Genomic DNA, 57,671 nt, shown 5'->3' with positions numbered 1-57,671 from the left:
GAAGGAATGGCAATTCTGGCAATTTTATTGGCGCTTTGCATTCCTCTTGTGAACGTTATTTCGGTGCTTGCTTTAACCTCTAAAGAACACATGGCAATTAAACCTGTTTTGATTGCACTCCTTAAAAACCCTTTAATTGCATCGTGTGTAGTCGGGGCAGCAGTCAATGCACTTCATATCCCAATTTGGGAAGGCTTTACTCAGTTTATTAAGCTTTTTTCAATGTCGAGTTTGCCGCTAGGGTTGTTATGTGTTGGCGCAGCTTTACAGTTTATGCAAATTAAAAAAGACATTGTGGTATTGGCAGCAGACACGTTTGCTCGGCTTTTAGCAGTGCCTGCTTTGGCTTACGCGGTCTGCATGTGGTTTGGTTTACCAAGCTTACAAACGCAAATTTTAGTCATTTTCTTTGCGCTACCGACTGCTTCAGCTTCATACATTTTAACCAAAGTTTTGGGTGGAGATAGTCAGCTCATGGCAGCCGTGATTAGCTTTCAAACTCTATGTGCTGCCGTGACTTTGCCATTAGTGATTTGGTGGATCTCTTAATGTATAAACTTTAGTTAAGTCGTATTGTATTTTCTAAAAATGAATAGGCTGATTCTGACTTAAAGAATGCCTGACTACCTTACTCATCTGATTATTGCTACACTTTTTTCTTTTTCAGGTGGATGAGTATGTCCTTTGATCTTAAAGTGAGCTTGCAGCAAAGGTCTGAACCATCTGCACAGCAGAAAAAACTGAATCGCCTGATTGATAAAATAGAACAGCAAAAAGTTAGCCTGAGCACATGGCAAAATGCACAAGCTGAGATTCAACAGCACATTCGGCAAAAACTGATGCCTGTGTATAACGATTTGCATGAAGTGCTATTTCAGCAGCTAGAGCAACTTTGGAATATGCTGCATAGCCATGAGTTTTCCAAAGCAGACATACAACAACTAGATGAAAAAATTGCCCAACTTGCACAAATGTTGAAGCGCTCCAAAATCCTATCTGCTGAGCAGTTAGAGTTAGTGAAGCAAATCGATACCTTTTATGAGCAACATACACGAGAGTCAGCAAGGAAGAATAAAAAAGCTCAGTCAATAAAATCTGAATATGAAGAAAGCGTTGATCAACGTGCAGATTTAGAAGAGGACTTTGAAAAGTATGCTGCTGAGCAACAACAAGAGAGAGAACAAGCCAAGCAGCAAAGACAGCAACAGAAACGTGAACAAGCTGAGCAAATGGCAGCCCAGTCGCTCAAAACAGTTTATTTAAAAATTGCCGCGATGATTCACCCAGACCGTGAGCAAGATGAAACAAAGAAACAGGAAAAAACTGAGTTGTTCCAACAAGCAAGTCAGGCCTACGAAAAGCAGGATTTGTTTTATTTACTCAAACTCCAGTTACAGCTTGAACAGAATACAGGGTTAGGCACTAAAGAATTATCTGCGGAGCAGTTACGGTTTTATAAACTGGCTTTGGATGCACAAAGTCAGCAGCTTGAAAGTCAAATTGCTGAGATTTTAGATTCTTTTCAGTTAGCAAAGAGTGTAAAAGTAGAACATATACATATCAGTGATGTTTATAAAGCTGTAGATGCTGATTGTGCTGAGTTAAAGCTGCAGGTGAAGTGGGAAAAGGAGCGTTTAAAGCATATGAAAAAGGTGAGTGGGGTGGAGATGTTGTTGGGGCATGGGGTGCTATAACCTCTCCTGAAAGGAGAGGAACTTCATTGCGTATCGAATAACAAGTTTTAATTCACAAAGGATACTGCTTCTCCCTTAGTGAGAGGGCTGGGGTCAGGTTAATTAAAATGGAAAATAAAGAATGAAACTAAATCCACAATTATTAGAATTCGCTAAAACTATGTGAAGCAATGCAACAGATGCAAAAAGCTTAATGTGGCAATTACTTCGTGCCAAGCGGTTTAGAATCATAAATTTCGTCGGCAGTATGTGATTACACCGTATATTGTAGATTTTACTGCCATGAAATAGATTTGGTCATTGAGCTGGATGGTGGTTAGCATAATACTGCTGATGGTCGAGCTTACGATGTCGCACGAACTAAGTTTTTAGAAGTTTTGGGTTTGATAATTGTGCGGTATTGGAATTATGATGTTTTGGGTAGGATTGATGTAATGTTGAAGGACTTATGGTGTTTTATTTTAACTTGAAAAATACCTTTCTAACCCTCTCCTAGAGGGAGAGGGTTATTATCGGATATAGAACATAGGATTATGATGGGCATAACCCACCAACTTTATTAAATAGGCCCTGAATATGACCATTCTCAATATTTATAGGAGTCTGGATCATCCAGGCTTGAGGATTAAAAGTTCCTGAATTAGCCTTATCATTTAAAAACCATGCGCCCAACGAAATTAAATTTTTTCCTCTTAATTTATAATGATAATTATGAATTAAGTCTTGGTAGAGTTTGTCATTAAATACTTCCCCATTCTTTAATAATGTAAAATTGTTTATATTATTTTCGCTTTCAAAAAACTTGAAAGGGGTTACTTTTAGACTTGAATTTCTTGAGAGAGCCAAAGTAAACCATTTAATATATTTTTCTAAATGATTCTTATATTCGTTAATATTTTTATGTGTAAGAATTATTTCTTCAACTTTTGAGTCTATATAAACATCATTCTCAATTGAATATCCTGTTGTAGTTAAAATTCTATCATGCTGATATTTTTGTGGAATACCATTAATAATCCAAGTATCTTGATCAACAATAAAAATACATTTATTAATTTGTGAAGTATCTTTTATTTCAGTAAATACTTTTAAAACATTAGGACGGCATCCAGCGGCAATTAAACTTAAATCTTGATCGAAATAAATTCTTTCAAGTTTTCTATATACAAGAATGTCATCTTTACCTTCTATAATTACATTAATTAGGTCCGATCTCTCAATAGTACTAATGATCTCAGAAACAGAAGGATATTTAGGATCACTCATTACTTTCTCCTAAATTTTCTGAATTACCTTTATCTTGACGTATATCTACACATACTTCTTTTTCTGGATATTTACTATATATAAATGGTGAATGAGTGGTAATGATAAATTGATTAGAAGGATTTTGTTGATTAAGCATTAAAAAAAGTCGTCTTTGCCAATCTACATGTAGGCTTAATTCAGGCTCATCTATGAAAAATATTGTGTTGTTATAAAAGGCATTATAGCAGATAAAACTCAGCATTTGTTTTTCACCTGCTGATAGCATATTTGATTTAATAGCAGTAGCCGCATCACCAAAAGTAATTTTTTTAGTGAATTCAATGCCAGATTTTTTAAATATTTTTTGTACTACATTTTGTACTTCTAATAATGGCTTCATAGCCTTGTTTCTAAGTTTTTCAGAAAACTCGATTTCAGTTTTAATTTTATCAATTAACTTGATTGCTTCCTCTAATTCATCTTTCCTATTTCTATCATCTTTTGAGAAACTTGAAATTGAGCTAATAATTTTGTTGGCTTGATCCTTTTGAATTTCGTTAGAATACTCTGAAATTTTGGTATATTCTTTTAATAATAAATTGGAAATATCAACAGATGAAATTGAAGTTACAAAAACATGATCATTGTTAGATAAATGAGTTGATAATTTCCCTAATGCATCCTCGATTTCATTTTTTGTAATTTTTCTATAGAAAGAGTTATTGTAATTATTATCTAATGTAAAACCACCTTCGATTCTTCGGAAAGTTGGTAAAAATACACTGCTTCCAATATTTTTTATATATCGATTTGCTTCATCCTCAGCTGATATAAGAACATCTTCATCTTGATAATCCATGAAGGTAAGTGTTTCCCTATCTTTTGGTGTAATGGAGACAGTGCAATAATTTCTTCTAATTAAATTGACTCTAATCTCATATAAATCTGTTCTTATTAGACAATTTCTAAAATTAATCTCTTCAATAGCTTTATCAATATTACCACTGATGATGTACCAAACTAGTTTTAAAATATTAGTTTTACCTGCACCATTCTTCCCTGTTAATACATTAATATCATCATGAAAGTTTAATATTATTATACCGTCACGTCCAAATAATGAATCAATTTCTACATATTTTATTTTCATTAAAAAACCCCTTCAAGTCTGAAGGGGATTTTATCTTGATTTTTTACTAAATAACAACCAATCTAATACTAAAGCGCAGCAATTTGCTTCATATTCGCTTTAACTTTCTCTAACTGAGCAGCAAACTCAGCAAGCTTCGCTTTTTCACCTTCAACAACCGCTGCTGGTGCTTTAGATACAAAGCCTTCGTTTGCAAGTTTGCCCGCGATTTGGTCGTGTTGCTTTTGGATTTTATCCAAGTCTTTTTGCAAACGAGCAAGCTCAGCTTTAGGGTCGATTAAGCCTTTCATTGGTACAAATACCGATGCATGGCTTACAACGCTAGAGCAAGATAATGGCGGTTCTTGATCTTTATTCAAAAATTCAATGCTTTCAACTTTAGCCAAGGCTTTGAACAATGCTTCAATACGAATAATTTGTTCACGTTCAGCGTCAGAAGTGTTTTGAAGTAATACTGGCAACAAGCGTGCATTACCTAAGCCCAACTCACCACGAATGTTACGTACTGCACCAATCAAGCCTTGAAGCCATTGCATATCTGCTTCAGCTTGTTCATTGATTTTTGCTTGCTCAGGAATAGGGTATTGAGCAGTCATAATGGTTGGGCCGCCTTGACCAAGCATTGGGGCAAGCGTTTGCCAGATTTCTTCTGTCAAATATGGCATAAGCGGATGAGCCAAACGTAAAGAAGCTTCCATGACTGCAAGCAATACACGGCGTACTTCAGCTTTACGCTCTTCAGACACTTCTGCATCATTCAGAACTGGTTTAGTTAACTCAACGTACCAGTCACAGTATTCATTCCAGATAAAGTCGTAAATCGCTTGAGCAGCAAGGTCTAAACGATACGTTGCAAACGCTTGATGTACAGCAGCTTCTGCTTTTTGCAAACGGCTGATAATCCATTGTTCTGGAAGTTCCCATAGATCAGGACGCGCTTCTTGACCAACAGTTTGGCCTTCAACATTCATCAAAACGAAACGAGTTGCGTTCCAGATTTTGTTACAGAAGTTACGGTAGCCTTCAACACGTTTTAAGTCGAACTTGATATCACGACCAGTGTTTGCAAGTGCACAGAACGTGAAACGAACTGCGTCAGTACCATAAGCATTAATGCCTTCTGGGAACTCTTTGCGCGTTGATTTTTCAATCTTCGCTGCATCTTTAGGGTTCATTAGGCCAGTTGTACGTTTTGCAACTAAGCTTTCTAAATCAATACCGTCAATCAAGTCTAATGGGTCGAGTACGTTACCTTTAGACTTCGACATTTTTTGACCTTCACCATCACGTACCAAGCCGTGAACGTAAACAGTCTTAAATGGAACTTGCGATGAACCATCTTCATTTTTCATGAAGTGCAAGGTCATCATGATCATGCGGGCAACCCAGAAGAAAATGATGTCAAAACCAGTCACCAACACATCTGTTGGGTGGAAAGTTTTTAAGAAATCATTTGCTGCGTCTTTTTGTGCGTCGCCAGTCCAACCTAAAGTTGAGAATGTCCAAAGTGCAGATGAGAACCATGTATCAAGAACGTCTTCGTCTTGTTTAAGTTCAACGTCAGCAGCGATGTTATTTTTCGCGCGGACTTCTTCTTCGTTACGGCCAACATAGATGTTGCCATTTGCATCGTACCAAGCTGGAATACGGTGACCCCACCAAAGCTGACGTGAAATACACCAGTCTTGAATGTCACGCATCCACGCCATGTACATGTTGCTATATTGTTCTGGAACAAACTTAATGCGACCATCTTGAACTGCTTCAATTGCAGGTTCAGCAAGCGGAGCAATTTTTACGTACCATTGGTCAGTCAATAATGGCTCAATGATCACGCCTGAACGGTCGCCACGTGGCGCTTTTAAGTCATACGGTTGGATTTGATCTAACCAGCCTTCCATTTCCGCTTGAGCAACTAATTTTTTACGTGCTTCAAAACGCTCTAAACCAGCATATTCCGCAGGTGCAGTAATGGTTTTAGAAATTTGTTCGCCAGCTTTGGCAATATATTCAAACTCACCTAAAACTTCGGCGTTTTTGTTGAAGATATTAATGATTGGCAAGCTATTGCGTTTACCTAGATCATAGTCATTGAAGTCATGAGCAGGGGTAATTTTTACACAGCCAGTACCGAAGTCTTTTTCAACGTAGTCATCTGCAACGATCGGAATTAAACGACCAGTAATTGGCAATACAATGTTTTTACCAACAAGGTGCGCATAACGCTCATCTTCAGGGTGAACAGCAACAGCAGTATCACCAAGTAAAGTTTCAGGACGAGTTGTTGCAACGACTAAATAGTCTTTGCCGTCTTGAGTTTTAACTGATTTGTCTTCAAAGAAATATTTAAAGTGCCAAAGTGAGCCTTTTTCTTCTTTGCTTTCTACTTCAAGGTCAGAAAGTGCTGTTTGAAGTTTAGGGTCCCAGTTTACTAGGCGCTTACCGCGGTAAATTAAACCGTCTTCGTGTAAACGAACGAATACTTCTTTAACTGCGTTTGATAAACCTTCGTCCATCGTGAAGCGTTCACGTGACCAGTCTACCGAAGAACCTAAGCGACGGATTTGTTTAGTGATCGTGCCGCCAGATTGTTCTTTCCATTCCCAAACTTTTTCAATGAACTTTTCACGGCCTAAGTCGTGACGAGTTACACCTTGTAGGCCAAGTTGACGCTCAACAACCATTTGAGTTGCAATACCAGCATGGTCTGTACCCGGTTGCCACAAAGTGTTTTTACCCATCATGCGGTTATAACGGGTGAGGGCATCCATAATGGCATTGTTAAAACCATGGCCCATGTGCAAACTACCAGTGACGTTTGGTGGCGGAATCATGATACAGAATGATTCACCGTGACCAGAAGGTTTGAAGTAACCTTGTTCTTCCCACGTTTTGTACCACTTCTTTTCGATCTCGGTTGGATCGTATGTGGTTGCAATATTTTGAGCGGTTTGAGCGTCAGTCATAGTAGCTTAGATCGAATATGCATAAAAAATTGCATCTATTGTAGCAAAAAAATGCCTCGAAATTAATGTGCTGAAAACAGATAAACGGTTTTGTATTTTTTTCAAAAAACGGTAGATTTATGAAAGATGGATCACAATTTAATCGTGTGGCGACACGGCACAAAAATTACAAAAGAATTGAAAAAGGATGCTGCTGATGAGTTATGAAGTTTTTTTGAAAATTTCCGATTCGACTTATACACAATTCGAGGCTATTCGACAAAAACTGCATGATGGGGTAAGCCAAAGTCAGGCAAAAGTTTTGGGGGATGTATTGTCTGATCTTTCTTGTGAAATTATTGAGCAGGTTTTTTCTGTGCTTTTACAGTCAGGAAATGCAAGCATGTCTCCAAAACAACAGGCTGAGTCTGAAAAAGTTATTCACCAAGTTTTAGAGACTTTTCGAAAATACATGCCGTGGTCGGTTTCATTCTTTGGAAATGAACGTCTTTTACCCTTAGTTGACTACATGACCTCTCTCATGAAAGAGCAAGGGCAGCAAGTTTATATTACCTATCCGGTCACACTTCAACTCGTACAACAAGCCGAAACTCTTACCCAGCAAATTCGTGACGGTAATATGCAAAGCATTACGGCTGCATTTGAAACGCTCATACAAATTGTGGATTTAGGCGTAACAAGCCTAGTACGTGAACCTAAAAAGCGTTTAAAATTTAATTTGGTTGTCGATAAAACTCTTAACGGAGTCATCAACATGACGACGCATTTGGGCTATAAACGTTTGGAAAAGTTAGGGACACAGGTCGATCAGACCACAGCAACTCATTATATCAACCACTTTTTGGCCTTCATGCACCAAGCAGCATAATTTAAAAAGATAATAGGAACATCACATGGCCAAACTTGATACTTTGCAAAATAAAGTGGTATGGATTACGGGCGCATCTTCTGGTTTGGGTAAGGCCTTAGCAGGAGAGCTCGCTTTACAAGGCGCAAAGCTGATTTTGACCTCGCGTCGTTTTGAAGAATTAGAAGAGGTTCGGGTTGGTTTATTAAATCCCGACCATCATTTGTCTGTGGTCGCAGATATTACTGATGAAAAGCAGGTTCAAGAGGCTTATAAGCAGATTTTAAAGGCGAAAGGTCGTATTGACTGGCTCATCAATAATGCGGGTTTAAGCCAACGTGCTTTAATTAAAGACACGACCATGGCAACTGAACGCGCCATTATGGAAGTCGATTATTTCTCACAAGTCGCGCTCACCAAAACCGTATTACCGACCATGCTAAAACAAAAGTCTGGCCGAGTTGTATTTGTGTCGAGTGTAGCGGGTTTATTAGGTACACAGTATCGTGCAAGTTACTCGGCTGCTAAAGCAGCGATTCACATGTGGGCAAATAGTTTACGTGCTGAGGTCTCAGATCAAGGTGTCGAAGTTTCAGTTATTTTCCCTGGTTTCGTAAAAACCAATGTTTCTTTCAATGCACTCAATGGTGCAGGGGAACCTCAAGGCCATCAAGATGAAGCAATTGAAAATGGTTTAGAAGCAGATGTTTTTGCAGAGCAAGCTGTAAAAGCGTTAGTACAGGGGCAAGAATATATTGTTGTGGGTGGGGCCAAAGAAAAACTAGGTGTGATGGTTTCTCGGATGTCACCAAAACTTCTTTATAAAATGATTCGGAAAACAAAAGTAAAATAAAAAAGTGATTTCGCCGTGCTAAATTGGTGAAAAACCCGCATAGAAGGTTCACCATGGATCAGGATTATCACCATATTTTAGAAGTCGTCACGCGTTTTCAATTGGTCTTTGATCAGAAAAATTGGGATGCTTTTGATGAGTTGTTGGCAGATCAACTTGAGGTGGACTATTTCCAATTTAGAGGAGAGCCTTTATGTGTCGTATCTTGTCATGAATATAAAGGTTCTCGGCAGCAAGCCTTATCCCATTTGCGACTACAGCACAATTTGAGCAATCCTCTGGTTCGAATTGAACAAGATCAAGCTTGGTTAGAATGTAATTATCAAATTTATCGTTTTTCAGAAAATGATTATTTTCATTCTTTTGGTCGTTATTATTTTACGTTGGCGAAACAACAAGACCGTTGGAAAATTACCCGAATTTGCCAACACTTAACTAAAAATATTGGCAATCCGCGCATTCATTTTTCTGAGGTTGGGCAGTATTAATCTTTAACTGCTGTTCCATAAGCAAAAACTTCGACCATTCCGCCTTGCATACCAAGTTCGGTTGTACTCAGCCGAACTCCCATAATATGAGTAGCTCCTGCGGTATGGGCTTGTTGTTTTAAACGTACAATTGCCTCTCGGCGAGCACGTTCAACAATACTTTCATAACTGGTCAGTCTTCCGCCCAAAACATTTTTTATAGATGCCAATACATATTTAAAGTAATCATGAGAAATCACAACATTACTGCTAATAAAGTGGCCTAGCTGATCGCTTGTTGCAAAGCGATTGGTATCAATTCTGATATGGGCAAATTGTTGCTCTTTTTCTAGAAGTTCATTCAAATGTTTTCGTTCAATATGGCGGCCAAAAGCCCAACCAATGCTGAAAAGAATGAGAAAAATAACAAGCTGAAAAATAAGATTGTCCATTTTCTACCTATGCATTAAATGGATCGGGTAGATGAGGTGCTTGAGGCTGCACAACCACTGCTGTGCCATACACAAATAACTCAGAAGCACCTTGTGCAATATTGGAAGTTGAAAAGCGAATACCCACAATTGCATTCGCACCAAGCTGTTGGGCTTTTACAATCATACGCTGCATGGCTTCTTGGCGAGATTCTTCTAATAATTCGGTATAACCCGTCAGTTCGCCACCCACGATATTTTTTAAACTTGCCATCAAGTCACGGCCAACATGTTTACTACGAACAGTACTTCCGTAAACAACATCCAGCTGCTTTAAAATTTGGTGGCCTGGAACACTTTCTAAATTACTCAATAACATTGTTTTTTATCAATCTAAATTCTTAAGGTTTCAAGATAAAAAATATTCAGATGAGTTGCAATAAAAAAGCCCACCGAAGTGAGCTTTTGTGAATAAGTTATTTAAAACTTATTGCTTTTTAAGTTCAGCACTAGATGGTTGATTAACCACTGTATCTGAGGTATTTGCTTTTAAACCACCACCTAGAGTTTTGTATAACTCGATTTGGTTGTTTAAGTTTGCTTGTTGAAGCAATAACAAACCTTGTTCTGCTGAATAAGATGAGCGCTGTGCATCAAGAACCGTCAAGTAACTATCAATACCGGCACGGAAGCGGGCATTTGAAAGTGTGTAGTTGCGGTTAGTTGCTTCTACTAGACGTTGTTGAGCTGTTAAACGCTCACCAATGTTGGCACGAGTTGCAAGCGCGTCATTAACTTCGCGGAACGCAGACTGAACTGATTTTTCATAATCAGACAATGCAATTTTCTGATCAGTTTCAGAAATTTTCACATTCGCACGACGAGTGCCCCAGTCAAAGATTGGTAAGTCTAAGCTTGGTCCAATTGACCATACAAAACCACCAGACTTAAATAGATCACTTAAGTCAGTTGATGCATAACCTGCAGAACCCGTTAAGCTAATGGTTGGGAATAAACGTGCTTTTGCAGCACCGATATTCGCACCGGCAGCGCTTAAGTTATATTCAGCAGCTTTTACATCTGGACGGTTGTTAAGCAAGTCGCTTGGTAAACCCGCTGTAAATACATTTTGTTGAGTAATGCGTTTTACAGGTTGGGTTGGCAACAAGTTTTGTGGAACTGATTGGCCAACTAACAAGTTCAACAAGTTTTGCGCTTGAGCAATCTGTGTTTTGTAGTTCGCTACATCATTACGCGCAGTTTCTACAGAAATCTGTGCCTGACGTAGTGGAACTTCACTGTCGATGCCCACATCAAAACGTTTTTTGTTGAGATTATAAGAATCTTGCTGTGCTTTAAGTGTTTGCTCTGCAAGTCTTAAGTTGGCAGTTGCGAAAGAATAGTTCAACCATGCTTGAGCCACTTGACTGATTAGACTGATTTGAGTCGAATCACGTGCGCTTTGCGTTGAAAGATAACTATCTAATGCAGCATCTTTTAAGCTACGTACGCGGCCCCAAAAATCAAGCTCATAGGCAGTTACACCCAGACCTACTTGATAAGTAGAGTAGGGGTTATTCGGATCACGGCTTTGAGAAACCTGACGAATTGCACTACCACTTGCTCCGATTGTTGGAAGCTGATTGTTCTGTGTAATTCGATATTGCTGTTGAGCACGTTCGATATTGAGCGTTGCTGTACGTAAGTCGCGGTTGTTGGCAAGTGCCAAATCAATCACTCCGAGCAAACGAGGGTCAGCAAAGAACTGTTTGTAACCCTGTTCAGCAATAGACGTACCAGAAGCGCTATATGCATAGCTTTGTGGAATATCGGTTTTCACGACTGGTTCTGGGCCGCGCATGCTTTGACAAGCTGCCAAAGCAAGCGCAAGTGCAGATACCGCAATGCTACGACCTGAAATAGACCATACGTTTTGCATCACGATTTATGCTCCTGAGTGTTTATGGTTTTTGGTTTGTACTTAAAGATACTACGAATCCACACATAGAATACAGGGATAAAGAAGATACCTAAGAACGTTGCACTGAGTACGCCACCGAGTACACCGTAACCAACAGAGTGCTGACTTCCTGCACCTGCACCTGTTGAAAGGGCAAGCGGAAGTACACCGAAACCGAAGGCAAGGGTAGTCATGATGATTGGACGTAAACGCATTTTTGCAGCATGTAAAGTTGCTTCAATCAGGTCTTCACCTTTTTCCTGCAGCTCTTTTGCGAACTCAACAATCAAGATCGCATTTTTTGCAGAAAGACCGATTACCGCGATCATCGCTACCTGGAAGTAAATGTTATTTGAGAGATTTGGATCTCCTTTAATAATCATACCCAAGTAAGTTAATACGATTGCACCAATAATACCGAGTGGTACCACAAGTAAAACCGAGAACGGAATAGACCAGCTTTCATACAATGCAGCCAAGCAAAGGAAAACGATTAACAATGAAAGTGCATATAAGAATGGAGCTTGAGCACCAGACTCACGTTCTTCAAGTGATAAACCTGTCCATTCATAGTCGAAACCTTGTAAGCCCATAGATGGTAACTTATCAATAATTTCTTCCATTGCTTTCATCGAGTCACCAGAGCTCACGCCAGGTGCAGGTGTACCTTGAATGTTAACCGATGACACGCCGTTATAACGTTCAAGACGTGGAGAACCATATGTCCATTCGCCAGTAGCAAATGCAGAGAACGGTACCATTTCGCCTTTGTTATTACGTACATACCACTTGTTTAAGTCTTCAGGCATCATACGGCTACCCGCATCACCTTGAACATAAACTTTTTTCACACGGCCACGGTCAACGAAGTCGTTAATGTATGAGCCACCCCATGCAATACGCATCGTATTGTTAATTTCGGCAATACTCACACCCATGGCACCAGCTTGAGCTTGGTCTACATTAATTTGATACTGAGGTGTATCTTCTTGACCATTAGGGCGAACACCCACAAGACGTTTATCTTGTGCAGCCAAACCTAAGATCGTATTACGTGCAGCAATAAGTTTCTCATGGCCTTGACCACTTGAATCTTTAAGTTGCAAGTTGAATCCGGCTGTTACACCTAATTCAGGCATTGCTGGAAGCTGTAAAGGCATGATGTAAGATGCGTCTTTAACGATCATATTCAATGCCATACCACGCTGAATCAATGCGCCAATTTGAGTTTCTGGTGAAGTACGTTCACTCCAGTCTTTCAATTTAACGAAGCCAATACCAGCATTTTGACCAACACCTGTGAATGAGAAGCCCGAAACGGTGAAAATCGATTCCACAGTATCTTTTTCATTCATGAAGAAGTTTGTCATGGTGTCAATCACTTTACCTGTACGGTCAAGCGTTGCATTTGGCGGTAATTGAACAAGCGTCATTACCACACCCTGATCTTCTTCTGGTAAGAATGAAGATGGGAGTTTTTGGAACAAGAACACTAATAAAGCAATAACTACAGCGTAAAGCACGCCAGAGAAGATTTTGCCCTTAAGCATGCGGTTAACACCATTTTGGTAGCTATGCGACATGCGGTCAAAACCATTGTTAAAGCCTCTAAAGAAACGAGCAAAAATATTATTGCTTGGTGCTTTGTTAGGATCATGCTGTTTTAAAATGGTTGCACAAAGTGCCGGTGTAAATGTTAACGCTACAATTAACGATAGAACCATTGCTGTTACAAGGGTAATCGAGAACTGACGGTAAATTACACCAGTTGTACCACCAAAGAATGCCATTGGTACGAATACCGCTGTTAATACGCTTGTAATACCAATTAACGCGCCAGAAATCTGTTGCATTGATCGTGAGGTCGCCGTGACCGGATCGGTATGCTCTTCACTCATAACCCGTTCGACGTTTTCGACCACAACGATGGCGTCATCGACCAGAAGACCAATTGCCAATACCATGGCGAACATGGTTAAGGTGTTAATTGAGAAGCCAAAGATATTAATAACAGCGAATGTACCTAACACAACAACAGGTACAGCAAGTGTTGGAATAATCGTTGCACGCCAGTTCTGTAAGAACAAGAACATGACAATGAATACCAAAACTACCGCTTCAATTAATGTGTGTACAACACTTTCAATTGAAAGACGAATAAATGGAGTCGTGTCATAAGCTAGTTTATCTGCAAGACCTGTTGGATAGTTCTTACGTAATTCAGATAAACGATGTTCAACAGCTTCTGCGGTATCAAGTGCGTTGGCACCAGTTGCAATTTTAATTGCAAGACCACCAGCAGGTTTACCGTTAAACTTCGAGTCAAACTGATAGTTATCAGAGCCTAACTCTACACGTGCAACATCTTTTAAACGAACCTCAGCACCAGATGCTGTGTTCTTTAAGAAGATATTTTTAAACTGTTCAGGTGTTTGCAGCAAACTTTGTGCATTCACTGTTGCGTTAAGCACTTGACCTTGTACAGCTGGTGCACCACCTAATTGACCTACTGCTACTTGTGAGTTTTGCGCTTGTAAAGCTGTCGCAATATCACTAGGTGTAAGCTGGTAACTGGTTAACTTAGCTGGATCAAGCCAAATACGCATTGCGTATGAACCACCAAAGACTTGTACCTCACCCACACCAGCAACACGGCTAAGCGGTTCTTTAATAGACGAGTTTACGTAGTCTTTAATGTCTGAATCAGAAAGGCTGTTATCTGGTGAGTAGAATGCAATAACTTGCAAGAAGCTTGCACCAGATTTAGTTACTGTTACACCTTGACGCTGTACATCTTCAGGTAAAAGCGCAGTTGCAGATTGCAATTTGTTTTGAACCTGAACCTGTGCAATATCTGGATCAATACCTTGTTCAAAGTTTAATTGAATAGAGGCCTGACCGTTACCAGCACTGTTAGATGAAATGTAGCGTAAACCATCTAGACCATTCATTTGTTGTTCAATGATCTGGGTTACAGTGTTTTCAACAGTCTCAGCAGATGCACCAGGATAAGTTGCAGCAATTGTAACTGTCGGTGGTGCAATCGTCGGATACTGTGCAATAGGCATTTTTGTTAGCGTAAGAATACCTGCCAACATAATGACTAATGCAATCACCCACGCAAAAATGGGGCGATGAATAAAAAATTGTGCCATTCAATCTACCCCTTATGCATTAGATGCTTTCTGTTCTGCTTGAGGTTTACCTGATTGAGCCGGTTTTGTCGCATTTGGAGCTGCACCTTGTGGATTCGCTGGTTGAGCTTGGTAAGGTTTTGCTGAAACTTCTTGCCCTTCTTTAACTTTGGCAACACCGTCAACAATCACTTTATCACCAGCTTTAAGACCGTTAGTCACAATCCAGTTTTGTCCTTGAACACCAGAGGTTTCAACAGGACGACTCTCAACAGCACCTTTGGTATTAACAAGCATTGCTACAGCTTGACCTGTAGGTAAACGTGTAATTGCAGCTTGAGGAATCAGGTAAGCATTAGGAACTACACCTTGAACAATCTGTGCAGTGGTATACATGCCTGGAAGTAACAGATGATTCGGGTTTGAGAATACGGCACGTAAAGTAATCGTTCCTGTATCCTGATTTACAGAAGCATCAGAGAAAGCAAGTTGTCCTTCGATTGGGTAAGTTGAACCATCTTCGAGCTTCAATTTCACTTTCGTGTTGTTACTATTGTTTAAACTGCCTTTGCTAAGTTGTTGACGTAAACGTAATAACTCGGCACTAGACTGGTTAATGTCAACATAGATCGGATCTAACTGTTGAATCGTCACTAAAGGTTCAGTTTGGTTAGCAGTGACTAAAGCACCTGCTGTTACAGAAGAACGTCCAGACTGACCAGAAATTGGTGAGCGAATTGTAGAGTAGCCAAGATCAACATTTGCATTCGTTACTTGAGCTTTTGCAGCAGAAACTTGTGCTTCGGCAACATTAACCTGACCAAGTAAGTCGTCATATTCTTGTTTAGATACAGCGTTACTTGAAACAAGTTGCTTATAACGGTTTAACTTAGTACGTAGTGAAGCTAGATTTGCCTGTTGTTGTAAAAGGGTAGCTTTTGCATTTTCAAGCGTTGCACGGTTAGTTCGAGAATCCAGTTCATATAGAGCCTGTCCTTCACGAACGTAACTTCCTTCAGCAAACAAGCGTTTTAAAATCACGCCACTTGTTTGAGGGCGAACTTCAGAAATTTGATATGCTGAAGTACGGCCGGAGAGTTCAACGCTTTGTTCAACACTTTGTGGTTGAGCAACAATAACACCTACTTCTGCAGGCGGCATTTTCTGAGCAGCAGCAGCTTGCTGTTTCTCATCGGAGCCTTTGCTACAACCAACAAGTGCGATACTTGTTGCTAATGCGCAAGCAGTAAGGGCAGGAGCCCAAAGCTTAGCCGACATCATTGTTCCACCTCGTTTAGATAAAATCTAAAAATATATTTGTTTTCTACTTAACCTACTTTGTGTTTGTAATAACCAGAGCCAAAGCAGTGCAATCCAAATAAAACCTATGCCCCAACCGGCGAGTACATCTGTTGGAAAATGAACTCCAGCATATATTCTTGAAAGCCCCATGCAGATAAACCAAAGACAGGAAATCAAAATGATATAAGGAGAGTTAGTGTTGGGCTTATGGCATAACATTATCATTGCCATACAAGCCAGTGTTGATGCATAAACACTATGTGCACTTGGGAACGATGCACCATAACTTTCGACAATATGATATACCTGTGGGGGTCTTGGACGGTCAACACACCACTTGAGCAGCCAACCCGTGATGATACTGCCAAGAACACCCACGCTAATGAAAATAACAGTAATATATTTTTTATACCATGCTTGATATATACACACCAATAAGGATAAAAAACATACAAAAGGCATACCACCTACACGTGCTAGAAAGGTCGTAATAGAGTTAAGATAATCTGATCGATTTTCACTCAATATTTGAACGGTGAGAAGATCCAAAGATTGAAGTCTTGGTACAAAAAGACCAAGAACACCTAATCCTAAAAAAATACAACCAATAAAAAGCAATAAATAGGGCATGTATATACCTTTGCTTGTTCAAGCAGTGTCTACTACTGAAAGCCGTTAAAAGTGTACTTGCCAGTACACTTTTTTTCAAGCCTGATAGATCATCGTAAATTCATTTTGAAAATTTTTTAACATTTGGAAAAACAATCACAACAAAATTGACGAAAATCATATTTTGTGTACAAAGCAAAATTTTTAGTGGTCTGCTTTTTTTCCGTTATTTGTTGAAGTGTTTTCTTCAAGTTCTAATGGTTGTTTTGGTGGCCAGAAAAAATCGCTTGGACGAGTTAAAAAATGAGTCATGACCAATTTGGCTAAAGGTTTCCATTGTTCAAAGCGGACTCGACGCGCTCGTAATGCCACAATAATTGTTAAGGTGAAACTCACAAATAAGTTGGTGAGACCAATACATAACACACCGAGAAAGGAAACGATAATCAGTCCGATATCTGGGCTGCCGTTAATAGTCATTAAACCCTGAATAAAGTTAGCGGATGCAAAGGCAATATGGCGGATATCTAAAGGTAGACCTAGGATAAAGCCTATGGTTCCCATACTTCCTAACATAATACCGAATAAGAAGTTACCGGCTAATGCACCTAAATTACGTTCAATATATTCAGCAAAACGGTTAAGGCGATCTTGCCCAAACCAGCTAGCTAAACGGCGATGTGCTCTTAGACGCGGGCCGACTTTTCGATAAACAGCCATGTTGTCAAAGTATCCTGCAATGAGACCTGACAAAAACAGACATACTCCAGCAATTGCCGCATGTGGAACTGCTAGTGAAGTAAAGGGGTTTAAGCTGTGTAGAAGATATGTTGCTTTAGTATGGGTTAATAACGGTTCATCAAGGTAAAACTGCCAAGCAAAAGTAATGAGTGCAGCAGTAGGAATCGCAATTGAAATATTGCCTAAAATAGCAATAAATTGCGTTCGGATAATATTAATAATAAGCGCCGCTAACTCTGCAATTTGAGCCGTTTTAGAGCCTTTACGTTGCTGCACTGTTGCAGCAAGAGCCGCCGCCGTCATAGCGGGTTGCTTGGTCGCAACTGTAAAATGCAGAACATGAATCAGAATGAAACCTAGGGAATAATTCATACTGAAAGTAAACGCTTGCATGAGCGGGGCCATTGTCATTCTTGCAGCAAGAATTTTTAAAGATGCCATAAAGGCAATAATGACACCTGCACCAGCGGCAGCTTTATACATTCCCCAAAAGCCTTTGGTATCCGTACTTACGTAATGTTCACCTGTACGGCTGGCATTTTCTGTAACTTGAAAGGCAATGAGTTCACTAGTCGTACTGAGTAATGAGCGAACACTTTTTTCGCTGTAATGTGCCTTGGTTAAATCGGAAATCAGATGTCCTAAAGAAACATATTTTCCTTTAGTGTTATCTACGACCAGATAAAGTAATAACTCAATTCGATCAAGACATTGCTCAAGTAATGACAGCAAATAAGTCAAACTTAAGCTGACACCAATTCTTTTGGTCGCACGGCGAATCTTTAAAACCACATCTCGGCATTGTTCCAACATAACAAATGCTTGTGATGCATCGGGCGGGGAAATAACTGCAATTTCATGTTCAGAAATTTCTTGTTTTTTATACTTTTCAATAAACTCAATAATTTCACGGTTCTGAACTAAAAACGGTGACTCATATTCTGTTAATTCTGGCTGAGCGTTAATAAATTCGGGATAAAGACCAATTCCACTAATTCGATAAGATAGGACTGTAATGGCTTTAATCATTTCACTTTGAATGACTAACTTCTCATCGACATTACTTTGGCTTTGCCCAATAAGACTAAATAAATTTGCCCAATCTTCATCATCAATATTATTGAGCCAAATTTTGTCACTTTCTAAATAGAAAATTTTACCAATTAATATTTTGAGTTGGCTTGAGTCTTCAATTAGCGGTAAAAAATGTGCTCCGAGTCTTTGCCCAAGCTGGTTCCAGAAACCATCTAAAGACAAAATTCCACTATCAGCATATAAACTAACTTGCTTATAGCGATTAATTAAACGTAATAAAAAAGTTTGTAGTAAGAAGGGCGCTGTAGGTGTGCGCAAAAGACTTTCAATAAAAGCCTGTATTTTTTTCTTAATTTCATCCGTATCTTGTGGGTTGGATGGTCGGATGACATTGACGAGTTCAATCAGTAGATTTTCATCAATGACAGCTCGAGGATCCTCAAGCTGTTTCTCTATTTTTAAAAAAAGATCTGAAAAATTTATATGCATAGGCAAAATAATATCTATTGTATTCGATGTAACGCAAGCTGAGTTAAGTTAATCAAAGCCTGACGATACGGTGTATCGGGTAGGTTTGATAAAGCTTGCAGTGCTGCTTCTGTTTCTTCTTGGGCACGTTGGTTGCAATAATCTAAAGCACCAGACTTCTGTACAATTTCGATGACCTGAGATAGTTGGTCTACTCCACCGGTTGCGATACTGCGACGAATAATCGCATGCTCTTCACCTGTTGAGCGCGCTAATGCAGAAATTAACGGTAAAGTTGGCTTACCTTCCATTAAATCATCACCAATATTTTTACCTAATGTTTCAGCATCAGAGGTGTAGTCTAAAATATCATCAATAATTTGGAATGCATTACCAAAATGACCGGCAAACAATCTTAATGGCTCACGATACGCTTCTTGCCCCGCCAAAATAGCAGCACCTTCTGTAGCCAGCTCAAATAGGCGAGACGTTTTACCATGAATAATTTTTAAATAAGTTTCTTCAGTTGTATCTGGTTGATGCTGTGATTGAAGTTGTAATACTTCACCTTCAGCAATTTCACATGTCCCTGTTGAAAAGTCTTTCAATAAAGTCATGTTGTTTAAATCGACCAGTAAATCGAAAGCACGAGCAATCAGGAAGTCACCGACTAAAACAGCTGTCTGATTGTTCCACGTTGCATTTGCTGTAGGGCGACCACGACGAAGCCCAGATTCATCTACCACATCATCATGGACTAGTGTCGCGGTATGTAACATTTCAATGATTGCAGCTAAACGCTGTGCATTTGCCATGTTATCTAAACCACAAGCACGTGCTGCAAGTAAACACATGATTGGACGCATACGCTTTCCGCCAGCTTCAACGACATGTTTGCTGACAGACATGACTAAACCGACTTTTGAGCTAATTCCTTCATTAATCAAGTGATCCATCGCAGCGAAGTCTGAAGCAACAGGCGCAAGAATGTCTTGCTTGAAATCGATGACCATATGAAGAAAAACCCCGTATTGGTAGATAAGTGGCGTTAGTGTATCAATTAAAGATGTGTTGCATAGCTTAACAAGTGGCTGATATTAATCATTTCTATTGTTTTTAAGCGTTTTTTGTTCTTTATTTAAGCAAAATACGATGTTTTCGGCAAAACAATAAATTTAATGACATCAGCATTAATACAACTTGTTCTTGACGCAATTTGTGTTTGGAACTGTATTTTAATTTTCATTCAGAATCAATGAAAACTGCTAAATTCCAGTCCAAGCTGTTTGATTTTGTAAGAATAGGGGATCATGCTTTACTGATAGATAGAAAATACTTGTCGTTTGATCAAATTTCACTTAAAATCTGTCGCCTTGTATAACCCCAGTGGCGATCGTTTTAAGATCGATATATCCCTTTATCGACACGACGACACGGGCTGATTGGAGTACATTATGTACGCAGTAATCCAAAGCGGTGGTAAACAGCACCGTGTAGTTGAGGGCGAAACCCTTAAAGTTGAATTATTGAAAGCTGAATCTGGTGCGACTATTACATTTGATGATGTATTAATGGTTGTAAACGGTGACAACATTCAAATCGGTGCTCCAGTTGTAGCTGGCGCTAAAGTAACTGCAGAAGTGATTGGTCATGGTCGTCACGACAAAATCCGCATCATCAAAATGCGTCGTCGTAAACACTACCGTAAACAACAAGGTCACCGTCAATGGTTCACTGAGTTGAAAATTACTGGTATTTCAGGCTAATCACGAGGAGTAAGAGACATGGCAACTAAAAAAGCCGGTGGATCGACGAAGAACGGTCGTGATTCAAACCCAAAAATGTTAGGTGTTAAAGTTTACGGCGGTCAAGCTGTAACTGCTGGTAACATCATCGTTCGTCAACGTGGTACAGAGTTCCACGCTGGTGCAAATGTTGGTATGGGCCGTGACCATACTTTATTTGCTACTGCTGACGGCGTAGTAAAATTCGAAGTGAAAGGTCAATTTGGCCGTCGCTACGTAAAAGTTGAAACTGTATAAGTTTTAGCTCGAAAAAAGCCCACATTTTGTGGGCTTTTTTTATGGCATTTATTTTTATTCATCTTCATCATGATGAATGAAATTCTACAAACAACATGAATAACATAACAAAATATCTTATTTTCTCAATGATTAGCACAGAGTTTGTCGGTTAATATGAGTCTTGAATTAAGAGCTTACTCAACTTCATAACTTTACTTTGAAAGAGAGTAAGTTGTCTTACAGCAACTAAAAAGGTGATGACATGAATATGCTTCGTAAAACTATGTGTGCTATTACACTTAGCGCGTCAGTGCTTGCTCCTGTAATGAGTACTACAGTGTTTGCTGCGCCTGTAGCAGCACCGGAGCAACAGGCAATTGGGAACCTGGTTAATCAGTTATCAGGTTTACAGCGTTTGACTGCCGACTTTGAACAAACAACTAAAGCCAATACAAAAACTGTGGCACAGAAAAAGAGTTTAAGTGCACAGCATATGAACCAGACATTTAAAGGCTCAATGAAAGTTGAGCGTCCGGGGAAATTTTATTGGGAAACAGTAAGTCCTGCTAAACAAACTATTGTAACGAGCGGAAAAACAGTTTGGATCTATGATCCAGATTTACAACAAGCGGTCCGCCAAAGCTTAGATGATCAGGTTGCAGATACACCAGCATTATTACTCTCTGGTAACACCAACCAAATCATGAAGTCTTATCGTGTAACACAACCCGATAAATCTAAACTTTATTTCACATTATTCCCTAAAAAAGAAGATGGGGCATTCCAAAGCTTAACAATTAGCTTCGGAGCAAATAAAGCGCCTACACTTATGGTATTACAAGACTCATTAGGTCAAACCACCTATGTACGCTTTAAGAACGTTAAAGTAAATGCTTCAATTCCGGCATCAGTCTTTAACTTTACGCCGCCAAAAGGTACAGATGTTATTGACCAATAATTAAAGCCTCTTCAAAAAAGCTACTTTAACGGTAGCTTTTTTTTATATAAGAGAAACAGATACATTTTTTAACCCCGTCTTATTCTTACGCTTTGTATAGTGTTAGAGGTAAATTCATGGGGATTATTATGCGACTTTACGATAAGAAAATTATTTGTATTCTTCCATTAATGGCTGCAATGGCAATGGTGACTGGTTGCCAACCAAAGTCGGCAGCCAAAGAAGAGCAGGCTGCTTCGACTGCAAAAGTTAAAGAAACGAAAGAGGCTGGTGTTCCTGTAATTCAAGCAAAAGTAATCCCGGTAAAATTGCCAAAATCAAAAGTTTGCTTAGAAGATGGTTGTACTGAGTATGATTTTCAAACAGTACAGACCAATCAAAAATGGATTAATGATTACTTCACCAATCGTATAAAGAAAGCAGATCCGAATGCTTTTGCAAATTTAGCCGATCAACCAGTTGAAGTACCTGAAGGTGAACCAAGTTCAAGTCAAAGTGCAATTTATGTTCGCTATTTAGGGCAAAACTATAATCTTGCTACCTTTGCATTACAGACTTATTCATACTCAGCTGGTGCTGCACACGGCATGTCTCATCAAGAATTTGTAAATTTTGACTTATTAAATAAAAAGCACATTACTGTTGCTGAACTTATTCAGCCAGATGTTGAAAAACAGTTGGTTGATGCTCTTTTTGAAGCAAATACAAATTGGCTTCAAGCGCACAATATTAGCCGTGAAAAACTTCAGCTAAGCGATAATTTCTACTATGGTGCTAATGGCATTGTATTTGTCTATCCAATTTATGAGCTAGCTTCATATGCAGAGGGAATGTCTGAATTAACGCTGCCATATTTTGATGCGGGTAAGTTCATTAAACCTGAGTATTTACCAAGTGTGCCAAACTATAACTTTTAAAATAAGTGATCTATTCTAAGAATTGTGTGAAAGCTATTCGTTATGAAGATGATCACTATATTTTTTAGTGTTAAGGCCTTACACTATAGCCAGTTTTTTACCCATATTATGATTGATTATGATCGACCCTAAGTTACTCAGAAATAATATTGAAGCCGTTAATGCGGCTTTGGCAAAACGCGGTGTTCAATTAGATGTTCAAGAATGGGCTTCTTTAGAAACTCGCCGTAAAGATTTGCAATCAAAAACTGAAAAATTGCAGGCAGAACGTAATGCCGGTGCAAAACAAGTGGGTCAGATTAAAAAATCCGGTGGTGATGCTTCTGAAATCATGGCGCGTATGCAAGCCATTGGCGACGAAATCAAAGCTGCTGAAGTTGCTTTGTCAGAGTTACAAAACGAGATTGAACAAAAAGCGTTGAGTATTCCTAACTTACCAGATGAGTCTGTTCCTGCTGGTAAAGATGAAGATGATAACGTTGAAATCTCAAAATGGGGTACGCCTCGTCAGTTTGATTTTGAAATCAAAGATCATACTGATTTAGGTGAGTGGATGGGTGGTTTAGAGTTTGAAACCGCTACTAAATTGACTGGTTCACGTTTTAGCGTATTGAAAGGTTCTTTAGCACGCCTACAACGTGCATTAACACAGTTCATGCTTGATACCCATACTTTAAAGAATGGCTATACAGAAGCTTACGTGCCTTATTTGGTCAATGCTGATTCACTTCGTGGTACTGGTCAGTTGCCAAAATTTGAAGAAGATTTATTCAAACTTCAAGGTGAAAAAGAATATTACCTCATCCCTACAGCAGAAGTTCCAGTTACTAACTTCGTTCGCGATGAGATTATTGATACCGAACGTTTGCCTTTAAAATATGCAGCGCATACGCCATGTTTCCGTAGTGAAGCTGGTTCTTATGGTCGTGATACCCGTGGTTTAATTCGTCAGCATCAATTTGATAAAGTTGAGATGGTGCAAATCGTTAAACCTGAAACATCTATGCAAGCACTTGAAGAGCTTACTGCACATGCTGAGGGCATTTTGCAGGCACTAGGTTTGCCATACCGCAAGATTTTGCTTTGTGGTGGTGACATGGGCTTTGGTGCAACTAAGACTTACGACTTAGAAGTTTGGGTTCCAAGCCAAAATACTTATCGTGAAATCTCTAGTTGCTCTAATATGGGTGATTTTCAGGCACGCCGCATGAAAGCGCGCTACAGAATGGATCAAAAGAAGACCGAATTGGTGCACACACTAAATGGTTCAGGTCTGGCAGTTGGACGTACTTTGCTTGCTGTAATGGAAAATTACCAACGTGAAGACGGTTCTATCGAGATTCCAGAAGTATTACGCCCATATATGGGTGGTGCAACGTTTATTGACTAAGCTTTGCATCTAAATTGTGCACGGTTTTTGCTTAACCCAAATCAGATGATTAATGTAGAGGTTTAAGGTGGATATTTTTCCAATCTCTTTAAAGTTGCAACAGCAACATTGTCTGATTGTGGGTGGTGGGCATATTGCATTGCGCAAAGCAAACCTTTTAGCCAAGGCGGGAGCAGTAATCGATATTATTGCTCCTGCAATTGAAGAGCAGCTTTTACAGTTAGTCAAAACGACAGGCGGAGAGTATTTTGCCGAGTCCTTTGCTGAAAAAATATTAAATACACCATATCGATTAGTGATTGCTGCAACTAATGATGCGCAAGTGAATAAAGCTGTTTTTGAACAATGTGAAGCGCGTAATTTATTGGTCAATAGTGTTGATGATATTCCACATTGTCGCTTTATGGTTCCAGCTATTATTGACCGTTCTCCGTTAATTATTTCTGTCGCTTCAAATGGTGCATCACCAGTTTTATCGAGACAACTTCGTACTCATATAGAAACAATTGTTCCGCATGGCATGGGTAAGTTGGCTGAGTTTTCTGGTCAGTGGCGTAAGCAGGTAAAAGAAAAAATTCCCAATCCAGATGAGCGTCGGATTTTTTGGGAAAACCTCTATGCTAGCCCATTGAAAGAACAAGTTTTCAATGACAATTTAGAAGTTGCAAATGGTTTGATTCAGCAAGCCTTAACAGAATGGACTGCACCTAAAGGTGAAGTTTATTTGGTAGGCGCTGGACCGGGTGATCCAGAGTTACTGACACTAAAAGCATTACGTCTTATGCAGCAAGCTGATGTTGTGATTTATGATCGTCTTGTTTCTGCGCCCATTTTAGAGCTTTGCCGTCGTGATGCGACTAAAATTTATGTCGGTAAAGCCCGTTCAAATCACTCCGTTCCCCAAGATGGTATTAATGCTTTACTGGTTGAATATGCTCAAAAAGGAAAGCGTGTTTGTCGTTTAAAGGGTGGTGATCCATTTATCTTTGGACGTGGTGGTGAAGAGATTCAAGAGCTCGTTGAGGCGAATGTCACTTTCCAAGTTGTACCAGGTATAACAGCAGCATCAGGCTGTTCAGCTTATGCGGGTATCCCATTAACACATCGTGATTATGCACAAAGTGTTCGTTTCTTGACTGGGCATTTAAAGGAAGGTTCACCTGAACTTCCTTGGAATGAGCTGGTTTATGAAAATCAAACTTTGGTTTTATATATGGGGCTAGTTGGTTTAGAACGCATTTGTGAGCAACTTATTGCTCATGGTCAACGTGCTGATATGCCAGTAGCTTTAATCTCTAAGGGAACCACACCAGACCAGAAAGTTGTAGTTGGAACATTAGCTGATATCGCAACGAAAGTGTCTGAACATCATATTGTAGCACCGACTTTAACCATTATTGGTGAAGTGGTGAATTTACGTGAACAGTTAAAATGGCAATAAGTTCATTTGAGTTTATTGCTGGTTATTAAAGTCGAGAAAATTTGTGATTCATGTTGTCCTATACGAGCCTGAAATTCCTGCCAATACAGGCAATATCATTCGTTTATGTGCTAATACTGGTGCACAGTTACATTTGGTCAAGCCTTTAGGTTTTGAATTGGATGATAAAAAGCTCAAACGAGCAGGTCTTGATTATCATGAATGGGCACGTATGCAAATTTGGGACAACATAGAACTTTGCCTTGCCGACTTGAAAGCTAAAGGGGTTGAGCATGTTTTTCCACTCACCACTAAAGGTTCTGCAACTCCGCATACAGTTGATTTGAATCGACCTGTGGCTTTACTGATGGGGCCGGAAACACGCGGTTTGCCTGAGCATGTTCGCTTGATGTTTCCACAAGAACAGTGGATTCGTTTGCCGATGGCGGAAAACTCAAGAAGTTTAAATTTATCTAATGCAACGGCTGTGATTGTTTATGAAGCATGGCGTCAGCAGGGTTTTAAAGACTTAGGATAAGTTAATAGTTTTTAAATAAAAATAAGGCCACAGTTGTGGCCTTATTTTTTTATATAAATCCAATTAAGCCTGTTCTAGCACTTTTTCGTCATAAGTCATTTGGGCTGCTAAAACCTGTTCAATATTGCTTTCGGCCCATTCCTTTAATTGGAACGCCATTGAAGCGACATTTTGCCCCAGAGAAGTGAGTGAGTAATCAACACGAATAGGAGATGTATTTTGAATTTTACGCTCAATAAAACCGTCTCTTTCCAGCATTTTTAACTTCTGTGATAAGACTTTAGGCGAAATACCTTGAATATTCTTTTTGAGCAAGTTGAAGTGCTGAGTTTCCTCTTCAAGCACATTTAAAATTAATAAAACCCACTTATCTGCAATTTTTTCAAAAAATAAACGAGCAGGGCAATGTTGTTGAAAAACATTATATTTTAGACATTCATTCATACTATTTACCTGCTAATTTCTTAAAAAATTACCATAGTTACCAGTTAGTAACTAATTGACACCTAGTTTCTAAAATATATCATAAGTTGGAATTTAATAAAACAAAGGTTTGCTCCCATGTCTAACTCTAATATCGCGGTTGTATATTTCTCTGGTTATGGCCATACCAAAGTAGTGGCTGAAACGTTTGCAAACGAAATTAATGCTCAGCTCATCCCAATTGATCAAGAAGGTAATATTACTGAGCAAGATTGGCAGACATTAAATGATGCGAAGGGGATTGTTTTTGGTGCTCCGACTTATATGGGTACAGCACCATGGCAGTTTAAAAAGTTTGCTGATGCAACTTCAAAAGTTTGGTTTACACGTGGTTGGCAAGATAAAGTATTTGCAGGCTTTACAAACAGCGCGAGCTTAAATGGGGATAAGCAGGTTACACTTATTCAATTACAGACTTTAGCATCGCAACATGGTGGAATTTGGGTGAGCCTTGGTTTATTACCAGCGAATACAAAAGATGCAACACGTGAAGATGTAAATAACTTAGGTGGTTCAGTTGGACTTTTAGTTCAATCGCCTTCTGATGCAAGTGTAGAGGAAGTCCCTGCTGGAGACCTTGAAACAGCGAAACTCTATGCTCAACGTGTACAAAATATTGTGAACAAAATTTTTGGTTAATTTGACAATAAAAAAGGCGCTTTAAGCGCCTTTTTTATGAGGGATGGTTATTCATGTTCATTATGTTGAGGTGCTTGATATTTAAAACCTTTAGTTTTATAACCTAGGTATAAAATACCGAACATTGCCCACCATAATCCATATTTCAAGGCTGTCTCTTCAATCTCAAGCCATAGAGCGAAAATACTGAAGAAGCCAAGAAGTGGAATAATTACAAAGTTAAAAATATCTTTGAAATTCTTTGTACGGCCATCACGTAAAGCATAGCGTGAAATCACTGATAAATTAACAAATGTGAATGCAGTTAACGCACCAAAGCTAATCATTGAAATGACAATATCTAAACTCATGAAACCTGCTGCTAGTGCTACAACACCAACAATAAGAATATTGTATGAAGGCGTATAGTTCTTTGGACTAACATGACCAAAGATTTTTTTATTGATTACACCATCACGTCCCATTGCATACATTAAGCGCGATACACCTGCATGAGCTGAAATACCAGATGCCATGACAGTAATAATTGCAAAAGCAAGAACGTATGACTGAAATAATGAACCACCTACAAGTAATAAAATGTCTGGCTGTGTTGCTGCAACATCTTCAAAGTAGTTTTTAGGATCATGTGGGAAGTAAATTTGCATGAAGTAAGTACTGATGACAAAGATTACACCAGCGATAAGTGCTGTTAAGAAAATCGCTTTAGGTAATGTTTTCTCAGTGTCTTTTGTTTCTTCTGCTAAAGAACTTAAAGAGTCGAATCCAGTAAACGAGAAGCAAAGTAATGTTGCACCAGTGACTAATGCCCCTACGGATGTCAACTCATTCCAGAAAGGCTCTAAGCTCCATAACTGATAACGGGTTGCTTCTGTAATTGGACCTTCTGCATTATAGCCCATTTGTAATTTGCTATAGACTAGATAAGTAAATATGCCGATCACGAGTAACTGTACAAATACAATCAGGCTATTAAAATTAGCAACAAAGCGTGCGCCACGTAAGTTAATACCAGTCATGAAAGCGGTTAATACAATTACCCATACCCAATGATTGACTGTAGGAAATAATGCATCAAGATAAATACCAGCCAAAATAATATTGACCATTGGTGAAAGCAAATAATCTAACCAAGATGACCAACCCACCATAAAACCAACATTAGGGTGAATTGATTTTTGTGCATAGGTATAAGCTGAACCTGAAGATGGATAGCGCTTAATCATATGTCCATAACTAATCGATGTTAGCAAAATGGCAATTAATGCAAAAATGTACGAAGTTGGAACATGGTAATGACTTTCTTCGGAAACTAGACCGAATGTGTCAAATAATGTCATTGGCTGAATATAGGCTAAACCAATAATAATAATATGCCAAAGACCTAGCGTTTTTCGTAGCTTAACTACAGACGGAGTCCCAGAGATAGTTGTCAACGGCGTTATCCTCATAATCGTTGATCAAGGATCAGCTTGGTGTTAAGGATCGTTTGAGACGAACGATCCCCCCTACAGAAAAAGATAAAGTGCGCCAATCTATCCTAAATTGATGCAAATTGTCAGTACTTTCATCGATTTTTTAGCAAATTTTTTGCCATATTTACAAATAAAATGATGAATATAGATTCACATCTATAAAAAAGGTCCTGATTTTATATAAAAATCAGGACCTTATGGGGGATTTTTGATTTAACTTATCTTATTACCATGCCTTTTGTAAAATATCGCGGATATCTTTTAGGCTTGCTTCTTTAGGGTTGTAAATAATTGAGCCGTCATTTAGTGCTTTTTCTGCAACTTCATCGAGCTGTGCTTCAGTTACTTTGCCAGTTTCACGTAAAGTACGTGGTAACTTGGTTAAGGTAAATAAACGATCACGCATTGCCAAAATTGTTGCAATCGCTCTGTCTGCACGTTGAGTTGCTGGAGTTTGTGCATAGATATCAGCACCAGCTAATGGCAACAGTAATTCACCAATTTTCTGGCCATTTACCTGCTTATTATATTCAAGCACATATGGTAAGAATAAATTCATACATAAACCGTGGGGCAGGTGAGCAACAGCACCTAAAGCATGACCTAAAGAATGTACAAGGCCTACCATTGAGTTAGAGAATGCAATACCTGCCATTGTAGAGGCTTGTGCTAGTTCTAAACGACCTTGTGAGTCATTTGGGTTTTCTAGGACATTAAATAGGTTTTCACTAATCTTTTTAATTCCAGCACTTGCATAAGCATCGCTAAGTGGATTGGCAGCCATACATGTATATGCTTCAACACAATGTGTTAAGGCATCCATACCTGTCATTGCAGTTAAATGAGGTGGCAATGTAAGTGTCATGCGTGGATCTAAAATCGCTGCATGTGGCATTAAGTAATAAGAGGCAAATGCCAATTTAACATTCTTTTGCGTATCTGAAACCACGGCAACCATAGTCACTTCAGATCCCGTACCTGATGTAGTCGGAATTACGAAAAATGGTTTTAATGGTTTTGGTAGGTTGTGTGCACCAGAATATTGAAGTAAGTCATCTCCACCTTCAGATACTAAAATGTTAGTTGCTTTAGAAGTATCGATAACTGAACCACCACCTACAGCAATAATCGCATCGCATTTATTCTTGCGATAAGCTTCTGCGGCAAGACGAACGACTTCTAAACTTGAGTCTGGTGGAACATCATCAAACACATGACCAATGACAGCATCAGTCGTACTGAACGCAGCTTCAATCGGGTTGAGTAGGCCATTTGCGCGCACACCTTTATCTGTAATGATGAGCGGACGTTTTGCACCTAAAGTCGCAAGTTCAAACGGAATATGTTCTAACGCAGCATTACCGGCAATGACTTTTACAGGACAAAAGAATTCGTAATATGGTTTAGCCATGTTATGCGCTCCGCTTGAAATAGGACTTAGCTACTTTTAAGTAAATATTTGCAGCTTCGTTGAATTTTTCTTTTAGGGTGAGTTCGGTTGGGTATTCTTTGACTGCAAGAGACGCAACCAATTTAGGTAAAATGAGAGATTCCATTTTATTTAGACAGCGTACTAAACGAATGGCAGCAGATACATCGCCATCAGCAATCATTCGGTCATTAGCAAATGCTTGGGCAGTACTTTCTTGAAAAGAAAATACTAAAAAGGCATGAGTTACATGTTTGAATGTAATAGTTAAGTCTGGCTTTCTTTCAGCTCTTTTGAGTAGCTCTAACTGTTTGTCTTCTGTGACTCGAGCAAAAAATGCTGGTCCATTTGGGAAAACATTCATTGAAAGTACAAAGTGAACAGGAAATTTAGATACTTCCTCTTGTATTTCAGTGTCCACTTGACTTGCCATGACTAAGCCACGACCAACAACATCCATCATGAGCTTAACATAGGCAAGTTGCAGAGTAGGCTTTACAGCTTTTGTCGAAATCACTCGCGTATCCCTTGTTAAAATTATGCAAAAGCAAATTTAGAGTAATTACTCTAATCCATTTTTATTTCATCGCAAAGCGATTTATTCAGTTTTGACTTCTGGGTCATTAAAGTATTCAGTGTTCTTAATATACTCAATAAAGTCTTGGCAAAGTTGAGTGAATGATGGATAAGGAGTCACCAAATCTTGTATACGCACCATTTCTAAACCAGCGTAGCCACAAGGATTGATCGTCTGGAACCCATCTAGGGCACAGTCTAAGTTTAATGCTAACCCATGGTAGCTACGACCACGACGAATTTTAAAACCTAGGGAACCGATCTTACGGCCATCTACATATACTCCTGGTGCATCAGGCTTAGCATACGCTTCAATTCCGTATTTTTTTAAAACATCTATCATGAATTGTTCAGCAAAACTGACCAATGTACGCACGTTCCATTTTAGACGATTAAGATCAAACATGAAGTAAGCCACAAGTTGACCGGGTCCATGCCAAGTCACTTGTCCACCACGGTCAGTTTGCACTACAGGAATATCTGATGAAATTAGGATGTGTTCAGGTTTACCAGCTTGACCTTGAGTTAAAACATTATGATGTTGGAGTAACCATAACTCATCAGGCGTATCTTGATCTCGCTCATTTGTTAAGAGTTTCATGGTTTCAAACTTGCTTTGATAATCTTGTAAATCGTTCCATTGCCGAATGATTAAGTTAGGTTTATCAAGGCTCATCACAATCTCTTCCTATAATTAGTTTATGCGGCGCCCAGTTAATATCTACTAGATAAAAGCCGAAAACCTTGTAATTTTAAAGGATTTTATAAAAGGAATTATAAATATTTGTAAGGTTTTTCGTGGTAGGGAGTTTTTAAAATTTCCAAAAAAATACCACAGTAAGAATGCCTGACTGTGGTATTGATTGAAGAACTTAAAATTAAAGCGCAGTTCTAATCTGCGGACAAGCAGCCAAGTCAGCATAAAGTGCATGAACTTGTTCCAATTCTTCAAAGCGCAATTGTGCTGTTAAAGAATGATACTTGCCAGTGCGAGATTCTTGAACTTTTAATGTTGAGTGGTCGAAGTCTGGAAAATGTTTTACCAAAATATCGACTACAGCAACACGTAATTCTTCACCCGCATCGCCAATAAGTTTAATTGGATAATCCATCGGAAATACCCAAAGATGTTCTTGTAGTTCGCGAGATGGAGTGCGGTCTAACATAAGTTACCTCATGATTTGAAACGCCTGCATTATCGCAGGCGTTTATAGCTCTTTCTATTAAATGGGGCTTGGTTTTGAAATTTCAAGCTTTCAAAACTTAGTCATTTTCCAAGAAAGAACGTAAATGTTCAGAACGAGAAGGGTGGCGTAATTTACGTAATGCTTTCGCTTCAATCTGACGGATACGCTCACGTGTTACGTCAAATTGTTTACCAACTTCTTCAAGTGTATGATCGGTTGGCATATCAATACCAAAACGCATCTTCAATACTTTTGCTTCACGTTCAGTTAAGTTTTCCAATACTTCACGAGTTGCTTCTTTTAAGCCTTCTGAAGTCGCAGCATCAATTGGAGAAGTGATGTTTTGATCTTCAATGAAATCCCCAAGATGTGAATCTTCATCATCACCAATAGGTGTTTCCATCGAAATCGGTTCTTTAGCAATTTTAAGTACTTTACGAACCTTAACTTCATCCATTTCTAAACGTTCACCTAATTCTTCAGGTGTTGGTTCACGGCCCATTTCTTGTAACAATTGACGAGATACACGGTTGATCTTGTTAATCGTTTCAATCATGTGTACTGGAATACGGATTGTACGAGCCTGATCGGCAATCGAACGAGTAATCGCCTGACGAATCCACCAAGTTGCATAAGTCGAGAATTTATAACCACGACGGTATTCAAACTTGTCTACAGCTTTCATCAAACCAATGTTCCCTTCTTGAATCAAGTCAAGGAACTGTAAACCACGGTTGGTATATTTCTTCGCAATCGAGATTACCAAACGGAGGTTGGCTTCTACCATTTCTTTCTTAGCGCGACGTGCTTTCGCTTCACCAATCGCCATACGTTTAGAGATATCTTTAATTTCAGCAACGCTTAAACTAAGCTCTTTCTCAATATCTGCAATCTTTTGTTGGAATGCTAAAACATCTGGACGAACTTTTTCTAAATGCGCCTTGATTTCAGCAGGTGCTTTAGCAATTTGTTCATCTAACCAAGCTGGATTAGATTCTTGTTTAGGGAAAGATGTACGGAATTGAGTACGGTCCATACGGCCACGACGTACTGCATAACGCATGATTTCACGTTCATTGGCACGAATTTGCTCATGGGTACCACGAATCATTTCAGAGATGATGTCAAATAAACGTGGTGTAAATTTAAACATCATGAACACAGTAGCTAAAGCTTCTAAAGCTTCTTCAGCCTCTGGACTGTTACGACCATGTTTTTCAACAACAGCTTTTGTTTTAGCCCAAGCAGCTTCTAGTTCAGTAAAACGAACTTTTGCAACCTCAGGGTCTGGACCTGAATCGCCTTCAGAGTCATCATCACCTTCAGACTCTTCTTCTTCATCGTCATCATCAAGCTTAACTTCTTTCGTTGATTTTGAAGATGATTCGTCTTCTTCTTCAAGTTCTTCAACTTCTTCTAAAACTTCTGGAATATCTTCATCAGTTTCAGGATCGAGGTAGCCTGATAAAATATCTGCAAGACGGCGTTCGCCAGTTAAAAAATCATTATATTCTTTTAACACAACTTCAACAGCATTTGGCCAGTAAGCAATTGAATTAAGGACATCACGGATACCTTCTTCAATACGTTTGGCAATGCTGATTTCACCTTCACGGGTTAACAGCTCAACTGTACCCATTTCACGCATGTACATACGTACAGGATCTGTCGTACGCCCAGGCTCATTTTCAACCGATGCAAGTACGGCAGCAGCTTCTTCTTCAGCAACCTCATCAGTTGCGTCAGCCGACTCACCGAACATGGTATCGTCAGATTCAGGTGCACGCTCGTGTACAGGAATACCAACGTCTTGAAGCATTTGAATAATGTCTTCAATCTGTTCGCTTTCAGTAATCGAGTCCGGCAGATGATCGTTAACCTCAGCGTAAGTTAAGTAACCTTGTTCTTTGCCTCGGCTAATCAGAGCCGCTACTTGAGAAGTAGGGGAATGCATATCGCTCATCTTTGCTTACTCTTTGTTGAATCTGTGGCAGTGAAAAACCGTGCATGATAGCACAATTTGCTTGAAATGTTTTGGCTTTGATCAGTAACCGTTAAATAAAAAATATCTTTGAATTCACGTCTGTTTTTTGAATATTGGGATAAAATCATTTTTTTCAAGCTTAAATCATCGAAAAGATCATAGAATTTTTTTTTGATCAAAAAAATAGTTCAGCTTTATAAATACACAATTTTTTGGGTGAAAAAAAGCACAAATATGCAGTTTAATGAAAAAAATATAAATAAAACTTGACACAGTTAAATAAGAAAGATAAATAGCGGCTAGACCCATTCACATTTTTTCATTAGAGGTAGTTTTAGTGTCTTCTACAGATTTTGAACTAGATGATAACTACGGTGATGATGATGATGTCGGTTTTGATGAGTCATCAGGCAAAATCACTGCGAAAGAATCATTAGAAAAACGTAGATTAATTGATGATCTATTAGCCCAACGCCGTTTAGAGCGTGAGTTAAAAGATTTTGATTATGATTTAGACGATGATGATCTTGATGATGAAGACTAATCAAATCTGAATAGGGCATCGTCAGCTTAGATGCTATGCTATCGTAGATTTCTTTTTTATAGTCAGGTAACACAATGAGTGCGTTAGATTTAGACCAATTAAGTGAATATCTAGATGGAGACCACAATGAGTATGGTCTGGATTTCGCTGCAACTCATGGTTTTCTGTGTGCAATTGCAGTAGGCCCTCAGTTTGATCGTTGGTTAGATGAATTATTTGATAATAACCATAAAAAAGTTCCTGCCGAAATTATTCAGCAGATCAAAGCGTGGTTAGAGTCAATTCGACAAGACTTAGCAAATGAAAATGGAATTGAATTTCCGTTTGAAATTGAAGAAGCCGATGTTGAGTCTAGCTTAGGCGATTGGAGTGTTGGATTTGTTGATGCGATGTTCTTAAATGAAGATGCATGGTTTGCACCTGAATATGAAGAACAATTAATTGATTTAACTTTACCAATGATGGTATTTAGTGGAATTGATGAAGAAGATCCACAGATGGAATCTTTCCGTCGTAATGGACAGTTAATGGATGAGCTGGCAGAAGAAATCCCAGATAATTTGAATGAATTATACTTGATGTATCATACGCCAAATTAATTTATTAGAAGAAATAATAAATAACGTCCTTTCTAGGGCGTTTTTTATTACGAAAAATTAAGTGATATAAAATAAAAAAGGGCAGTTAGAAATCTAAGTGCCCTTTGAAAACTATTTTATAGTTTTATAGACGTTTTCGCTTTGCAGCAGCAATTTGTGACTGGCGCATACGGAAACCAGCTTTTTGCTTTTCAGTGGTTTTGTCGATGCAATAAACGCAAGAAACACCGTGTTCGTAACTTGGTAGAGCAGACTCTTCAGGAGTTAAAGGCCAACCACAAGCATGACATTTAATATTCACGCCTTCCTCTACACCATGAGTTACAGCAGTACGTCCGTCAAATACGAAGCATTCGCCTTCCCATAAGCTTTCATCAGCAGGGGTTTCTTCTAAGTACTTAAGAATACCGCCTTTAAGATGGTAAACCTCTTTAAATCCTTCTTGAAGAAGTAAAGAAGTTGATTTTTCACAGCGAATACCACCAGTACAGAACATCGCAATTTTTTTGTCTTTATATTGCTCTAACTCTTTCTTAACGTATTCTGGAAACTCACGGAATGTTTCTGTTTTAGGGTCAATTGCACCCTTAAATGTACCCGCTTTATATTCGTAATCATTACGTGTGTCGATTAAAATTACATCATCACGTGCGATTAAATCATTCCATTCTTTAGGGTCAAGATAGTGACCGACTAAGTCACGAGGTTTAACCTCAACACCTAAAGTCACAATTTCTTCTTTAAGTTTAATTTTCATTTTGCGGAAAGGTTTGTCAGAACTATGGGATTCTTTGTATTCCATAGCACCAAAGCCTTCATTGAGCAAAAAATGATGTAGTGTATCAATTGCTAAGCGATCACCAGCAACAGTACCATTAATTCCTTCACCTGCTACAATCAGAGTTCCACAAAGGTTAATTGTTTTCACTAAGTCTAATAAACGTTGTTGAAGATCGGCAGGATCTTGAACTTCTTTAAATTGATATAGTGCTGCAACAACCCAACCTGCGGTCGCTTGCTGTTCTACAGGTGCAAGCTGTTCTACAGTAGCGTTCATGGAAAACTCCAAATGTATTAAGATAGAAATTTAAGGCGCATATTTTAGCGCGAAAATTAGTAATAAGCGAGAAAACCATAAAAAGTATATGGTTTATTTAAGGAGTTTGTTTTGAGTAATGATCATCGAACGCTCTCTCTCACCCCATGTGCAGGGCGTTGTTCAACAGTTTTTGGTGATCAGGTTTGTCGTGGTTGTCGCCGTTTTAACCACGAGGTGATTCAATGGAACACTTATACGGCAGAGCAGCGTTTGGCTGTATGGAAGCGTTTAGATGATCAATTGAATCAAATCTTAGTACCGATGTTGCCTCATGCAGACTTACAGCATGTTGAGGGCTTTATTTTAAGTAAGCGTGTTCGTTTGATGGAAGGGGCGAGCCAGGGGCGTAAGCTTTACCATGCCTTAAAAATATGTGAAAAGAATAAACATCTAGCACACGAGAGTGGTTTGGGTATTTCGGAGTCTCAAGTCAAAACCATATGGGTTGAGTTTGAACGACGTGTTTTAGCTTTGGCTAAAGCGAGCTATGAGTTGGCTTGGTTAAGAGCAGATGGAATTAGCCATCACTTGTTAACTATGTATGAAGAAGAATAAGTCTAGAGTAGAAAAAGACATAAATAAAAAAGCTGCCAGAAGGCAGCTTTTTTTCATTAATTTTCTTTCGAATATTAACGTTTGATGTCGCGTTGAGTTTCACCAGTATAAAGCTGACGAGGACGACCGATTTTGTAAGGGCCGCTGTGCATTTCTAACCAGTGGCTGATCCAACCAACTGTACGAGCAAGAGCGAAGATTACAGTAAACATTTCTGTTGGGATACCAATCGCTTTAAGGATGATACCTGAGTAGAAGTCTACGTTAGGGTAAAGTTTACGCTCAACGAAGTACGGGTCGTTCAATGCGATACGCTCAAGTTCCATAGCAAGTGCTAATTGAGGATCGTTGATACCTAAAGCTTCAAGAACTTCGTCACAAGTTTGCTTCATTACTTTAGCGCGTGGGTCGAAGTTTTTGTAAACGCGGTGACCGAAGCCCATAAGCTTAACTTCTTTGCGTTTAACTTTTTCCATGAATTCTGCAACGTTTTCAACGCTACCGATTTCATCAAGCATTTTAAGAACTGCTTCGTTTGCACCACCGTGAGCAGGGCCCCAAAGTGCAGAGATACCAGCAGAGATACATGCATACGGGTTTGCACCAGTAGAACCAGCAAGACGTACTGTAGATGTAGAAGCATTTTGTTCATGGTCAGCATGAAGCGTGAAGATACGATCCATTGCGCGAGCAAGAACAGGATTAACTTTGTAATCTCGGTCAGCAGGAGTAGCAAACATCATGTGCAAGAAGTTTTCCGCATAACTTAAATCGTTACGTGGATAGATGAATGGTTGACCTACTGTGTATTTGTAACTCCAAGCAGCAAGCGTTGGAATTTTTGCAATTAAGCGAATTGCAGTGATTTCACGGTGATTGATGTCTTCAATATCTAGGTTGTTATGATAGAACGCAGATAATGCACCTACAACACCAACCATGATTGCCATTGGGTGAGCATCACGACGGAAACCATTGAAGAAACGGCTAACTTGATCGTGAACCATAGTGTGAGCACGTACTTTCGTATCAAACTCAACTTTTTGTTCAGCAGTTGGGAGCTCGCCATTTAATAATAAATAACAAGTTTCAAGGTAGTCTGCTTGAGTTGCTAACTGATCAATTGGGTAGCCGCGGTGTAATAAAATACCTTTGTCACCATCAATGAAAGTAATTTTAGATTCGCATGCGGCTGTCGCCATAAAACCAGGATCGAAAGTAAAATGACCTTCTTTCAGTATGCTGCTGACATCAATTACATCTGGACCTAAAGTGCCACTGTAGATTGGTAATCCAATTTCTTTGCCATCAAGATGTAATACGGCTTTTTTGCCATTTGCTTCAGACATTCAATAGATCTCCTGTCCTGGTGAATGTTGATCTGACTCGAAATCCTAATGTTCTCATGTGCGAATCAGACGGTGTCAAAATTTGCTATAAGATTAGTGAGTACTGAAATTTTGTCAATTATACTTATGGATAAAAAATGACGTTCCCACAGAGAGTTAGTCATCAAGACCCGAGCAAAAAAGTCAGTAAAATCACTGCATCGGGATGGTATAATAAGTCAATTCAACAAGAACGTGCAGAAAAAAAATGAAGGATGAGTACAATTGTAAGCAAATTTATAAATTGCAATTTAGAATAATAAGGCGGTAGAAAATGCCAATCTGCTTAAAAAAATCATAAAACTCATGGTGTAATTTCAAATTTATACTCAAAAAAATTGTATTTTTATTTAGTTGTAACAAAGAATATTGTTCTTTTTTTAAGTTTAATTGTATAAAAAATAGCTCATCAGATGACTTTAAAATCATAAGAACTGTTTTTTAATGAAATTCATTTTCGAAAAATTAGTGTAGATCGCTTAATATCTATCTGAAATATAAGTCTGTTCACTTATTTGAAATGTGGCTCACATTGAAAATAGGAGGGTATTGCGATCATTTTTCTATTGATATGAGGAATTTATAACTTTATCTTTAGTCTAAAATCGGCTTATTTAAAAGAAATTTCAGAAAAAATGAAATTAAATAAAAAGTTATTTTAAACAAGGACATGATGTATATAGGTATAGTTTTTTTAATGACCTAATAATGTAATATTGTTTTGAATGATTCTTATTTAATGGTTTTTTGCTGAAATGGCAAAGTGGATTGTTTGTATTTTGATACTTCGCGTTTTATAATTCAGTGTCGTTTATAGGTTAGGCATGAGCTGTGCTTGCCTAACAATGCCAGCTTTCCTTGGAATTAATTCAACAAACTCCGGTCGGAGTTTCTACCTACAGGATGCCCGCTGTGAAAAGCAACAGACCTGTCAATTTGTCCATGGGTCAGGTGTTAGCGGTAAATTTACGCTCACCCGTGGCTATTGCATCAATTTTACACCGTTTATCAGGTGTCATCGTTTTCTTATTAGTACCAGTTCTCTTATGGATTCTAGATAAATCATTATCTTCACCAGAAGGATTTGACTACGTTAAAAATGTCGTTTTTGGAAATATCCTTGTACGTTTTGTTGTTTGGGTATTTGCAGCCGGCTTGATATTCCACTTTATTGCTGGAGTTAAGCACTTACTTGCAGATTTAGGTTTTGCTGAAGAACTGCAAAGTGGTCGTATTGCAGCGACAATTTCATTGATCTTATCTGTGGTAGCCATTATCGCAGCCTTTGTATGGATTATGTTCTAATGAAAAGTGCTACAGGTTTAACTGGTTCAGGTTCTCGTGATTGGTTTATCCAGCGTGTAAGTGCGGTTGTATTAGCAGCTTATACTGTTGTTCTTTTTGGTTGGATTCTCTGCAAAGGTGGATTTGACTATCAACAGTGGGCTGGCTTCATGATGACATTACCAATGAAGATTTTTTCTTTATTGGCAATTTTATCGCTTATCGCACACGCATGGATTGGTATGTGGCAAGTTTTCACTGACTATGTCACTACTCGTCAAATGGGTCCTTCAGCGAAAGGTTTACGCCTTGTACTGACGACGGCTGTCATTATTGCAGTGTTTGTGTACGCAATCTGGGGTATCCAGATTTTCTGGGCGAATTGATAGGAAGATATCATGGGCGCGATAACCCCTAAAGAAGATTATTCAAATATTCAAAACCTCACTTTCGATGCAGTTATCGTTGGTGGTGGTGGTTCTGGTATGCGTGCTTCTTACCAACTTGCTCAAGCAGGTTTGAAAGTTGCAGTACTTACTAAAGTTTTCCCAACACGTTCACATACAGTTGCTGCTCAGGGCGGTATCGGTGCGTCGTTAGGTAACATGCAAGAAGATAACTGGCATTTCCACTTTTACGATACGGTAAAAGGTTCTGACTGGTTAGGTGACCAAGACGCAATTGAATTTATGTGTCGTGAAGCACCAAAAGTTGTGTATGAACTTGAACACATGGGTATGCCGTTTGACCGTAACGCTGATGGTACAATTTACCAGCGTCCGTTCGGTGGCCACTCTGCGAACTATGGTGATAAACCAGTTCCACGTGCTTGTGCTGCTGCTGACCGTACTGGTCACGCATTATTACACACGCTTTATCAAAGCAACGTGAAAATGGGTACTCAGTTCTTCGTTGAATGGATCGCGCTTGATTTGATCCGTAACGAAGCAGGTGATGTTCTTGGTGTAACAGCGATTGACCAAGAAACTGGTAATATCGCAGTATTCCAAGCAAAAGCGACATTGTTTGCGACCGGTGGTGCTGGTCGTGTTTACCGTGCATCAACAAATGCTTATATCAATACTGGTGACGGTCTTGGTATGGCTGCTCGTGCTGGTATTCCATTACAAGATATGGAATTCTGGCAATTCCACCCTACGGGTGTTGCGGGCGCAGGCGTATTGTTAACTGAAGGTTGTCGTGGTGAAGGTGCAATCCTTCGTAACAAAGACGGCGAACCGTTCATGGAACGTTACGCACCAACTTTAAAAGACTTGGCTCCACGTGACTTCGTATCACGTTCTATGGACCAAGAAATTAAAGAAGGTCGTGGTTGTGGTCCAAAAGGTGATTATATCTTACTAGATATGACTCACTTGGGCGCTGACACAATCATGAAGCGTTTACCATCTGTATTTGAGATTGGTAAAAAATTTGCGAACGTTGACATCACTAAAGAACCAATTCCTGTAGTACCAACAATCCATTATCAAATGGGCGGTATTCCTACAAATATGCATGGTCAAGTGTGCTTACCTGAAGCAGGTACAGATAACTACACTAAACCTGTAAAAGGTTTTTATGCAATTGGTGAATGTTCTTGTGTATCAGTACATGGTGCAAACCGTTTAGGTACTAACTCACTTCTTGACTTGGTTGTATTTGGTAAAGCTGCTGGTGAGCACATTATCGACTACGTAACTAAGCATCATGGTGATGAATATGCGCCACTTCCAACAAACGTATTAGAGCAAACTTTAGATCGCGTACGTAAGTTGGATGAATCAACTTCTGGTGAAAATGCACAAGAAGTTGCTGATGCGATTCGTGATATCGTTCAAGATCACGCTGGTGTATTCCGTACTCAAGCTTTGCTTGATAAAGGTGTTAAAGAGATTCTTGCTCTTGAACCACGTGTGCGCAACATTCACTTGAAAGATAAATCTAAAGTATTTAACACTGCACGTGTTGAAGCGCTTGAAGTTGAAAACTTATATGAAGTTGCAAAAGCTACATTAATTTCAGCTGCTGCGCGTAAAGAGTGTCGTGGTGCGCATACTGTAGTTGACTATGAATTGCCAGCTGATCACCCAACTTATTCATACGGTCGCCGTGATGATGAGTGGATGAAGCATACTTTATGGTATTCATCAGACAATCGTTTGGAATATAAGCCTGTGCGCTTCAAACCGTTGACTGTTGATGCAATTCCACCAGCACCACGTACATTCTAATCGGGAGTATAAAGATGAGTAGAGGTACTCGTACATTCGAAATCTACCGCTATGATCCTGATAAGGATAAAGCGCCGTACATGCAAACTTTCAAGCTTGAATTGACTGATAAGCACCGTATGTTGCTTGATGCATTACTTGCTTTGAAGGTTCAAGATGAATCATTAACGTTCCGTCGTTCATGCCGTGAAGGTATTTGTGGTTCGGATGGTGTAAACATTAATGGTAAAAATGGTTTGGCTTGTTTATGGAATTTAAATGACCTGCCTGAGAAAATTGTAATTCGTCCATTACCAGGTTTGCCGGTTGTTAAAGATTTGGTTGTTGATATGAACCAATTCTATGATCAATATGACAAAATTCAGCCATTCTTGATCAATAACCAACCAGCTCCACCTAAAGAGCGTTTACAGTCTCCTGAAGAGCGTGAACACTTAAATGGTTTGTATGAATGTATTCTTTGTGCGTGTTGTTCAACTTCATGCCCATCATTCTGGTGGAACCCTGATAAATTCTTGGGTCCTTCAGCATTGTTAAATGCATACCGTTTTATCATCGACTCTCGTGATACTGCTACTGCAGACCGTTTGGCTCGTCTTGACGATCCATTCAGTTTGTTCCGTTGTAAAGGTATTATGAACTGTGTGTCAGTATGTCCTAAAGGTCTAAACCCTACTAAAGCAATCGGTCACATCCGTAACATGCTATTAGATCAAGCGGGTTAATTCTGCACAAATAGAAAACGCGCATCCTTGATGTGCGTTTTTTTTTAATTTTATAATGTAAACTTTAGACTTTGGTCGAAAAGAGCGAGGATTTTATATATTGCACCATATATTAAAAGATAAAATCGCTTATGTATTTCGCCAATTTATAGGTGGTATGTGTCAAAAAAATCAATCGTTGTTTAAGAACATGATACGATTTGCCACAAAGTTATAGGTGAAAAAAGCGTATACTAGTGAAATTAATTTAAGTAGCACGATCTTAGATCTGTGCTTAATTTTTATGGTTAAAGTCATTTTAGAAAAGTTAATTTTAAAGTTAATTTTTCTAAAAAGATTTGCAAAAAATTGCTCGGTTTTAATCGAGTATAAGGTGAGTGATGATGCCATTGAGGGCGTTGTGATTCATTAATTACCTATGGAGTTTTCTCTCTAGGTAGTATGACGCCCCATGGTCTTAGAGACCTGTTGGGTAAGTAATGCCTTTTTTACCAATTTGGCATTATGCATCATGGGTGTGCTTAAAAGGCAGCCTGTAATATTTTTTGCAATAGGAAATGGGTCCACAAATGCAAGAAGTTGCTGACGCATTGCGTCTTGACACTGAACTTTCCGCTGATAGTGCAGCGTATATTGAAGAACTTTACGAGCAGTACCTGACTTCCCCAACCTCTGTAGCTGAGGACTGGCGCCAATATTTCGATAAATATCCAAAGGGTGACCAACCACACAGCGCTGTGCGTGAGCAATTCCTATTACTAGGACGTAATGCTAATCGTGTTCAACCTGTTGTACAAAGTACTGTAAGTACTGAGCATGAGCGTCGTCAAATTGGCGTTTTACAACTTATTGCTGCATATCGTAATCGCGGACATCAAAAAGCTAAATTAGATCCATTAGGTCTTGCTAAGCGTGAAGAGATTCCAGATTTAGATCTTTCAGCTCACGGTTTAACCAAATCAGATTTAGATACTGTATTCAATACTGGCAATCTTGAAATCGGCAAAAGCGAAGCAACGCTTGCTGAAATGATTGAAGCAATGGAATCAATCTATTGTGGTTCGATCGGTGTTGAATACATGCATATCGTGGACACAAAAGAAAAACGTTGGATTCAACAACGTCTTGAAAGTGCCCGTGGTAAATTCAATTACACAAATGATCAAAAGAAAGGCTTCTTAGAGCGTTTAACTGCTGCTGAAGGTCTTGAAAAATATCTTGGTAATAAATACGTCGGTGCTAAACGCTTTGGTGTTGAAGGCGGCGAATCTTTTATTCCTATGGTAAACGAGATTATTCAGCGTGCTGGTGCTGTAGGTTGTAAAGAAGTTGTTATTGGTATGCCACACCGTGGCCGTTTAAACCTTCTTGTGAATATTATGGGTAAAAACCCTGCGGACTTATTTGGTGAGTTCGAAGGTAAATCAATTCATAAAAAAGGTTCTGGCGACGTTAAATACCACCAAGGTTTCTCAAGTAATGTAATGACTCCAGGTGGCGAAGTTCACTTGGCATTAGCATTTAACCCATCTCACTTGGAAATTGTTGGTCCTGTAGTTGAAGGTTCTGTACGTGCACGTCAAGTACGTCGTAGAGACATTGGCGGTGATGACGTTTTACCAGTGATTGTTCATGGTGATGCGGCATTTGCAGGTCAGGGCGTGAACATGGAAACCTTCCAGATGTCACAGACTCGTGGCTATACGGTTGGTGGTACAGTTCATATTATTGTGAACAACCAAGTAGGTTTCACAACTTCTGATCCTCGTGACGCACGCTCTACAGAATACTGTACAGACGTTGCTAAAATGATTCAGGCGCCAATTTTCCATGTAAATGGCGATGATCCTGAAGCTGTTATCTTTGCTACTCAATTAGCACATGATTTCCGTCACGAATTCCGTAAAGATGTTGTTATCGATTTGTTCTGTTATCGTCGTCGTGGCCATAACGAAGCAGATGAGCCATCTGGTACACAGCCATTGATGTATCAAGTAATTGCGAAGAAAGCGACTACTCGTACACTTTATGCTGATCAACTTGTTCAAGAGAAAGTACTTGATCGTGCTGAAGCAGACCAAATGGTTGAAGATTACCGTTCTGATTTAGAAGCGGGTAATCATGTAGCAAATGCATTGATTCTTGAACCAAATACCAAAATGTTTGTTGATTGGACGCCATATTTGGGCCATGACTACACAGACGATTGGGATACTTCATTTGACTTAAATCGCTTAAAAGAATTAGGCGAGGGCATGAGCAAACTTCCTGAAGGGTTTGTAATGCAGCGTCAGGTTCAAAAAGTAATTGAAGACCGCGTAAAAATGCAAACTGGTGAAACTCCATTAAACTGGGGTGCAGCAGAAACTTTAGCTTATGCAACTTTATTAGATGAAGATTATCTAGTTCGTATTACTGGTGAAGACGTGGGTCGTGGTACCTTCTCACACCGTCATGCGAAATTGCATAACCAAGCTGATGGTTCAACTTACATTCCACTTTGTCATGTGAAAGAGAACCAACCACGTTTTGCGATTTATGACTCTCTTTTATCTGAAGAAGCAGTTCTTGCATTCGAATATGGTTACGCAACTACAATTCCTAAGAGCTTGATTATTTGGGAAGCACAATTTGGTGACTTCGTAAACTGTGCTCAAGTTGTGATTGACCAGTTTATTGCTTCTGGTGAGACTAAGTGGGAACGTGTTTGTGGTTTAACAATGTTGTTACCACACGGTTTCGAAGGTCAAGGCCCAGAACACTCATCAGCTCGTTTAGAACGTTTCTTACAGTTATGTGCTGAAGACAACATGCAAGTGATCACTCCAACGACACCTGCACAGATTTTCCATGCATTACGTCGTCAAGCTGTACGCCCAATTCGTAAGCCATTGATTGTAATGTCACCGAAATCTTTACTTCGCCATAAACTTGCGACTTCTACTTTAGAAGAGCTTGCAAATGGGTCATTCCAAACTGTAATTGATGAAATCGATCAAATTAACAAGTCAGATGTAACTCGTCTTGTACTTTGTGGCGGTAAAGTTTATTACGACTTACTTGAAAAACGTCGTGAACAAAACTTAACTAATGTTGCAATCGTACGTATTGAACAGTTGTATCCATACCCAGAGCAACGTCTTGCGGAAATCTTGGCTGCATATCCAAACGTCAAAGAACTTGTTTGGGCACAAGAAGAGCCGAAGAACCAAGGCGCATGGTTATTTATTGCACCGCGTTTATATGACGATATCTTAAAATCTGGCAAACAAATCCGTATCAGTTTTGCAGGTCGTGAAGCTTCTGCTGCACCAGCTTGTGGCTCACCGTACTTGCATGCAAAACAACAAGCTCAGCTAATTAATGATGCATTGGCAATCGAAGCTGAACAATCAGGAGATTCTCAATAATGGCAACCGAAATTAAAGCACCGGTATTCCCAGAGTCTGTTGCAGATGGCACCATCGCAACTTGGCATAAAAAGGTGGGTGAACCTGTATCACGTGATGAAGTAATCTGTGATATTGAAACCGACAAAGTTGTTTTAGAAGTTGTTGCTCCTGCAGATGGTAGCTTGGTTGCAATCATTAAAGATGAAGGCGATACAGTTCTTTCTGACGAAGTTATTGCTCAATTTGAAGCTGGTGCTGGCGCAGCTGCTGCTCCTGCAGCAGTAGAACAAGCAGTTGCTCAAACTCAAGCTGGTGCAGCTCCTGTTGTTGAACGTACAGAAACTGTATCTGATCAAGCTCCTGCGGTTCGTAAAGCGTTAACTGAATCTGGTATTGCTGCTGCTGACGTACAAGGTACTGGTCGTGGTGGTCGTATCACTAAAGAAGATGTTGCAAACCATCAAGCTAAACCAGCTGCTAACGTTACTCCATTGAGTGTAGCTGTTGGTGAGCGTATCGAAAAACGTGTTCCAATGACTCGTTTACGTAAGCGTGTAGCTGAACGTCTTCTTGCTGCAACTCAAGAAACTGCAATGTTAACTACATTTAACGAAGTTAACATGAAGCCAATCATGGAATTGCGTAAGCAATATAAAGATGCTTTTGAAAAACGCCATGGTGCTCGTTTAGGCTTCATGTCATTCTTCGTTAAAGCAGCAACTGAAGCGCTTAAACGCTACCCAGCTGTAAACGCTTCAATTGATGGCGATGATATCGTTTATCACGGTTACTATGACATCGGTGTTGCAGTATCTTCTGATCGTGGTCTTGTTGTACCAGTATTGCGTGATACTGATCGTATGAGCTATGCAGAAGTTGAAGCAGGTATTGCTGCTTACGCTGGTAAAGCACGTGATGGTAAATTATCTATCGAAGAAATGACTGGTGGTACTTTCACAATCACTAATGGTGGTACTTTCGGTTCATTACTTTCAACTCCTATTTTGAACCAACCGCAAACTGGTATCTTGGGTATGCACAAAATCCAAGAGCGTCCTATGGCTGTAAATGGTCAAGTTGAAATCTTGCCAATGATGTATTTAGCACTTTCTTATGACCACCGTATGATCGATGGTAAAGAAGCTGTAGGTTTCTTGGTAGCAATCAAAGAATTGTTAGAAGAGCCAGCTAAACTCATCCTTGATCTTTAATTTCTTCGAATAATATTACCGAGGTAGAGTGATCCTCTATCTCGGACCATGGAGATAAACAATGTCTCAACAATTTGATCTTGTTGTTATTGGCGGTGGTCCTGGTGGTTATGAAGCTGCGATTCGTGCTGCTCAACTAGGTTTTAAAGTCGCTTGTATCGAAAAACGTATTCACAACGGTAAGCCATCTTTAGGTGGTACATGCTTAAACGTAGGTTGTATTCCTTCTAAAGCATTACTTGACTCTTCTCACCGTTACGAAGATACAGTACATCACTTAGCTGATCACGGTATCACTACAGGTGAAGTGAATTTTGATCTTGCTAAGCTTCTTGCTCGTAAAGACAAAATTGTTGACCAATTAACTGGTGGTATCGATCAATTGCTTAAAGGCAATGGCATTGAATGGTTAAAAGGTACAGGTAAATTACTTGCTGGTAAAAAAGTTGAGTTCGTTTCTCATGAAGGCGAAACTCAAGTTTTAGAACCTAAATACGTTATTCTTGCGTCTGGTTCTGTGCCTGTAAATATTCCAGTAGCTCCTGTAGATCAAGATATTATTGTTGATTCAACTGGTGCATTGAACTTCCCAGAAGTACCTCAGCGTTTAGGTGTAATTGGTGCAGGTGTAATCGGTTTAGAGCTTGGTTCTGTTTGGCGTCGTCTTGGTGCTGAAGTTGTTGTTTTTGAAGCAATGGATGCATTCTTACCAATGGCTGATAAAGCTTTGGCAAAAGACTACCAAAAACTTTTAACTAAGCAAGGTCTTTATATTCGTATCGGTGCTAAAGTTTCTGGTACTGAAATTAATGGTCGTGAAGTGACTGTTAAATACACTCAAGGCGGCGAAGAAAAAACTCAGACTTTTGACAAATTAATCGTTTGTGTAGGCCGTAAAGCTTATGCAGAAGGTTTATTGGCAGATGATTCAGGCATTAAATTGACTGAACGCGGTCTAGTTGAAGTAAATGATCACTGTGCAACTTCTGTAGAAGGTGTATACGCGATTGGTGACTTGGTTCGTGGTCCAATGCTTGCTCATAAAGCAATGGAAGAAGGTGTAATGGCTGTTGAACGTATTCACGGTCATGCAGCTCAAGTGAACTATGACACAATCATTTCTGTTATCTATACACATCCGGAAGCGGCATGGGTTGGTTTAACTGAAGAACAAGCTAAAGAAAAAGGTCATGAAGTTAAAACTGGTCAATTCGGTTTTGCTGTAAATGGTCGTGCTTTAGCGGCGGGTGAAGGTGCTGGTTTTGTTAAGTTTGTTGCTGATGCAAAAACTGACCGTTTATTAGGTATGCATGTTATTGGACCTGCAGCATCTGATATCGTACACCAAGGTATGATCGCTCTTGAATTTGTATCTTCTGTTGAAGATCTTCAGTTAATGACATTTGGTCATCCAACATTCTCTGAAGTTGTTCATGAAGCTGCACTTGCTGTAGATGGTCGTGCAATTCACGCGATTCAACGTAAGCGTAAATAAAATAAAGAGCGGTTCTCCGCTCTTTTTCACATTCGATGGTGTGATTAAAAAAGCATCAAGGTGAAAGACGTAGACAGCAATTTGCATATGTAACATGAGAATGTTGCGCAAATTGAAGACAACAAACAAAGTTAAGTAGGTAACTAAATGAACTTACATGAGTATCAAGCTAAAGCGTTATTGAAAGAATATGGTATGCCAGTACAAGAAGGTATCTTGGCTACCAATGCAGACGAAGCAGTTGCTGCATTTGAACAGCTTGGTGGTAAATTCGCGGTAATGAAAGCGCAAGTTCATGCTGGTGGTCGTGGTAAGGCTGGTGGCGTTAAAGTTGCAAAATCTAAAGAAGACGTTATCGAATTTGCAAACAATATCATTGGTACTCGTCTTGTAACGTATCAAACAGATGCAAATGGTCAACCAGTAAACAGCATTATTGTTGCTGAAGACGTATACCCAGTTGAGCGTGAGCTTTACTTAGGTGCGGTTGTAGACCGTTCTAGCCGTCGTATTACTTTCATGGCTTCTACAGAAGGTGGTGTAGAAATCGAGAAAGTTGCTGAAGAAACTCCAGAAAAAATTATCAAAGTTGAAGTTGATCCATTAGTTGGCTTACAACCATTCCAAGCACGTGAAGTTGCGTTTGCTTTAGGTTTGAAAGACAAACAAATCGGTCAATTCGTAAAAATCATGACAGCTGCTTACCAAGCATTTGTTGAAAATGATTTTGCTTTATTTGAAATTAACCCACTTTCAGTTCGTGAAAATGGTGAAATTTTATGTGTAGACGCAAAAGTAGGTATCGACTCTAACGCGCTTTACCGTTTACCTAAAGTTGCTGCTTTACGTGACAAGTCTCAAGAGAATGAGCGTGAATTAAAAGCATCTGAATTTGATCTTAACTATGTTGCTTTAGAAGGTAACATCGGTTGTATGGTTAACGGTGCTGGTCTTGCAATGGCAACTATGGACATCATTAAACTTTATGGTGGTCAGCCTGCAAACTTCCTTGACGTTGGTGGCGGTGCAACTAAAGAGCGCGTAATCGAAGCGTTCAAAATCATCCTTGCTGATACATCTGTACAAGGTGTTTTAATCAACATCTTCGGTGGTATCGTACGTTGTGACATGATTGCTGAAGCAATTATTGCAGCGGTTCAAGAAGTAAACGTAACTGTTCCAGTTGTTGTTCGTTTAGAAGGTAACAACGCTGAGTTAGGTGCTAAATTACTTGATGAATCTGGTTTGAAATTAATTTCTGCAAACGGCTTGTCTGATGCCGCAGAAAAAGTTGTAGCTGCAGTTAAAGCGTAAGGGGAGTATCAATCATGAGCGTATTAATTAATAAAGACACTAAAGTATTGGTACAAGGTTTTACTGGTAAAAACGGTACTTTCCACTCTGCACAAGCTTTAGACTACGGTACAAAAGTTGTTGGTGGTGTTACTCCAGGTAAAGGCGGTACTACTCACCTTGACCTACCAGTATTCAACACAATGAAAGAAGCTGTACGTGAAACAAATGCAGATGCATCTGTAATCTATGTACCAGCTCCATTCGTTTTAGACTCAATCGTTGAAGCGGTTGATTCAGGTGTTGGCCTAATCGTTGTGATCACTGAAGGTGTTCCAACAATCGACATGCTTAAAGCAAAACGCTACTTAGAAACTAACGGTAACGGTACTCGTTTAGTTGGTCCTAACTGTCCAGGCGTGATCACTCCGGGTGAATGTAAGATTGGTATTATGCCTGGTCATATTCACCAACCAGGTCGTATTGGTATCATCTCGCGTTCAGGTACATTGACTTATGAAGCTGTTGCTCAAACAACTAAGCTTGGTTTAGGTCAGTCTACTTGTATCGGTATCGGTGGTGACCCAATCCCAGGTATGAACCAAATCGAAGCGCTTCAATTGTTCCAAGATGATCCAGATACTGATGCAATCATCATGATCGGTGAGATCGGTGGTACAGCGGAAGAAGAAGCTGCTGAATTCATCAAATCTAACGTGACTAAGCCTGTAGTAGGTTACATTGCTGGTGTAACTGCTCCTAAAGGTAAGCGTATGGGTCACGCTGGTGCGATTATTTCTGGTGGTCAAGGTACTGCTGAAGAGAAATTCGCTGCATTTGAAAAAGCAGGTATGGCTTACACTCGTAGCCCAGCTGAGCTTGGTTCAACTATGTTGCAAGTTTTAAAAGAGAAAGGTTTAGCTTAATCGCTTTACGCTGAATCTTAAAAAGCACCGCATCTGAAAAATGATGCGGTGTTTTTTTATTTATTAAAGAAAAATAAGAGTTTTTATAAGTATAGCTAATTCATAAATAAAATTTTTAGGCAAAAAAATACGCAATGATTGGGGTGATCATTGCGTAGAACAACGAATCTGTAAAAACAGTTTCGGTTTAAGGAGAAATGTCGTGAGGCTCATATGATGTAACCTACATAGAGGATAATAGATAAAGTTAAGATATTCTTCATCGCTATTAGCGTTAATAAGTGTTACTTCACGTTAATAGGGTAAAAGCCTGTGAATGGCTATCAATACATTAGTAATTCTAAAAAATGAATATTATTGAATCTAATAAATAAAAAAAGCCCCGAAGGGCTTTTAATTTCTAACGAGAATTAAAATTTAAATAAACCTAAACCATCTTTAACTTCGTCTAAAGTCTGTTGAGTAATAAGACGGCACTTATCTGTACCTTGACGTAAAACATCCATAATATAGTCAGGATCTTTAGCAAGTTCTTCGCGACGTTCACGAATAGGTGTAATTAACTCTTTTAAGACACCTTCAAGACGTTTTTTAACTGTACCGTCACCAAGACCACCGCGACGATAGTGAGCTTTTAACTCTTCAACTTCTTCTTTATTTGGATCAAATGCATCTAAATAAGTAAATACAATATTGCCTTCAACTTGACCTGGATCTTCAATACGAAGGTGATTTGGATCGGTGTACATCGCATTAACAGCTTTTTTAATGTCTTTATCAGAAGCATTTAAAACGATGGTATTGCCTAATGATTTAGACATTTTCGCTTTACCATCAAAACCAGGTAGACGTGCCATATTAGAAAGCAAAGCTTTACATTCAGGCAAAAGATCTTGACCGATTTGGCGATTTACTCGACGTACAATTTCATTGGTTTGTTCAATCATTGGAATCTGATCTTCACCAACTGGAACCACAGTTGCTTTGAAAGCAGTAATATCAGCCGCTTGTGCAACAGGGTAGCAGAGGAAACCAGCTGGAATGTCACGCTCGAAACCACGCATTTGAATTTCAGATTTAATGGTCGGGTTACGTTCTAAACGCGCAACTGTCACAAAGTTAAGATAGAGCATTGTGAGTTCATTGAGTGCTGGCAAGCAAGACTGAACACAAATGGTAGTTTTTGTTGGATCAATGCCTACAGCTAAATAATCTAGAGCAACTTCTAGAATATTACGACGAACTTTATCTGGATTATCTGCATTATCTGTTAATGCTTGTGCATCTGCTAATAAGAGATGTTGATGATGGCTATCCTGTAAACCTACACGAGAACGCAAAGAACCGACAAAATGCCCAAGATGAAGTTGTCCGGTTGGGCGGTCGCCTGTCAAAATAATTGGACGCTGATCAACATTACTCATTATTTATTCCACTATCGTATTGGCTTAATCAGGGGTAGTAAGCCCTGTAATATAAAAGATTGGCATTATTGTACGGGAAATAAATTTTTTTCGTCAGCGATTGGGGAAACTTTTCTTAAAATAATATTGTGAATTTATTCAGTAAAATTACAGAAATTCAAAAAAATCATCTTACAATAGCCTTAATAAATACAAACTTGGATAAGAAATGGCGAGTGGCTTACTTTTATTACTAGATGATATAGCAACAATTTTAGATGATGTTGCTTTAATGAGCAAAATGGCAGCCAAGAAAACTGCCGGAGTTTTAGGTGACGATTTGGCCTTAAATGCTCAGCAAGTAACAGGTGTGCGCGCAGATCGCGAACTACCTATTGTTTGGAAAGTGGCTAAAGGCTCATTTGTTAATAAGCTTATTTTAGTTCCTTTAGCATTGTTAATTAGTGTGATTGCACCTTGGCTTATTAACCCGCTATTAATGCTCGGGGGGTTATTTTTATGTTATGAGGGAGTAGAGAAAGTTCTTCATACCATTATGCATAAAAAAGCTTCTACATCAGAGGAAGCAAAAGCAGAGCTTGAAACTGAAGAATTAGACTTAGCAACTTTTGAAAAAGAAAAAATAAAAGGAGCAGTAAGAACTGACTTTATTTTATCGGCTGAGATCGTGGTGATTACGCTTGGTACAGTTGCTACAGCTACTTTAATGACAAAGTTAAGCGTTTTAAGTGTTATTGCTGTTGTGATGACGATTGGCGTTTATGGCCTAGTTGGTATGATTGTTAAGATTGATGATTTGGGATTATATTTAACAGAACAGTCGACCTCATTTAAACAAACTATAGGTCGAGGCCTATTAGCTTTTGCTCCTATTTTGATGAAATTACTTTCAATCGTGGGCACTATTGCAATGTTTTTAGTGGGTGGCGGGATTATTAATCATACGATTCCATTGCTTCATCACTTAACTGAAGACACAGTGGATCATGTGGAAACAATACCAGCAGTGGGTAACATCATTGGTGCTTTAACACCAACATTGATTAACTTTGGAATAGGACTTGTTGCAGGTGCAATTGTTCTATTAATTGTGAGCTTAATACAAAAAATGTGGCCTAAAAAAGCATCGGGTTCATGATGCCATTCTAAAAAGAAGAGGGAAATTATGCGCTGGAAAGGTCGACGAATTAGTAGCAATGTTGAGGACCGTCGAGGTGGTGGCGGTGTTAGAGCAGGCGGTATCAGTATTATTGGTTTGGTTGTTGCATTTGTTGCGTGGAAGTTCTTTGGTGTTGACCCACAGCAGGCTTATCAAGCAACGCAGCAAGTTACTGCTTCACAACAATCAAATGCAACTGCGCCAGAAAGTTTAACGGCCGAGCAAAAAGAAGCCTCGGATTTTGTTGGAACGGTTTTGGCTGATACGGAAGATACTTGGACCCCCATATTTAAACAGTTAGGTAAAAGCTATACGCCACCAACATTAGTATTGTTTAGTCGAACGGTTCAGTCAGGATGTGGTACTGCTCAATCTGCAATGGGGCCATTTTATTGTCCTGCAGACCAAAAGGTTTATATCGATACAGAATTCTTTAAAGATATGCGTCAGCAAATGGGAATTTCTGGTGAGCAGAACCAAACTGAACTTTCTAGAGAAGATCAAGCTGGGGATTTTGCACAAGCTTATGTGGTTGCACATGAAGTAGGGCACCATGTTCAAACCTTGCTGGGTATTTCGTCACAAGTACAGCAAGCCCGTGCACAAGTCAGCCAAAGAGAAGGTAACCAATTATCTGTTCGTCAAGAATTACAAGCTGACTGTTTAGCGGGTATTTGGGTGAGTCATAATCAACAGCGAACTCAATTTTTAGAGCAAGGTGACATTGAAGAAGCGATGGATGCTGCTCAAAAAATTGGAGATGATTATTTACAGAAGCGCTCTACGGGTCAGGTTGTTCCTGATAGCTTTACTCATGGCAGTAGTGAACAGCGAATGCACTGGTTCCAAGTGGGTTTAAAAACTGGTGATATTAATCAATGCGATACTTTTAATAATCCAGTTTAAAATTTTATAGGATGAGTCTTGTTAAACATAATTTAATAAGCTCATCTTTTTTAGATCATAACTATAAATAATGTTAAGAAATTTAACAGATTGATAGATTGTTCAATCAATTCGGTAAACTTGTGTCCTAATTTCTGTTTTTATGATTATGGCATAGTTGTGTCAGCTTTTTATTAAGTTTGGTCGATCTAGCAAAGTTGTTTATTTGGTCGTTGACCCAGAAGAAGGGTATTCATGGGTAATTTTTTTCTATTACAAGCGTTTACAGTGGTTTTTGCATTATCAATTGCAACCACGATCTTTAATAAGCGTATTTTAGGCTTTCCACAGGCGATTGGTGTTCCTCTGGTCTCAGCAATTTTTGTCTTTATTCTACAGTGGGGTGCCAGCCTACTAAACGGTAACCAGTTTATTACCATTAACATTCATAATATTGAAGAAGCTGTACGTCATATCGATTTTTATGATTTTTTAATTAATGGTGTTATTTGTTTTATTCTAACTTCTTCTGCACTCAAATTTAAAATTTCAGATCTAAAAAGTTATTGGAAGCAAATTAGTATTCTGGCAACGATTGCCTTAGTACTTTGCGCCGTATTATTTGGCAGTTTACTTTACGGATTCCAATTACTGGTTGGATATCATGTGCCAATTCTGGTGCTATTACTTTTAGGTGCGGCTTTAGGGGCAACAGACCCAATTGGTATTAAAGGTGTGCTTAGTTCAATTCGCGCACCACATCATTTAATTGTTAAGCTAGAAGGTGAATCATTATTTAATGATGCAATGTGTATTGCATTGTTTATGACTTTACTTAATGTTTTACAGGGTGAACATTTTTCATTGGTAGCGACATTAGAAGCTCTACTTTATGAAATTGTTGTCGCCGTCGGGATTGGTTGGGCATTTGGGGTAGGGGTGTTGCGTCTATTACGTGGTAAACACGAAATGGAGTCCCTGATTTTAACAACAGCTTTACTTGCAAGTGGAGCATATTTGGTTGCTTTGTTTGCGCATGCATCAGCACCGATTGCTTGTGTAATTGGCGGTTTAATTGTTGGAAACAAATGGAAAGAAATACGAGAAGAGCGAGAGATTCAAGAAGTTAACCATTTCTGGCACACTGTAGAAGGAATTATTAACTCATTCTTATTTACTTTAATTGGCTTAGAGTTATTTATTCTTGATCTAAACTTTAGCCTGATTTTAGGCGGTATTGTTGCCTTCTTTATTCTTCATATTTCTCGTTTTGCTGCCAACTTTATGGCTTTCGCTTTTTTTCCCACAATGCGTAGAACTAAAAGCTACAACGGTAGTTTGACTATTTTATCTTGGGGTGGGGTACGAGGAGGAATTTCACTTGCATTGATTTTGGCAGTAGCCAATATCCCTGCCTTAAGTCCCTATAGTAGTATCCTGATTGGATATACATTTATTAGTGTATTGTTATCAGGTATTGTGTGCGGCCTAGGTTTACCAGCTGTGATGAATGCTTTTTATTACAACCCCAACGAAGAAACTGAAGGCTTAAAAGGCTTCTATCAAAGGTTGTGCCATAAGATGAACCGAAGAGGTTTTCAGTATATTGTGGGGGAGGATGCAATGGGCAGAGAGACGATCACTGTTTATAATCCAGATATTCTTGTAGACCAAAAAACTGAGGACGGAATTGCGACAATGCATGACCCGAATAAGTTACAAGAAGTAAAAAGATTTGAGAGTCCAGATAATTTCTAAATATAAATAGTTTTAAAATTTATAAGATATTTAAAAATGAGGTTTTAGTATAATAGTAAAATATTACCTAAAGCCTTTTTTTTCTATATATATCATTAATAATATATTTTATTTTATTAAGATATTAATAATTTTTATATGAATATTTTAATTAAATGATTTTTCAACAAATGGTAAATAGTAAAATAATAAATTTGTTTTATATATAAAACGTTTAACGTGATTTTTCATTAAATTAACATAAGAAAAACTTAACTAAGACTTATATATAATTTCTATTAATTAAAATTTTTTCTTTAGGTACTTTAGTATTTGTTTTTTTTATTTTAAAGTGTTTAATGTAAAAATGATCACATTACTTAATGTTTTTAAGTTGTAGGTCAAAAACTTAGAAAGATTAAGTAAAAAGAATTATACATAAAATCATTTAAATCAATAATATAAAAGGAATACAGATATGCCTGAAATACAAATTATTGCCAAGGATAGTCACGATACCTTGTCAACAATCAAGGGAACTTCTGCAAAGCTTTCAGAAGCGTCGGTCGTATTGGTAAAAGTGGCTGCCAGTGATGTATTGGTAGTGAATAGGGAGGGTACCAATGCAGTCATTCGCCTGAAAAATGGCGAGACTATTGTTATTGAAGGCTTCTTTAGTGGAACAGCTGAGCCTAAAGATAACAGTCTTGTTTTTCAAGATGAAAATGGACAGTTGATTTGGGCAAAATTCAAAGATGCTGAAAATGATGCGGACGCCGATGCCGATGCGGACGCTGACGCAGACAGTGATGTTGAACCACAAGCTCTGGTAGCTGAGGATTTACCTGCTGCTTTACCAGCAGAAGCACCACAAGAGTTGGTATCTGATGTTATTTACCAACCTATTTCTTCAATTGAACCATTACTTTATCACGATGCGGGTGTAAACCCATGGTTGTGGGCAGCTATTCCTTTAGTTGCGGGCGGGATTATCGCTGCAGCATCGAATAGTGATAATGATGATGACTCAACACCTGCTGATACCACTCCACCAAATACAGATGGAGTCACTTTCTCTGTTGATCCTGTTACTTCAGATAACGTAATTAATGCATCAGAAGCAGCAGGTAATGTCACGATTACTGGTGTTTTGAAAAACATTCCAGCAGATGCGGCCAATACGGCCGTTACAGTTGTTATTAATGGGGTAACTTATAATGCAACTGTAGACAAAACAGCGGGTACATGGACAGTAAGTGTGCCTGGTAGTGGTTTAACAGCTGATGCAGATAAAACCATTGATGCGACTGTAACGTTTACAGATGCGGCAGGTAATAGCAGTACTGTTAAAGATACACAAACTTATACGATTGATACGACTGCACCGAATGCACCAGTGATTGACCCGGTTAACGGGACAGACCCGATCACAGGTACAGCAGAACCTGGTTCAACAGTAACTGTGACTTATCCGAACGGTAGTACGGCAAGTGTTGTAGCAGGACCGGATGGTACTTGGACTGTACCAAACCCTGGTTTGAATAATGGTGATGAAGTTACAGCTGTAGCAACAGACCCTGCTGGCAATACATCAGGACCAGGAACAGCTATTGTTGATGCAGTTGGTCCAAATACGGATGGTGTTAACTTTGCTGTTGATTCGGTAACAGCTGATAATGTGGTTAATGCATCAGAAGCGGCTGGCAATGTCACGATTACTGGTGTTTTGACAAACGTTCCTTCAGATGCGGCTACTACAGCCGTTACAGTTGTTATTAATGGGGTAACTTATACTG

51 protein-coding genes and 2 pseudogenes (1 of these 53 running past the window's edge) are annotated in these 57,671 nt (G+C 39.1%); 31 read left to right on the top strand and 22 right to left on the bottom strand.

Annotated features, from left to right (window positions below; all coding sequences use genetic code 11):
• The 3 genes and pseudogenes from J690_RS18075 to J690_RS24000 form a co-directional block, all read left to right on the top strand.
• Window positions 1–549 carry the 3' portion of an AEC family transporter gene (locus J690_RS18075; RefSeq protein ID WP_032037335.1) on the top strand. 357 nt of this gene lie to the left of the window's left edge, so the window shows 549 of its 906 coding nt (coding positions 358–906); its start codon lies beyond the left edge, outside the window; its stop codon occupies window positions 547–549.
• A 128-nt stretch (window positions 550–677) separates the two neighbouring features.
• Complete coding sequence (locus tag J690_RS18070; protein WP_032037333.1) at window positions 678–1,694, top strand: coiled-coil domain-containing protein; 1,017 nt, start codon at window positions 678–680, stop codon at window positions 1,692–1,694.
• Between the two features lie 121 nt (window positions 1,695–1,815).
• Window positions 1,816–2,164 (top strand): annotated as a pseudogene (locus J690_RS24000) (endonuclease domain-containing protein).
• A gap of 61 nt (window positions 2,165–2,225) precedes the next feature.
• On the opposite strand, the gene J690_RS18065 reads toward J690_RS24000, so the two are convergent.
• The 3 genes from J690_RS18065 to J690_RS18055 form a co-directional block, all read right to left on the bottom strand.
• Window positions 2,226–2,960 (bottom strand): DUF4435 domain-containing protein, encoded by a 735-nt coding sequence (locus tag J690_RS18065; protein ID WP_032037331.1) that lies wholly within the window; start codon window positions 2,958–2,960, stop codon window positions 2,226–2,228.
• Window positions 2,953–4,092 (bottom strand): AAA family ATPase, encoded by a 1,140-nt coding sequence (locus J690_RS18060; protein ID WP_032037329.1) that lies wholly within the window; start codon window positions 4,090–4,092, stop codon window positions 2,953–2,955. Before J690_RS18060 ends, J690_RS18065 begins: the two co-directional genes overlap by 8 nt.
• A gap of 68 nt (window positions 4,093–4,160) precedes the next feature.
• Window positions 4,161–7,058 carry a valine--tRNA ligase gene (locus tag J690_RS18055; protein WP_032037328.1) on the bottom strand — a complete coding sequence of 966 codons (2,898 nt, stop codon included), beginning with the start codon at window positions 7,056–7,058 and terminating at the stop codon, window positions 4,161–4,163.
• 196 nt (window positions 7,059–7,254) lie between these two features.
• On the opposite strand from J690_RS18055, the gene J690_RS18050 reads away from it, so the two are divergent.
• Genes J690_RS18050 through J690_RS18040 form a run of 3 tightly spaced genes read left to right on the top strand, consistent with a single transcriptional unit; the run spans window position 7,255 to window position 9,246 of the window.
• Window positions 7,255–7,926: a hypothetical protein gene (locus J690_RS18050; RefSeq protein ID WP_032037327.1), complete on the top strand. Its 672-nt coding sequence runs from the start codon at window positions 7,255–7,257 to the stop codon at window positions 7,924–7,926.
• Between the two features lie 25 nt (window positions 7,927–7,951).
• Window positions 7,952–8,758, top strand: a complete 807-nt coding sequence (locus J690_RS18045; RefSeq protein ID WP_005064503.1) for an SDR family NAD(P)-dependent oxidoreductase — start codon at window positions 7,952–7,954, stop codon at window positions 8,756–8,758.
• A gap of 53 nt (window positions 8,759–8,811) precedes the next feature.
• Window positions 8,812–9,246 (top strand): nuclear transport factor 2 family protein, encoded by a 435-nt coding sequence (locus tag J690_RS18040; RefSeq protein WP_032037325.1) that lies wholly within the window; start codon window positions 8,812–8,814, stop codon window positions 9,244–9,246.
• On the opposite strand, the gene J690_RS18035 is transcribed toward J690_RS18040, so the two are convergent.
• From J690_RS18035 to sdsA, 8 genes are all read right to left on the bottom strand, one after another.
• Window positions 9,243–9,677, bottom strand: a complete 435-nt coding sequence (locus tag J690_RS18035; RefSeq protein WP_032037324.1) for a YbjQ family protein — start codon at window positions 9,675–9,677, stop codon at window positions 9,243–9,245. The genes J690_RS18040 and J690_RS18035 overlap by 4 nt on opposite strands.
• Window positions 9,678–9,684: 7 nt before the next feature.
• Entirely contained in the window at window positions 9,685–10,035 is a 351-nt protein-coding gene (locus tag J690_RS18030; RefSeq protein ID WP_000927245.1) for a YbjQ family protein, read from the bottom strand.
• 108 nt (window positions 10,036–10,143) lie between these two features.
• Window positions 10,144–11,595, bottom strand: coding sequence for a multidrug efflux RND transporter outer membrane channel subunit AdeK (gene adeK, locus J690_RS18025; protein ID WP_002116015.1), 1,452 nt, complete (start codon window positions 11,593–11,595; stop codon window positions 10,144–10,146).
• A complete protein-coding gene (gene adeJ / locus J690_RS18020; protein WP_032037323.1) occupies window positions 11,595–14,771 on the bottom strand; it encodes a multidrug efflux RND transporter permease subunit AdeJ in 3,177 nt (1,058 codons plus the stop codon). Before adeJ ends, adeK begins: the two co-directional genes overlap by 1 nt.
• Before the next feature lie 12 nt (window positions 14,772–14,783).
• Complete coding sequence (gene adeI, locus J690_RS18015) at window positions 14,784–16,031, bottom strand: multidrug efflux RND transporter periplasmic adaptor subunit AdeI (protein ID WP_032037321.1); 1,248 nt, start codon at window positions 16,029–16,031, stop codon at window positions 14,784–14,786.
• A 24-nt stretch (window positions 16,032–16,055) separates the two neighbouring features.
• A complete protein-coding gene (locus J690_RS18010; protein WP_005064516.1) occupies window positions 16,056–16,682 on the bottom strand; it encodes a phosphatase PAP2 family protein in 627 nt (208 codons plus the stop codon).
• Between the two features lie 183 nt (window positions 16,683–16,865).
• Window positions 16,866–18,926: a site-specific recombinase gene (locus J690_RS18005; RefSeq protein WP_014207492.1), complete on the bottom strand. Its 2,061-nt coding sequence runs from the start codon at window positions 18,924–18,926 to the stop codon at window positions 16,866–16,868.
• A 14-nt stretch (window positions 18,927–18,940) separates the two neighbouring features.
• Window positions 18,941–19,918, bottom strand: coding sequence for an All-trans-nonaprenyl-diphosphate synthase (gene sdsA / locus J690_RS18000; protein WP_002116233.1), 978 nt, complete (start codon window positions 19,916–19,918; stop codon window positions 18,941–18,943).
• A 441-nt stretch (window positions 19,919–20,359) separates the two neighbouring features.
• Between sdsA and rplU the strand changes: the two genes are divergently transcribed.
• From rplU to J690_RS17965, 7 genes are all read left to right on the top strand, one after another.
• Entirely contained in the window at window positions 20,360–20,671 is a 312-nt protein-coding gene (gene rplU / locus J690_RS17995) for a 50S ribosomal protein L21 (protein WP_000271409.1), read from the top strand.
• Window positions 20,672–20,689: 18 nt separating this feature from the next.
• On the top strand, window positions 20,690–20,947 hold the full coding sequence (rpmA, locus tag J690_RS17990; protein WP_002116037.1) for a 50S ribosomal protein L27: 258 nt from the start codon (window positions 20,690–20,692) through the stop codon (window positions 20,945–20,947).
• Between the two features lie 244 nt (window positions 20,948–21,191).
• Window positions 21,192–21,887, top strand: a complete 696-nt coding sequence (lolA, locus tag J690_RS17985) for an outer membrane lipoprotein periplasmic chaperone LolA (RefSeq protein ID WP_004789378.1) — start codon at window positions 21,192–21,194, stop codon at window positions 21,885–21,887.
• A gap of 116 nt (window positions 21,888–22,003) precedes the next feature.
• The gene (locus tag J690_RS17980) at window positions 22,004–22,804 is read left to right on the top strand and encodes an RsiV family protein (protein ID WP_032037320.1); all 801 of its coding nucleotides are present in this window, start codon (window positions 22,004–22,006) and stop codon (window positions 22,802–22,804) included.
• Between the two features lie 118 nt (window positions 22,805–22,922).
• On the top strand, window positions 22,923–24,194 hold the full coding sequence (serS, locus tag J690_RS17975) for a serine--tRNA ligase (protein WP_005072887.1): 1,272 nt from the start codon (window positions 22,923–22,925) through the stop codon (window positions 24,192–24,194).
• A gap of 67 nt (window positions 24,195–24,261) precedes the next feature.
• Window positions 24,262–25,635 (top strand): siroheme synthase CysG, encoded by a 1,374-nt coding sequence (gene cysG, locus J690_RS17970; RefSeq protein WP_032037319.1) that lies wholly within the window; start codon window positions 24,262–24,264, stop codon window positions 25,633–25,635.
• Window positions 25,636–25,678: 43 nt separating this feature from the next.
• Window positions 25,679–26,152, top strand: coding sequence for a tRNA (cytidine(34)-2'-O)-methyltransferase (locus J690_RS17965; protein WP_005072891.1), 474 nt, complete (start codon window positions 25,679–25,681; stop codon window positions 26,150–26,152).
• A gap of 63 nt (window positions 26,153–26,215) precedes the next feature.
• Here the strand turns inward: J690_RS17965 and J690_RS17960 are convergent, their stop codons facing one another.
• Window positions 26,216–26,596, bottom strand: coding sequence for a winged helix-turn-helix transcriptional regulator (locus tag J690_RS17960; protein ID WP_032037318.1), 381 nt, complete (start codon window positions 26,594–26,596; stop codon window positions 26,216–26,218).
• A gap of 117 nt (window positions 26,597–26,713) precedes the next feature.
• Here J690_RS17960 and J690_RS17955 point away from each other — a divergent pair, with 117 nt between their 5' ends.
• Complete coding sequence (locus tag J690_RS17955; RefSeq protein ID WP_032037317.1) at window positions 26,714–27,274, top strand: flavodoxin family protein; 561 nt, start codon at window positions 26,714–26,716, stop codon at window positions 27,272–27,274.
• A gap of 47 nt (window positions 27,275–27,321) precedes the next feature.
• On the opposite strand, the gene J690_RS17950 is transcribed toward J690_RS17955, so the two are convergent.
• The 6 genes from J690_RS17950 to rpoD form a co-directional block, all read right to left on the bottom strand.
• The gene (locus tag J690_RS17950; RefSeq protein WP_005064540.1) at window positions 27,322–28,725 is read right to left on the bottom strand and encodes an APC family permease; all 1,404 of its coding nucleotides are present in this window, start codon (window positions 28,723–28,725) and stop codon (window positions 27,322–27,324) included.
• Window positions 28,726–28,975: 250 nt separating this feature from the next.
• The gene (locus J690_RS17945; RefSeq protein WP_002116403.1) at window positions 28,976–30,160 is read right to left on the bottom strand and encodes an iron-containing alcohol dehydrogenase; all 1,185 of its coding nucleotides are present in this window, start codon (window positions 30,158–30,160) and stop codon (window positions 28,976–28,978) included.
• 1 nt (window position 30,161) lies between these two features.
• Complete coding sequence (locus tag J690_RS17940; protein ID WP_005072911.1) at window positions 30,162–30,695, bottom strand: hypothetical protein; 534 nt, start codon at window positions 30,693–30,695, stop codon at window positions 30,162–30,164.
• Window positions 30,696–30,776: 81 nt separating this feature from the next.
• Window positions 30,777–31,430: a lipoyl(octanoyl) transferase LipB gene (gene lipB / locus J690_RS17935; RefSeq protein ID WP_032037316.1), complete on the bottom strand. Its 654-nt coding sequence runs from the start codon at window positions 31,428–31,430 to the stop codon at window positions 30,777–30,779.
• A gap of 202 nt (window positions 31,431–31,632) precedes the next feature.
• On the bottom strand, window positions 31,633–31,920 hold the full coding sequence (locus J690_RS17930) for a YbeD family protein (protein WP_002116017.1): 288 nt from the start codon (window positions 31,918–31,920) through the stop codon (window positions 31,633–31,635).
• Window positions 31,921–32,017: 97 nt separating this feature from the next.
• The gene (gene rpoD, locus J690_RS17925) at window positions 32,018–33,904 is read right to left on the bottom strand and encodes an RNA polymerase sigma factor RpoD (RefSeq protein WP_002116414.1); all 1,887 of its coding nucleotides are present in this window, start codon (window positions 33,902–33,904) and stop codon (window positions 32,018–32,020) included.
• Window positions 33,905–34,262: 358 nt separating this feature from the next.
• Between rpoD and J690_RS17920 the strand changes: the two genes are divergently transcribed.
• Window positions 34,263–34,469 (top strand): PA3496 family putative envelope integrity protein, encoded by a 207-nt coding sequence (locus J690_RS17920; protein WP_002116495.1) that lies wholly within the window; start codon window positions 34,263–34,265, stop codon window positions 34,467–34,469.
• Window positions 34,470–34,543: 74 nt separating this feature from the next.
• Window positions 34,544–35,068: a YecA/YgfB family protein gene (locus tag J690_RS17915; RefSeq protein WP_002116105.1), complete on the top strand. Its 525-nt coding sequence runs from the start codon at window positions 34,544–34,546 to the stop codon at window positions 35,066–35,068.
• Between the two features lie 124 nt (window positions 35,069–35,192).
• Here the strand turns inward: J690_RS17915 and trhO are convergent, their stop codons facing one another.
• Window positions 35,193–36,125 (bottom strand): oxygen-dependent tRNA uridine(34) hydroxylase TrhO, encoded by a 933-nt coding sequence (gene trhO / locus J690_RS17910; RefSeq protein WP_032037314.1) that lies wholly within the window; start codon window positions 36,123–36,125, stop codon window positions 35,193–35,195.
• 111 nt (window positions 36,126–36,236) lie between these two features.
• Here trhO and J690_RS17905 point away from each other — a divergent pair, with 111 nt between their 5' ends.
• Window positions 36,237–36,722: a DUF1289 domain-containing protein gene (locus tag J690_RS17905; RefSeq protein WP_005064555.1), complete on the top strand. Its 486-nt coding sequence runs from the start codon at window positions 36,237–36,239 to the stop codon at window positions 36,720–36,722.
• Window positions 36,723–36,796: 74 nt separating this feature from the next.
• Here J690_RS17905 and gltA read toward each other — a convergent pair whose 3' ends face one another.
• The gene (gltA, locus tag J690_RS17900) at window positions 36,797–38,071 is read right to left on the bottom strand and encodes a citrate synthase (RefSeq protein WP_002116327.1); all 1,275 of its coding nucleotides are present in this window, start codon (window positions 38,069–38,071) and stop codon (window positions 36,797–36,799) included.
• Between the two features lie 343 nt (window positions 38,072–38,414).
• Window positions 38,415–38,539: pseudogene (locus tag J690_RS23990) on the bottom strand (hypothetical protein).
• A gap of 474 nt (window positions 38,540–39,013) precedes the next feature.
• Here J690_RS23990 and sdhC point away from each other — a divergent pair.
• From sdhC to sucD, 10 genes are all read left to right on the top strand, one after another.
• Entirely contained in the window at window positions 39,014–39,415 is a 402-nt protein-coding gene (gene sdhC / locus J690_RS17895; RefSeq protein ID WP_075384165.1) for a succinate dehydrogenase, cytochrome b556 subunit, read from the top strand.
• Window positions 39,415–39,780, top strand: coding sequence for a succinate dehydrogenase, hydrophobic membrane anchor protein (sdhD, locus tag J690_RS17890; RefSeq protein WP_000833672.1), 366 nt, complete (start codon window positions 39,415–39,417; stop codon window positions 39,778–39,780). The genes sdhC and sdhD overlap by 1 nt, the downstream gene beginning before the upstream one ends.
• Before the next feature lie 12 nt (window positions 39,781–39,792).
• A complete protein-coding gene (sdhA, locus tag J690_RS17885) occupies window positions 39,793–41,628 on the top strand; it encodes a succinate dehydrogenase flavoprotein subunit (protein ID WP_002116225.1) in 1,836 nt (611 codons plus the stop codon).
• Window positions 41,629–41,642: 14 nt separating this feature from the next.
• A complete protein-coding gene (locus J690_RS17880) occupies window positions 41,643–42,353 on the top strand; it encodes a succinate dehydrogenase iron-sulfur subunit (protein ID WP_002116292.1) in 711 nt (236 codons plus the stop codon).
• Between the two features lie 283 nt (window positions 42,354–42,636).
• A complete protein-coding gene (locus J690_RS0104595; RefSeq protein ID WP_002116082.1) occupies window positions 42,637–42,765 on the top strand; it encodes a hypothetical protein in 129 nt (42 codons plus the stop codon).
• Window positions 42,766–42,922: 157 nt separating this feature from the next.
• Window positions 42,923–45,763, top strand: a complete 2,841-nt coding sequence (locus J690_RS17875; protein ID WP_025466613.1) for a 2-oxoglutarate dehydrogenase E1 component — start codon at window positions 42,923–42,925, stop codon at window positions 45,761–45,763.
• Window positions 45,763–46,956 (top strand): 2-oxoglutarate dehydrogenase complex dihydrolipoyllysine-residue succinyltransferase, encoded by a 1,194-nt coding sequence (gene odhB, locus J690_RS17870; protein WP_016143315.1) that lies wholly within the window; start codon window positions 45,763–45,765, stop codon window positions 46,954–46,956. Before J690_RS17875 ends, odhB begins: the two co-directional genes overlap by 1 nt.
• Before the next feature lie 61 nt (window positions 46,957–47,017).
• Window positions 47,018–48,451 (top strand): dihydrolipoyl dehydrogenase, encoded by a 1,434-nt coding sequence (gene lpdA, locus J690_RS17865; protein WP_032037311.1) that lies wholly within the window; start codon window positions 47,018–47,020, stop codon window positions 48,449–48,451.
• Window positions 48,452–48,598: 147 nt separating this feature from the next.
• Window positions 48,599–49,765 (top strand): ADP-forming succinate--CoA ligase subunit beta, encoded by a 1,167-nt coding sequence (gene sucC, locus J690_RS17860; RefSeq protein ID WP_001048573.1) that lies wholly within the window; start codon window positions 48,599–48,601, stop codon window positions 49,763–49,765.
• Between the two features lie 14 nt (window positions 49,766–49,779).
• Entirely contained in the window at window positions 49,780–50,670 is an 891-nt protein-coding gene (gene sucD / locus J690_RS17855; RefSeq protein WP_000114637.1) for a succinate--CoA ligase subunit alpha, read from the top strand.
• Between the two features lie 410 nt (window positions 50,671–51,080).
• On the opposite strand, the gene trpS is transcribed toward sucD, so the two are convergent.
• Window positions 51,081–52,094, bottom strand: a complete 1,014-nt coding sequence (gene trpS / locus J690_RS17850; RefSeq protein ID WP_002116097.1) for a tryptophan--tRNA ligase — start codon at window positions 52,092–52,094, stop codon at window positions 51,081–51,083.
• Between the two features lie 208 nt (window positions 52,095–52,302).
• Between trpS and J690_RS17845 the strand changes: the two genes are divergently transcribed.
• From J690_RS17845 to J690_RS17830, 4 genes are all read left to right on the top strand, one after another.
• Window positions 52,303–53,232 carry a DUF808 domain-containing protein gene (locus J690_RS17845; RefSeq protein ID WP_002116309.1) on the top strand — a complete coding sequence of 310 codons (930 nt, stop codon included), beginning with the start codon at window positions 52,303–52,305 and terminating at the stop codon, window positions 53,230–53,232.
• Between the two features lie 27 nt (window positions 53,233–53,259).
• Entirely contained in the window at window positions 53,260–54,159 is a 900-nt protein-coding gene (gene ypfJ / locus J690_RS17840; RefSeq protein WP_032037310.1) for a KPN_02809 family neutral zinc metallopeptidase, read from the top strand.
• Between the two features lie 234 nt (window positions 54,160–54,393).
• On the top strand, window positions 54,394–55,896 hold the full coding sequence (locus J690_RS17835; protein ID WP_032037309.1) for a cation:proton antiporter: 1,503 nt from the start codon (window positions 54,394–54,396) through the stop codon (window positions 55,894–55,896).
• Window positions 55,897–56,353: 457 nt separating this feature from the next.
• Window positions 56,354–57,671: BapA/Bap/LapF family prefix-like domain-containing protein (locus J690_RS17830; RefSeq protein ID WP_032037307.1), on the top strand; the 1,318-nt coding region annotated here is incomplete at its 3' end.

It is taken from the genome of Acinetobacter sp. 742879 (assembly GCF_000588535.1).
In the GTDB taxonomy this organism is placed as follows: Bacteria; Pseudomonadota; Gammaproteobacteria; order Pseudomonadales; family Moraxellaceae; genus Acinetobacter; species Acinetobacter pittii.
Note: the sequence above shows the minus strand (reverse complement) of the source record. Positions and strands in the feature narration are given on the sequence as shown.

Excerpts from the sequence above, each read along its gene's own strand:
- J690_RS18055 (WP_032037328.1), bottom strand. The coding sequence starts at position 7,058 with ATGACTGACGCTCAAACCGCTCAAAATATTGCAACCACATACGATCCA.
- sdhC (WP_075384165.1), top strand. The coding sequence starts at position 39,014 with ATGCCCGCTGTGAAAAGCAACAGACCTGTCAATTTGTCCATGGGTCAG.
- ypfJ (WP_032037310.1), top strand. The coding sequence starts at position 53,260 with ATGCGCTGGAAAGGTCGACGAATTAGTAGCAATGTTGAGGACCGTCGA.
- odhB (WP_016143315.1), top strand. The coding sequence starts at position 45,763 with ATGGCAACCGAAATTAAAGCACCGGTATTCCCAGAGTCTGTTGCAGAT.
- J690_RS17945 (WP_002116403.1), bottom strand. The coding sequence starts at position 30,160 with ATGGCTAAACCATATTACGAATTCTTTTGTCCTGTAAAAGTCATTGCC.
- J690_RS17915 (WP_002116105.1), top strand. The coding sequence starts at position 34,544 with ATGAGTGCGTTAGATTTAGACCAATTAAGTGAATATCTAGATGGAGAC.
- J690_RS18030 (WP_000927245.1), bottom strand. The coding sequence starts at position 10,035 with ATGTTATTGAGTAATTTAGAAAGTGTTCCAGGCCACCAAATTTTAAAG.
- lolA (WP_004789378.1), top strand. The coding sequence starts at position 21,192 with ATGAATATGCTTCGTAAAACTATGTGTGCTATTACACTTAGCGCGTCA.
- J690_RS17930 (WP_002116017.1), bottom strand. The coding sequence starts at position 31,920 with ATGTTAGACCGCACTCCATCTCGCGAACTACAAGAACATCTTTGGGTA.
- J690_RS18050 (WP_032037327.1), top strand. The coding sequence starts at position 7,255 with ATGAGTTATGAAGTTTTTTTGAAAATTTCCGATTCGACTTATACACAA.
- sucD (WP_000114637.1), top strand. The coding sequence starts at position 49,780 with ATGAGCGTATTAATTAATAAAGACACTAAAGTATTGGTACAAGGTTTT.
- sdhA (WP_002116225.1), top strand. The coding sequence starts at position 39,793 with ATGGGCGCGATAACCCCTAAAGAAGATTATTCAAATATTCAAAACCTC.
- J690_RS18005 (WP_014207492.1), bottom strand. The coding sequence starts at position 18,926 with ATGCATATAAATTTTTCAGATCTTTTTTTAAAAATAGAGAAACAGCTT.
- lpdA (WP_032037311.1), top strand. The coding sequence starts at position 47,018 with ATGTCTCAACAATTTGATCTTGTTGTTATTGGCGGTGGTCCTGGTGGT.
- rpoD (WP_002116414.1), bottom strand. The coding sequence starts at position 33,904 with ATGAGCGATATGCATTCCCCTACTTCTCAAGTAGCGGCTCTGATTAGC.
- J690_RS18035 (WP_032037324.1), bottom strand. The coding sequence starts at position 9,677 with ATGGACAATCTTATTTTTCAGCTTGTTATTTTTCTCATTCTTTTCAGC.
- J690_RS18060 (WP_032037329.1), bottom strand. The coding sequence starts at position 4,092 with ATGAAAATAAAATATGTAGAAATTGATTCATTATTTGGACGTGACGGT.
- gltA (WP_002116327.1), bottom strand. The coding sequence starts at position 38,071 with ATGTCTGAAGCAAATGGCAAAAAAGCCGTATTACATCTTGATGGCAAA.
- J690_RS17950 (WP_005064540.1), bottom strand. The coding sequence starts at position 28,725 with ATGAGGATAACGCCGTTGACAACTATCTCTGGGACTCCGTCTGTAGTT.
- J690_RS18045 (WP_005064503.1), top strand. The coding sequence starts at position 7,952 with ATGGCCAAACTTGATACTTTGCAAAATAAAGTGGTATGGATTACGGGC.
- sdhD (WP_000833672.1), top strand. The coding sequence starts at position 39,415 with ATGAAAAGTGCTACAGGTTTAACTGGTTCAGGTTCTCGTGATTGGTTT.
- J690_RS17960 (WP_032037318.1), bottom strand. The coding sequence starts at position 26,596 with ATGAATGAATGTCTAAAATATAATGTTTTTCAACAACATTGCCCTGCT.
- serS (WP_005072887.1), top strand. The coding sequence starts at position 22,923 with ATGATCGACCCTAAGTTACTCAGAAATAATATTGAAGCCGTTAATGCG.
- rpmA (WP_002116037.1), top strand. The coding sequence starts at position 20,690 with ATGGCAACTAAAAAAGCCGGTGGATCGACGAAGAACGGTCGTGATTCA.
- adeI (WP_032037321.1), bottom strand. The coding sequence starts at position 16,031 with ATGATGTCGGCTAAGCTTTGGGCTCCTGCCCTTACTGCTTGCGCATTA.
- sucC (WP_001048573.1), top strand. The coding sequence starts at position 48,599 with ATGAACTTACATGAGTATCAAGCTAAAGCGTTATTGAAAGAATATGGT.
- J690_RS17980 (WP_032037320.1), top strand. The coding sequence starts at position 22,004 with ATGGGGATTATTATGCGACTTTACGATAAGAAAATTATTTGTATTCTT.
- adeK (WP_002116015.1), bottom strand. The coding sequence starts at position 11,595 with ATGCAAAACGTATGGTCTATTTCAGGTCGTAGCATTGCGGTATCTGCA.
- J690_RS18010 (WP_005064516.1), bottom strand. The coding sequence starts at position 16,682 with ATGCCCTATTTATTGCTTTTTATTGGTTGTATTTTTTTAGGATTAGGT.
- J690_RS17835 (WP_032037309.1), top strand. The coding sequence starts at position 54,394 with ATGGGTAATTTTTTTCTATTACAAGCGTTTACAGTGGTTTTTGCATTA.
- J690_RS18040 (WP_032037325.1), top strand. The coding sequence starts at position 8,812 with ATGGATCAGGATTATCACCATATTTTAGAAGTCGTCACGCGTTTTCAA.
- J690_RS17875 (WP_025466613.1), top strand. The coding sequence starts at position 42,923 with ATGCAAGAAGTTGCTGACGCATTGCGTCTTGACACTGAACTTTCCGCT.
- trpS (WP_002116097.1), bottom strand. The coding sequence starts at position 52,094 with ATGAGTAATGTTGATCAGCGTCCAATTATTTTGACAGGCGACCGCCCA.
- J690_RS17955 (WP_032037317.1), top strand. The coding sequence starts at position 26,714 with ATGTCTAACTCTAATATCGCGGTTGTATATTTCTCTGGTTATGGCCAT.
- J690_RS18065 (WP_032037331.1), bottom strand. The coding sequence starts at position 2,960 with ATGAGTGATCCTAAATATCCTTCTGTTTCTGAGATCATTAGTACTATT.
- J690_RS17845 (WP_002116309.1), top strand. The coding sequence starts at position 52,303 with ATGGCGAGTGGCTTACTTTTATTACTAGATGATATAGCAACAATTTTA.
- sdsA (WP_002116233.1), bottom strand. The coding sequence starts at position 19,918 with ATGGTCATCGATTTCAAGCAAGACATTCTTGCGCCTGTTGCTTCAGAC.
- J690_RS17880 (WP_002116292.1), top strand. The coding sequence starts at position 41,643 with ATGAGTAGAGGTACTCGTACATTCGAAATCTACCGCTATGATCCTGAT.
- J690_RS0104595 (WP_002116082.1), top strand. The coding sequence starts at position 42,637 with ATGGTTAAAGTCATTTTAGAAAAGTTAATTTTAAAGTTAATTTTTCTA.
- J690_RS18070 (WP_032037333.1), top strand. The coding sequence starts at position 678 with ATGTCCTTTGATCTTAAAGTGAGCTTGCAGCAAAGGTCTGAACCATCT.
- rplU (WP_000271409.1), top strand. The coding sequence starts at position 20,360 with ATGTACGCAGTAATCCAAAGCGGTGGTAAACAGCACCGTGTAGTTGAG.
- trhO (WP_032037314.1), bottom strand. The coding sequence starts at position 36,125 with ATGAACGCTACTGTAGAACAGCTTGCACCTGTAGAACAGCAAGCGACC.
- adeJ (WP_032037323.1), bottom strand. The coding sequence starts at position 14,771 with ATGGCACAATTTTTTATTCATCGCCCCATTTTTGCGTGGGTGATTGCA.
- lipB (WP_032037316.1), bottom strand. The coding sequence starts at position 31,430 with ATGAGCCTTGATAAACCTAACTTAATCATTCGGCAATGGAACGATTTA.